Source organism: Arthrobacter sp. CG_A4, from assembly GCF_035985125.1.
Taxonomy (GTDB): domain Bacteria; phylum Actinomycetota; class Actinomycetes; order Actinomycetales; family Micrococcaceae; genus Arthrobacter.
Genome location: NZ_JAXCID010000034.1, coordinates 1 through 46,759 on the forward strand (window position 1 = coordinate 1; position 46,759 = coordinate 46,759).

At 66.5% G+C, this 46,759-nt stretch carries 36 protein-coding genes and 1 pseudogene; 9 read left to right on the forward strand and 28 right to left on the reverse strand.

What is annotated here, in order from left to right; genetic code table 11:
* Positions 1 to 456: 456 nt before the first annotated feature.
* On the forward strand, positions 457 to 1,344 hold the full coding sequence (locus tag RCH07_RS13925; RefSeq protein WP_326968073.1) for an alpha/beta hydrolase: 888 nt from the start codon (positions 457 to 459) through the stop codon (positions 1,342 to 1,344).
* Positions 1,345 to 1,486: 142 nt separating this feature from the next.
* Here RCH07_RS13925 and RCH07_RS13930 read toward each other — a convergent pair whose 3' ends face one another.
* The 5 genes from RCH07_RS13930 to RCH07_RS13950 all read right to left on the reverse strand — a co-directional run bounded on the left by RCH07_RS13930 (position 1,487) and on the right by RCH07_RS13950 (position 8,341).
* Positions 1,487 to 3,364, reverse strand: coding sequence for a gamma-glutamyltransferase family protein (locus RCH07_RS13930; RefSeq protein ID WP_326968103.1), 1,878 nt, complete (start codon positions 3,362 to 3,364; stop codon positions 1,487 to 1,489).
* 154 nt (positions 3,365 to 3,518) lie between these two features.
* Positions 3,519 to 3,647, reverse strand: a complete 129-nt coding sequence (locus tag RCH07_RS13935) for an MFS transporter small subunit (RefSeq protein ID WP_326968074.1) — start codon at positions 3,645 to 3,647, stop codon at positions 3,519 to 3,521.
* 1 nt (position 3,648) lies between these two features.
* A complete protein-coding gene (locus RCH07_RS13940; RefSeq protein WP_326968075.1) occupies positions 3,649 to 5,043 on the reverse strand; it encodes an OFA family MFS transporter in 1,395 nt (464 codons plus the stop codon).
* Between the two features lie 152 nt (positions 5,044 to 5,195).
* Positions 5,196 to 7,517 carry a Tex family protein gene (locus RCH07_RS13945; RefSeq protein WP_326968104.1) on the reverse strand — a complete coding sequence of 774 codons (2,322 nt, stop codon included), beginning with the start codon at positions 7,515 to 7,517 and terminating at the stop codon, positions 5,196 to 5,198.
* Positions 7,518 to 7,726: 209 nt separating this feature from the next.
* Complete coding sequence (locus RCH07_RS13950) at positions 7,727 to 8,341, reverse strand: SOUL family heme-binding protein (RefSeq protein ID WP_326968076.1); 615 nt, start codon at positions 8,339 to 8,341, stop codon at positions 7,727 to 7,729.
* 161 nt (positions 8,342 to 8,502) lie between these two features.
* Here RCH07_RS13950 and RCH07_RS13955 point away from each other — a divergent pair, with 161 nt between their 5' ends.
* Positions 8,503 to 12,138, forward strand: coding sequence for a TM0106 family RecB-like putative nuclease (locus RCH07_RS13955; RefSeq protein WP_326968077.1), 3,636 nt, complete (start codon positions 8,503 to 8,505; stop codon positions 12,136 to 12,138).
* A gap of 161 nt (positions 12,139 to 12,299) precedes the next feature.
* Here RCH07_RS13955 and RCH07_RS13960 read toward each other — a convergent pair whose 3' ends face one another.
* The 3 genes from RCH07_RS13960 to RCH07_RS13970 form a co-directional block, all read right to left on the reverse strand.
* Positions 12,300 to 13,370, reverse strand: coding sequence for an alkene reductase (locus RCH07_RS13960; protein ID WP_326968078.1), 1,071 nt, complete (start codon positions 13,368 to 13,370; stop codon positions 12,300 to 12,302).
* Positions 13,371 to 13,452: 82 nt separating this feature from the next.
* Complete coding sequence (locus RCH07_RS13965) at positions 13,453 to 14,508, reverse strand: 2,3-butanediol dehydrogenase (protein WP_326968079.1); 1,056 nt, start codon at positions 14,506 to 14,508, stop codon at positions 13,453 to 13,455.
* A 149-nt stretch (positions 14,509 to 14,657) separates the two neighbouring features.
* Complete coding sequence (locus tag RCH07_RS13970; RefSeq protein ID WP_326968080.1) at positions 14,658 to 16,448, reverse strand: NAD(P)/FAD-dependent oxidoreductase; 1,791 nt, start codon at positions 16,446 to 16,448, stop codon at positions 14,658 to 14,660.
* 221 nt (positions 16,449 to 16,669) lie between these two features.
* Between RCH07_RS13970 and RCH07_RS13975 the strand changes: the two genes are divergently transcribed.
* Positions 16,670 to 18,007: a GAF domain-containing protein gene (locus RCH07_RS13975; RefSeq protein ID WP_442784836.1), complete on the forward strand. Its 1,338-nt coding sequence runs from the start codon at positions 16,670 to 16,672 to the stop codon at positions 18,005 to 18,007.
* A gap of 115 nt (positions 18,008 to 18,122) precedes the next feature.
* On the opposite strand, the gene RCH07_RS13980 is transcribed toward RCH07_RS13975, so the two are convergent.
* From RCH07_RS13980 to RCH07_RS13990, 3 genes are all read right to left on the reverse strand, one after another.
* Positions 18,123 to 19,040 carry a PKD domain-containing protein gene (locus RCH07_RS13980; protein ID WP_326968082.1) on the reverse strand — a complete coding sequence of 306 codons (918 nt, stop codon included), beginning with the start codon at positions 19,038 to 19,040 and terminating at the stop codon, positions 18,123 to 18,125.
* Positions 19,041 to 19,043: 3 nt separating this feature from the next.
* Positions 19,044 to 19,712, reverse strand: coding sequence for a DUF6318 family protein (locus tag RCH07_RS13985; protein WP_326968083.1), 669 nt, complete (start codon positions 19,710 to 19,712; stop codon positions 19,044 to 19,046).
* Between the two features lie 106 nt (positions 19,713 to 19,818).
* Complete coding sequence (locus tag RCH07_RS13990; RefSeq protein WP_326968084.1) at positions 19,819 to 20,226, reverse strand: hypothetical protein; 408 nt, start codon at positions 20,224 to 20,226, stop codon at positions 19,819 to 19,821.
* Positions 20,227 to 20,451: 225 nt separating this feature from the next.
* Between RCH07_RS13990 and RCH07_RS13995 the strand changes: the two genes are divergently transcribed.
* Positions 20,452 to 20,886, forward strand: coding sequence for a pyridoxamine 5'-phosphate oxidase family protein (locus RCH07_RS13995; RefSeq protein WP_326968085.1), 435 nt, complete (start codon positions 20,452 to 20,454; stop codon positions 20,884 to 20,886).
* A 29-nt stretch (positions 20,887 to 20,915) separates the two neighbouring features.
* Positions 20,916 to 21,365, forward strand: coding sequence for a very short patch repair endonuclease (locus tag RCH07_RS14000; protein WP_326968086.1), 450 nt, complete (start codon positions 20,916 to 20,918; stop codon positions 21,363 to 21,365).
* A 616-nt stretch (positions 21,366 to 21,981) separates the two neighbouring features.
* Here the strand turns inward: RCH07_RS14000 and RCH07_RS14005 are convergent.
* The 12 genes and pseudogenes from RCH07_RS14005 to speB form a co-directional block, all read right to left on the reverse strand.
* Positions 21,982 to 22,560, reverse strand: a complete 579-nt coding sequence (locus RCH07_RS14005) for a TetR/AcrR family transcriptional regulator (protein WP_326968105.1) — start codon at positions 22,558 to 22,560, stop codon at positions 21,982 to 21,984.
* A gap of 317 nt (positions 22,561 to 22,877) precedes the next feature.
* Complete coding sequence (locus RCH07_RS14010; RefSeq protein WP_326968087.1) at positions 22,878 to 23,003, reverse strand: hypothetical protein; 126 nt, start codon at positions 23,001 to 23,003, stop codon at positions 22,878 to 22,880.
* Between the two features lie 236 nt (positions 23,004 to 23,239).
* Positions 23,240 to 24,439 carry a 5-methylcytosine restriction system specificity protein McrC gene (locus tag RCH07_RS14015; RefSeq protein ID WP_442784837.1) on the reverse strand — a complete coding sequence of 400 codons (1,200 nt, stop codon included), beginning with the start codon at positions 24,437 to 24,439 and terminating at the stop codon, positions 23,240 to 23,242.
* A 112-nt stretch (positions 24,440 to 24,551) separates the two neighbouring features.
* A complete protein-coding gene (locus tag RCH07_RS14020; RefSeq protein ID WP_326968088.1) occupies positions 24,552 to 26,783 on the reverse strand; it encodes an McrB family protein in 2,232 nt (743 codons plus the stop codon).
* A 171-nt stretch (positions 26,784 to 26,954) separates the two neighbouring features.
* Positions 26,955 to 27,209, reverse strand: a complete 255-nt coding sequence (locus RCH07_RS14025) for a hypothetical protein (RefSeq protein ID WP_326968089.1) — start codon at positions 27,207 to 27,209, stop codon at positions 26,955 to 26,957.
* Positions 27,210 to 27,333: 124 nt separating this feature from the next.
* Positions 27,334 to 27,741, reverse strand: a pseudogene (locus tag RCH07_RS14030) (acyl-CoA thioesterase); the annotation flags it as partial.
* A gap of 53 nt (positions 27,742 to 27,794) precedes the next feature.
* Complete coding sequence (locus tag RCH07_RS14035; RefSeq protein ID WP_326968108.1) at positions 27,795 to 29,726, reverse strand: ABC transporter ATP-binding protein; 1,932 nt, start codon at positions 29,724 to 29,726, stop codon at positions 27,795 to 27,797.
* A gap of 95 nt (positions 29,727 to 29,821) precedes the next feature.
* Positions 29,822 to 31,555 (reverse strand): ABC transporter ATP-binding protein, encoded by a 1,734-nt coding sequence (locus tag RCH07_RS14040; RefSeq protein ID WP_326968090.1) that lies wholly within the window; start codon positions 31,553 to 31,555, stop codon positions 29,822 to 29,824.
* A 211-nt stretch (positions 31,556 to 31,766) separates the two neighbouring features.
* The gene (locus tag RCH07_RS14045; RefSeq protein WP_326968091.1) at positions 31,767 to 33,509 is read right to left on the reverse strand and encodes an MFS transporter; all 1,743 of its coding nucleotides are present in this window, start codon (positions 33,507 to 33,509) and stop codon (positions 31,767 to 31,769) included.
* A gap of 10 nt (positions 33,510 to 33,519) precedes the next feature.
* A complete protein-coding gene (locus RCH07_RS14050) occupies positions 33,520 to 33,999 on the reverse strand; it encodes a MarR family winged helix-turn-helix transcriptional regulator (RefSeq protein ID WP_326968092.1) in 480 nt (159 codons plus the stop codon).
* 166 nt (positions 34,000 to 34,165) lie between these two features.
* Positions 34,166 to 35,866, reverse strand: coding sequence for a thiamine pyrophosphate-binding protein (locus RCH07_RS14055; RefSeq protein WP_326968093.1), 1,701 nt, complete (start codon positions 35,864 to 35,866; stop codon positions 34,166 to 34,168).
* Positions 35,863 to 36,957 carry an agmatinase gene (gene speB, locus RCH07_RS14060; protein ID WP_326968094.1) on the reverse strand — a complete coding sequence of 365 codons (1,095 nt, stop codon included), beginning with the start codon at positions 36,955 to 36,957 and terminating at the stop codon, positions 35,863 to 35,865. Before speB ends, RCH07_RS14055 begins: the two co-directional genes overlap by 4 nt.
* Positions 36,958 to 37,395: 438 nt before the next feature.
* On the opposite strand from speB, the gene RCH07_RS14065 reads away from it, so the two are divergent.
* Entirely contained in the window at positions 37,396 to 37,590 is a 195-nt protein-coding gene (locus RCH07_RS14065) for a hypothetical protein (RefSeq protein WP_326968095.1), read from the forward strand.
* Positions 37,591 to 37,713: 123 nt separating this feature from the next.
* On the opposite strand, the gene RCH07_RS14070 is transcribed toward RCH07_RS14065, so the two are convergent.
* On the reverse strand, positions 37,714 to 38,289 hold the full coding sequence (locus tag RCH07_RS14070) for a helix-turn-helix domain-containing protein (RefSeq protein ID WP_326968096.1): 576 nt from the start codon (positions 38,287 to 38,289) through the stop codon (positions 37,714 to 37,716).
* A gap of 331 nt (positions 38,290 to 38,620) precedes the next feature.
* Here RCH07_RS14070 and RCH07_RS14075 point away from each other — a divergent pair, with 331 nt between their 5' ends.
* Positions 38,621 to 40,159: a sodium:solute symporter gene (locus RCH07_RS14075; RefSeq protein WP_326968097.1), complete on the forward strand. Its 1,539-nt coding sequence runs from the start codon at positions 38,621 to 38,623 to the stop codon at positions 40,157 to 40,159.
* Positions 40,160 to 40,271: 112 nt separating this feature from the next.
* Here RCH07_RS14075 and RCH07_RS14080 read toward each other — a convergent pair whose 3' ends face one another.
* Positions 40,272 to 40,499 (reverse strand): hypothetical protein, encoded by a 228-nt coding sequence (locus RCH07_RS14080; protein ID WP_326968098.1) that lies wholly within the window; start codon positions 40,497 to 40,499, stop codon positions 40,272 to 40,274.
* A gap of 273 nt (positions 40,500 to 40,772) precedes the next feature.
* Between RCH07_RS14080 and RCH07_RS14085 the strand changes: the two genes are divergently transcribed.
* A complete protein-coding gene (locus RCH07_RS14085) occupies positions 40,773 to 41,960 on the forward strand; it encodes a VIT1/CCC1 transporter family protein (RefSeq protein WP_442784834.1) in 1,188 nt (395 codons plus the stop codon).
* Between the two features lie 62 nt (positions 41,961 to 42,022).
* Positions 42,023 to 42,943 carry a matrixin family metalloprotease gene (locus RCH07_RS14090; RefSeq protein ID WP_326968099.1) on the forward strand — a complete coding sequence of 307 codons (921 nt, stop codon included), beginning with the start codon at positions 42,023 to 42,025 and terminating at the stop codon, positions 42,941 to 42,943.
* 4 nt (positions 42,944 to 42,947) lie between these two features.
* On the opposite strand, the gene RCH07_RS14095 is transcribed toward RCH07_RS14090, so the two are convergent.
* The 3 genes from RCH07_RS14095 to RCH07_RS14105 form a co-directional block, all read right to left on the reverse strand.
* The gene (locus RCH07_RS14095) at positions 42,948 to 44,081 is read right to left on the reverse strand and encodes an LOG family protein (protein WP_326968100.1); all 1,134 of its coding nucleotides are present in this window, start codon (positions 44,079 to 44,081) and stop codon (positions 42,948 to 42,950) included.
* Positions 44,082 to 44,231: 150 nt separating this feature from the next.
* On the reverse strand, positions 44,232 to 45,005 hold the full coding sequence (locus RCH07_RS14100) for an SDR family NAD(P)-dependent oxidoreductase (RefSeq protein ID WP_326968101.1): 774 nt from the start codon (positions 45,003 to 45,005) through the stop codon (positions 44,232 to 44,234).
* A gap of 29 nt (positions 45,006 to 45,034) precedes the next feature.
* A complete protein-coding gene (locus tag RCH07_RS14105; RefSeq protein WP_442784835.1) occupies positions 45,035 to 46,423 on the reverse strand; it encodes an MFS transporter in 1,389 nt (462 codons plus the stop codon).
* Between the last annotated feature and the right edge of the window lie 336 nt (positions 46,424 to 46,759).

The following is a 46,759-nucleotide window of genomic DNA, read 5'->3' on the forward strand; positions in this document are numbered from 1 at the left end:
TCCCCTGGTTCATCCCGCCCCCACACCTTGACCCCGGACAAAAACCCCACCGAAACCACTACTTCCGGCCCACAGATCTCAACACACCGGCGTGAACCGTGCGGCGCTGAGTCCCTCGCATCGGTGTCCTGTGCAGAGTGCAGATCCGGGAACTGCCCAACCGAAAGGTGAATCGAGAGGCGTTGTACAAAGTTCTTGGACAAAGATACCGAACCGAGCGCCCAGTTATCTCGATCATGGAGATATTATCGAGCTGTGAACGACATGACGCCGGTGAACCCCCGGAAACCGCCGATTGCACGGCGACCTGACGCCGCGGCAACAGCTCCTGATCCAGCCGCGGCCGCGGCAAGAGTCACTGCTCCAACCCCGGCAACAACGCCGGCGACACCCAGCCGGTCGAAAGCCTCTGGCGGAGCGACGAAGTCAGCCGCCCTGAACTGGAGCGGGGCAGCCGTGGCCACGGCGTTGATCGCGGTGCCGTTGAGGATGCTGCTGGGCAACAGCGCCGTGCTCGCCGGCCACCCCGCCCTCCCCGCGCTGCTGCTGACCACTGTTGCCGTCGGTGCGCTCTGGGCATTAATACTGATCAGACGATGGAAAAACCCACGCGCGGTGTCGCGCTGGCTATTGATGCGCGGCTTCGCGGGCCGGCTGGCGGCTGTGGGCCTCGTCGCGGCCTTGGCCTGGCTGGGCCCTTTCCCTTACCAGCCCGTCGGCGCGGACGGACAGTCCACCGGCACCACCACCGAGGACGCCACCTCGATCACCCTCACCCCGGAGGGCAAGGCCGGCGCTGGCCTCGTGTTTTACCCCGGCGCGAGGGTCGACGCGCGCGCCTACCAGGACATCCTAGGTCCGCTCGCAAACTCAGGCTATCTGGTGGTGATCCTCAAGGAGCCGCTGGGCCTGTCCCTGCTGGACTCAAGCCAGGCCCGCGTGGCTATCGGCCGCCACCCGGACATCACATCTTGGGCAGTCGGCGGCCATTCGCTCGGCGGAGTGAGCGCGTCGTCCTTTGCGAAGGAGAACGACGACGTTGCCGGGCTCCTGCTGTTTGCCTCGTTCCCCGCGGACAATATGGCAGCAGCAAGCGGCGTGTCGGTCCTATCAGTCTCCGGGTCCAACGACGGCCTCAGCACGACGGACAAGATCGCCTCGTCGAAGCCACGGCTCCCGGCCACAACAGAATATGTGGTGGTTGAAGGCGGCGTGCATGGGTTCTTCGGGGACTACGGCGAGCAGCCCGGCGACGGAAAACCCGGTATCTCCCGCGAGCTGGCCCAGCAGCAAATCGCCGCGGCGTCGCTCCGCTTTATGGACCGGGTCCGTACCGCAGGCTAACGCGATATGGCGACGAGTCCGCGCCGAGGCTCCACAGTCTTCGGCGCCGCTTCGGAATCCAGCATCACCCTCAACGAGATGGTCGGCCGGCCACCCGGAACGGCTACCGCCCGGCGGCCGGTCGGCGGACCACCCGGAACGGCTACCGCCCGGCGGCGTATCCCTGAGCGCCGCGCGGATTCGCGGCCGCCTGCAGGACCCCCGTCTCTGGGTCACGGACGACGGCGGACAGCCGACCCAGCGTCCAGCCGCCCGCACGGGTGACGATGTGCCCGCGGCGCTCAAGTCCCGCGATCACGTCCTCCCCCAGGCGGTCCTCGACTACGGCGCCGCCCGGTTCCCAGGTGCGCGGCCAGAACGAGCCGGGCATCGACGTCGTATGGAACGTGGGAGCGTCGATCGCCTGCTGCGGTGAGTAGCCGCCCACGATATTCCTCAGCAGATACGGCAGTTGCCACTGGTCCTGCTGGTCGCCGCCAGGGGAGCCCAGCGCGGTCACGGCATGGCCGTCGCGAAGCACGAGGGTGGGCGTCAGCGTGGTGCGCGGCCGCTTGCCCGGTGTCAGCGTGGAGGGTGTGCCGGGTTCCAGCCAGGTCATCTGCAGCCGGGTGCCCAGGCAGAAGCCCAGCTCCGGAATGGCCGGGGAGGACTGCAGCCAGCCGCCGGACGGCGTCGCCGAGACCATGTTGCCCCAGCGGTCCACGACGTCGATATGGCAGGTGTCGCCGCGGGTCTCCCCGCCCGGCGCCACAGTGGGCTCCCCCACCCCGAGTCCAGCCAAGCCCGACCCTGCGGCCACCGCCCCTGCGGCCCCCGTCCTCGCAGAACCTGTACCCGCGGGCGCCGGCGGTGTGTAGTGGGTGCGCAGCGGCGGCAGATACGGCTCGCGCTCCGGCACCGAGCCTGGACGGAATTCGTGCGAGGCCCGCTCCCCGATCAGTGATCGGCGGCCGGCGCAGTACTCCTCGGACAACAGGTACTCCAGCGGCACGTCGGTGTCGCCGTAGTATCCTTCCCGGTCCGCGAGCGCGAGCTTCTGGGCCTCCAGGATGGTGTGCGCCCCGAGCTCGGTGGACGGATCGAGGTACCGGTCATCGAACCCTTCGAGAAGCGCAAGCGTCTGCAGTAGCGCCGGGCCTTGGCCCCACGGTCCGGTCTTGGCGATCGTATGCCCCCGGAACTCAATGGTGGCCGCCGGTTCGTAGCCGGCTTCGAACCCCGCGAGATCCTCCATCGCAAGGACACCGCGATGGTCCGTACCGGAGGAATGCCGGTGCGGGGTCTGGACGGAGTCCACCATGGCCTTGGCCACGAAGCCCGCACGCCACTCGCGCCGGGCGGCGTCGATTCCAGCCTGGCGGGAGTGCTCGCGGCCGTCGTCGCCGGGGTACCGGCCGGAGCGCTCTGACGAGCGGCTCCCCGGCGACCCAACCGGCGACTCAACGGATCCGGCTGCCCCGGCGTCGATAAGCCGCTGCAGAGTCCGGGCGTACGCCGTATTCTTCACCAGCTCCCCTTCAGCCGGAATCCGCCCCCCGGGCATCCACAGTTCGGCCGAGGTTGGCCAGTGCGCCTGGAACAGCGCGGAGACGGCCTCGATGGTGGCACCGACGCGGCCCAGCATCGGATGGCCGTCCTTGGCATAGCCGATTGCGAAGTCCAGCACCTCGCCCAGTTCCCAGGTTCCGTGGTCGCGCAGGAGCAGGAGCCAGGCGTCGACGGCGGCAGGCACTGCCGCTGCCAGCGCCCCCGAGCCGGGCACGAGGTCCAGGCCCTCGGCGAGGTAGTGCTCCACGGTGGCTCCGGCCGGGGCGGGTCCCTGGCCCATCAGGACCACGGGTGTGCCGGGCGCGGCCGCGGTGACGAAGATACCGGTCATGTCCCCGCCCGGGCCGTTCAGGTGCGGCTCCACGACGTGCAGCACAAATGCTCCCGCCGTTGCGGCGTCGAACGCGTTCCCGCCGCGTTCCAGCACGGCTTGCGCTGCCGCCGTCGCGAGCCAGTGCGTTGACGCGCTCATCCCGAAGGTGCCCTGCAGTGTGGGTCGGGTGGTGAACTGTTCGGGGCGGGTGAACGCGGACGGGCCGGCGGGAACAGCGCCCGCCGGCGGCAGACCGGTTGCCACAGAACCCGAGGAACCCGCGGGAACCGGCGTCACACCTGTTGCCCCAGGGTCAGCCAAACAGGGCCGCCACGCGGGTGAGGGTCTCGTACACGCCGTAGCCCAGCGGCACGCCCACGAGGGCCCAGGCGATGGCCAGTTTCCCGGTGGACGGTTTCACCGACGTCTGTGCAGCACTCATCTCAAGCCTCCATGGCGGGTTCTTCGGACCGGACACGGTCCGGGCGTGCTTCGTGGAAGCGCGCATCCACGGGCTTGACCAGCAGGTTCGCCACAAAACCTATCACCAGCAGCCCCACCATCGTCAGCAGTGCGGGCTGGTAGGACGCGGCGTTCAACTGGCCCGGCTTGCCCTGGGCGTCAAGGAAGGCATTGACGATCAGCGGTCCGGCGATGCCCGCCGCGGACCAGGCCGTCAGGAGCCGGCCGTGGATGGCCCCCACCTGGAAGGTGCCGAAGAGGTCGCGCAGGTAGGCCGGGACGGTCGCGAAGCCGCCGCCATAGAAGGAGATGATGACGAAGGCAAGAACAACGTAGAGCGCCGTGGTGGTGGACCCGGCCAGCGCGAGCAGCGCGTAGAGCACCGCACCGACGCCGAGGTACACCATGTAGATGCGCTTGCGCCCGGTCACGTCCGAGGTGGCGGACCAGGCGAAGCGGCCCGACATATTGCCGATCGAGAGCAGCCCCACGAAGCCGGAGGCGACGGCGGCACTCACCAGGGACACGCCGTCGGACTGGCGGAAGAAGTCCTGGATCATCGGCGCGGCCTGTTCAAGGATGCCGATGCCTGCTGTGACGTTGCAGAACAGGGCGATCCAGACCAGCCAGAACTGCCTGGTCTTGACCGCATTGGCGGCGGATACATTGTCCGTAGTGACCAGCTTGGAGGCCTTGACCTTGGCCGGATCGAAGCCGGCGGGCTTCCAGCCCTCGGCCGGCACCTTGATGGTGAAGGCGCCGAACATCATGTAGGCCACGTAGACGAGGGCGAGGGTCAGGAACAGCTTGCCCACCGAGTCGCCGCTGGCCACCCAGCCCTTGGCTCCGGAGTTGGGATCGTACAGCTTGAGCAGCGCCGTGGAAACCGGACTGGCGATCAGGGCACCGCCGCCGAATCCCATGATGGCCATGCCCGTGGCGAGTCCGGGACGGTCGGGAAACCATTTGATCAGGGTGGATACCGGGGAGATGTAGCCGATGCCCAGTCCGATCCCGCCGACGAAGCCGTAACCGAGGTATACGAGCCAGAGCTGGCCGCTGAAGATGCCGAGCGAGCCGATCAGGAAGCCGCTGGCCCAGAATACGGCCGAGGTGAACATCGCTTTGCGCGGGCCGTTCTTGTCCACCCAGGTGCCCATGATGGCGGCGGAGAGCCCCAGCATCACGATCGCGATGGAGAAGATCACACCGATCTCGGTCAGGCTGGCGCCGAAGTGCTTGACGAGGGCCGTCTTGTAAACACTCGTCGCGTAGGCCTGGCCGATGCACAGATGCACGGCGAGCGCCGCGGGAGGCACCAGCCACCGGTTGAATCCCGGTGGTGCGATGGTTCGTTCACGGTCCAGCCAGCCCATACGTGCTCCCTTGCTTGTCGACTCCGGTGTCCCAGCGGCATAGCGGCGAAAGGCCCGGATCCGGGTTTTTGCCTCCGGCAATCATGCTGCATATCGTCAGCAGACGTACTATTTATGCGCCGAGCGGCAGCTTTTCAGCGGTAAGCGGTCGACTAGTGGCCGAGCCCTGCTTTCCGGAGGGCTTCGGCCATCGCGGTGCTGGCCGGCGTCGACGCGGGCCCCGGCTGCTTGGCTGGTGCGTGCTGCGGGCGCTTTTGCGGTGTTCTCTCCGCGGTCCGTTCCCGGCCCCCGGCGGGGGCTGTTTCGTCGTCGAGCCTCAGCGTCAGGGAAATGCGTTTCCGCTCCGGATCCACTTCCAGCACCTTGACCCGGACCACCTGCCCGGACTTCACCACTTCACGCGGATCCGACACAAACCGGTTGGCCAGCGCGGACACGTGCACCAGCCCGTCCTGGTGCACGCCGACGTCGACAAATGCGCCGAACGCCGCCACATTGGTCACGGTGCCCTCCAGCACCATCCCCGGCCTGAGGTCCGTGATCTTCTCGATTCCCGCAGAGAACGCCACCGCGGCGAAGGCGGGACGCGGGTCCCGCCACGGCTTCTCCAGCTCGGAAATGATGTCCCGCACCGTGGGCAGGCCGAAGGAACCGTCGACAAAGTCCTGTGGATCGAGCATGGCGTAACTTCCCGCCGGCTGCCCCTGTCCCCCGGCGGCTGCCCGGATCCTGCGGGCCACGGGGTACGCCTCCGGGTGCACGCTCGAGGCATCCAGCGGCTCCGCTCCCCCGGTGATCCGCAGGAAGCCGGCGCACTGCTCGAACGCCTTTGCGCCGAGCCGCGGAACCTTTTTCAGCTCGCTGCGCTTGTTGAACGGCCCGTGCTCGTTCCGGTACGCGACGATGTTTTCGCTGAGCAGGGGCCCGACGCCGGCCACCCGGCTCAACAGCGCGGGCGACGCGGTGTTGAGGTCCACACCCACCGCGTTCACGCAGTCCTCGACGACGGCGTCGAGGCTGCGGTCCAGCTTCGCGGCCGTAACGTCGTGCTGGTACTGCCCGACGCCGATCGACTTCGGCTCGATCTTCACCAGCTCCGCGAGCGGATCCTGCAACCGCCGCGCAATGGACACCGCACCACGCAGGGACACGTCCATGCCGGGCAGCTCCGCCGACGCCAGCGCCGAGGCGGAATACACCGAGGCGCCGGCCTCGGACACTACGATCTTCTGCGGTTTGGTTCCCTGCTTCGCGGGGCCGGAGCCTGCGCCGAGCTGTTTCAGCAGCTCTGCGGCGAGTCTGTCCGTCTCCCGCGACGCGGTGCCGTTGCCGATCGCCACGAGCTCGACGCCGTGCTTTCCGACCAGGCCCACGAGGGTCCGCAGCGCGTCGTCCCATTTTTTGGCCGGGGCGTGCGGGTAGATGGTGTCCGCCGCGACGACCTTGCCGGTGCCGTCCACCACCGCCACCTTTACACCGGTGCGCAGCCCCGGGTCCAGGCCCAGGGTGGCCCGGTTCCCGGCCGGCGCCGCCAGCAGCACGTCGCGCAGATTGGCGGCGAACACGCGCACGGCCTCGTCCTCCGCGGCGGCGAACATCCGGCTGCGCAAATCCGTGGTCAGCCGGGCGAGTACCCGCGAGCGCCAGGCCAGCTGGGCGGTCTGCAGCAGCCAGGCGTCGGCGGGACGGCCGCGCTCGGCCACCCCGAGGAACCTGGCCACGGCGGCCTCGCAGCGGCCGCGGGCGGCGGCGAGGGCGGCGTCGTCGTTCGGTTCCGCCTCGGCGAGATCGAGCTCCAGTACGCCATCCTTCTCTCCGCGCAGCAGAGCCAGGACGCGGTGCGAGGGCATCCCGGACGGCTGCTGGGAGAACTCGAAGTAGTCCCTGAACTTCTGGCCCTCGGTTTCCTTGCCTTTCCTGACGCGGGACACCATCCGGCCCTGCGTCCACAGCCGCTCCCGCAGGGTGGCGGCCAGATCGGCGTCCAGCGCGACCCGTTCGATCAGGATGGAGCGGGCACCGGCGAGCGCCGCGGCGGCGTCCCCGATGGAGTGTTCTGTGCTGAGATACTTGGCGGCTTCGCGCTCGGGGTGCAGTTCCGGGCGCTTCAGCAGGGAATCGGCAAGCGGTTCCAGCCCTGCCTCGCGGGCCATCTGCGCCTTGGTGCGGCGCTTGGTCTTGAACGGCAGGTAAATGTCCTCCAGCCGCGACTTCGTGTCGGCGCTTGCGACGGCGGCCTGCAGCTCCGGTGTCAGCGCACCCTGCGCGGCGATCGCTTCCAGGATGGCCCGCCGGCGGTCCTCCAGCTCGCGTAGGTAGCGCAGCCGCTCCTCCAGCTCGCGCAGCTGCGTGTCATCAAGTGTCCCGGTGGCTTCCTTGCGGTAGCGGGCGATGAAGGGCACGGTGGACCCGGCGTCGAGCAGGTCCACGGCGGCCTTGACCTGCCAGGGCTGCACGCCGAGTTCGTCGGCGATCTGGACGGCAGTACCGGGCTCCTGGGTCTTCGGGGCCTGGGCCCGGGGAGTGGACGTTTGGGCCTGGGTCTTCGGGGCCTGGGCCCGGGGAGTGGACGTTTGGGCCTGGGTCTTCGGGGCCTGGGCCCGGGGAGTGGACGCTGTCGGCGAGGGGTGCTGTGGGGTCTTCGGGGCCTGCTGCGGGAGTTGGGTCACCCAGCCATTTTGCCCTATCCGGGTCCCTGTCCGGTGGCGCCGGTAGCGGGCTGGGACCCGTCGACATCCTGGATGACTTCGTTGTGGCGGAGGAACCACGGCTTGAAGGGCGGATCAAAACGGGCGAATCTCGGCAGTCCGAGGGCGTTCAATCCGGCTGCGGCGAGCGCTGTTTGCAATTCCTGGTTCCGCTTCCCAAAGGCTGATCTGGAGACGCTGCCGGAGAAGCCCAGGACCGCGGCTAAAGAGCCAGGCACGGTCCGGATCATGACGTCGGGATTCGCCGGGACCGGGGCCGTCTCCGCCGTCATCCCCGCCGGCAGAACAAAGGCGACCACGAAGTCGGCCGCGTCGTCACCCTCTGTCAGGGATCCCCGTTGGAGAACCGGGGCGGTCATGGCCAGCTTCTGGGGACGGCCGAAACCCTGGACCACCGGGGCTGTCATCGCCAGCGACTGCCGGGCCGTATTGTTGCCGCTGATGTAGTTGAAGAGATGACGGAAGGCGGCGTTGCCGGCACGGTCAAACGTCGCGTTGACCTGCACCTCGGCCACGGTGTGCAGGGGGTAGCGGCGCAGCTCGAAGTCCGGGTAGCGCCGGACCAGCTCGAAGGGTTGCTGTTCGGTCATTGTCCTCAGACAATACTCCGGGCCCCGGACAGGAACCAGCATGTTGCGCCACGGGTTCTGGCCGGATTGTCAGAGGGCTTTGATAGCTTGAAGATTAGACGGCCGGGCGGGACGGGCCGGCCGCAAGTCGCCAAATCGGCAGCATCAACATCGGGGGCACAGTGTTTTTTCTTGAACCGGAAGTGCCGGGTTCTGCAACGGACCTGGTTTTCTCCGCAAGCGACCTGGTAGTGGCAGCCAGTTGCGAGTTCCAGCTCCTCCGGAAGCTCGACGAGAAGCTGGGCCGCGCCCCCCAGGCTGCCTACGAGGCCGACGAGATGCTGAAACACGCGGCCAAGCTGGGCGACGTCCACGAACACAGAGTCCTGGATAACTTCCTTGCGGAATTCGGGGTGTGGGATCCAGCGACCGGACACGGCGTGTACGACGTCGTCCCGGCCGCAAGCATGGACCGCGCCACGCTGCTGGCGAAGCACCGGGAGTCCATCGAGGCCCTGCGCTCCGGCGCCGACGTCGTGTTCCAGGCGGCGTTCTTTGACGGGCAGTTCCACGGCCGCTCGGACTTCCTGGTGCACCAGGCTGACGGAAGCTACGCCGTGTTCGACACCAAGCTCGCACGCCATGCCAAGGTGACCGCATTGCTGCAGCTTGCTGCCTATGGGGACCAGCTCCTGAGTGCCGGGATCACCCCGGCTCCGGCTGTGACCCTCGTCCTTGGCGCCACCGTTCCGCTGCCGGGCGGCGGCTTCGACTACGTCCGCAGCCACCACAAGCTCGCGGAGATCCTGCCGGTCTTCTGCGAACGGCGGGACCGTTTCCTCGCGTTGACCGCGGCGCACATTGCGCAGTCCGGCACCGTCCGCTGGGGCGCTCCCGGCATCACCGCTTGCGGCCGCTGCGACTATTGCCAGGAAATGGTCAGGAGCACCGACGATTTGCTCCTCGTGGCCAGGATGAACTCCGCTCAGCGCAAGGCACTCCACCAGCGGGGCATCTACACCGTTACGGAGTTGGCGCAGGCCGGGCTTCCCGCTGCGAACGCTTCGCTGCTTCGGCTACAGGACCAGGCCCGGATGCAAAGCGGGTTGGGCGGTGCCGACGGCGGCGTCCGATATCTCACGGACGGCGAGGAACACTCCCTCCGTTTCGCCGTCATCCCGGACAACACGCTGGCAGAGCTCCCAGCACCCAGTGCGGGCGACATCTTTTTCGACTTCGAGGGCGACCCGCTGTGGCAGGAAAGCTCCACCGGTGTCTGGGGTCTGGAATATCTCTTCGGAGTCATCGAGGCGCCCACAGGGCCAGGTGCGGCCGGAGTGTTCAAACCGTTCTGGGCCCACAGCCGGGAGGAAGAGAAACAGGCGTTCCTGGATTTCCTGGCCTACGTGGAGAAACGCCGGCAGGACTTCCCGGACATGCACGTCTACCACTACGCCGCTTACGAGAAGACGGCGCTCCGCAAGCTCTCCGTGATGCATGTTGCCGGCGAGGACACCGTGGACCAGTGGCTGCGCGACGGGCTGCTCGTGGATCTCTACCACACTGTCCGGAACAGCATCCGGATCTCCGATAATTCCTACAGCATCAAGAAGCTCGAGCCGCTGTATATGGGGACGAACCTGCGCTCCGGGGACGTGAAAGACGCCGGAGCGTCCGTCGTCGCCTACGCCCACTACTGCGATGCGCGCGACGACGGGCGGTCCGAAGAAGCGGCGAAGATCCTCGCCGGGATCTCCGACTACAACGAATACGACTGCCTCTCCACGCTGGAACTCCGCGACTGGCTCCTGGGCCTGGCGCAGGAGCGCGGCATCAAGCCGGGCGGCCAGGGCGAGCATCCTGCTGCCAAGTCCACGGCTGCCGAACCCGCGGCGGACACGGCCCTGGCGCCGGCGGAACTGGACTTGGCCGAGCTGGGCGGACCCGCCGGCGGCCTGGCCGGGGATGACCGGAAGGCCGTGGCAATGTTGGCAGCGGCGGTGAGTTTCCACCGGCGCGAGCGGAAAGCGTTCTGGTGGGCCCACTTTGACCGCTGCGAGAACGGCCCCGACACACATCATCAGCAGGACCGCAACGTCTTCCTGGTCGAGGACGCGGTGGCGCTGGAGGACTGGTGGAAGGACGGCGCCAAACTTCCGGAGCGCAGGGTGAAGCTCATCGGCACCGTCAGCCCTGGCTCGGATCTGCGGGAGGGCAGCACCTGGTTCCGTATGTACCAGCCCCCGCTCCCGGCAGGGCTTGAGGGCACGGGCATCGAGGGGGCCGGCCGCAACGGCTGGTTCGGAACCGAAATCCTGGAGCTCGGCCACGAGGACGGAAAGGACACCGTCATCATCCGGGACAAGCTCCGCAAGAACGTCGAGCCCTACACCCAGCTGCCCGTCGCCCTCACCGAAGACCAGCCGATCCAGACCAAGAGTCTCGAGGCTGCCTTGGAAACCCTCGCCGTCGACGTTGCCGCGGGTTTGCGGACGGCGTTCAAGGACGGAGGGGGCATGGCCGGAGGCGGGCGCAGCGACGCGTTCCCGCGCCATCCGGCCATGGATCTTGTCCGCCGGGTGCCGCCGCGGCTGTCAACGGGGCTGCCGTTGCCCACGCCCAGCGAAGGCGCGGACCGCTACATCGACGCCATCACCGGGGCCGTTGGGGCACTGGAGCACTCCTACGTCGCCGTCCAGGGGCCGCCGGGAACCGGGAAGACGCACGTGGGTTCCCACGTCATCGCCCGGCTCGTGGCCCGCGGCTGGAAGGTGGGCGTCGTCGGCCAGTCCCACGCCGTCGTCGAAAACCTGCTGAAGACCGCGGTGACCAAGGCCGGTGTGAACCCGGCCCTGGTTGCCAAAGACGTGAAGCACGGGGAGCCGCTCCCGTGGAATCAGCGGTCCGGCCAGGACGTCGCCCGGCTGCTTAGCTCTCCCGGCGGCGCGCTCATCGGCGGCACGGCGTGGACTATGACCGGGGCCAACGTTCCCGCGGGGTCGCTGGACCTGCTGGTGATCGACGAGGCCGGCCAGTTCTCCCTGGCCAACACCCTGGCAGTGGCGCAGGCCGGCAGCCGGCTGCTGTTGCTAGGAGACCCCCAGCAGCTGCCGCAGGTCAGTCAGGGCTCGCATCCCGAGCCCGTGGATGAGTCCGCCCTTGGCTGGCTGTCCGCCGGCCACGCGACGCTGCCGCCGGAACTCGGGTACTTCCTGGCCGACTCGTGGCGGATGACCTCGGAGTTGTGCCGTGCCGTGTCTGAGCTCTCCTACGAAGGGCAACTGCGCTCCGCGCCAGCCGCTGACCTACGGCGGCTGGATGGCGTTCCCGCCGGCATAGAGACCGTTATGGTCAATCACACCGGCAACATCACGTCCTCGCCCGAGGAAGCCGCGGAAGTCGTCAGTCAGGTGCGGCGGCACCTGGGGCTGAGCTGGCACTCGGAGCAGGGCACGCGGCCGCTCGACGCCGCCGATGTCCTCGTGGTGGCCGCCTACAACGCCCAGGTCAACGTGATCCGCGATGCCCTGGCCGCCGCGGGTTTGGCGGACGTCCGGGTTGGGACCGTGGATAAGTTCCAGGGCCAGGAGGCCGCGGTGGTAGTGGTCTCAATGGCCTGTTCTGCTGTGGCGGAGGCTCCGCGCGGGATGGAGTTCCTGCTTTCGCGCAACCGGATCAACGTGGCGGTCTCCCGAGGACAGTGGCGCGCGGTCGTCGTCCGCGCGCCCGACCTGACCAATTTTCTCCCCACGCATCCCGAGGGTTTGGAGCAACTTGGCGGCTTCATCGGCCTGTGCCGGCGGTCCGTGGGTTCCTGAGCACCGCTGGCCTCCCCCGCGGGACATGCCCATTCTTGAGGCCCTGCGCCGCGGGACATGCTCATTCTTGAGCGCGAACAGTGAGCAGAATGGCATCCTGCTCACTGTTCGTGGCTAAGGCTGGCCATGTCCGGCCGCAGCGGTGGTGGTGCGGGCCAGACCTAGTTCTGGTACGCCGGGTAGTCGGTGTAGCCCTTGGCGCCCTCACCGTAGAACGTGGACGGGTCCGGCTCGTTGACCGGGAGTCCCTCGCGCCAGCGCCGCACCAGGTCCGGGTTGGCGATGGCCGGGCGTCCCACAACGACGGCGTCTGCGTGGCCGTCCGCGACCAGCGCCACGGCCTCCTCGCGCGTCGTGATGACGCCGAAGCCGGTGTTCAGCAGGAACGTGCCACCAAAGCGGGTGCGCAGATCCTGCACGAGATCGCTGGTGGGTTCCTTGTGCAGGACGCTGAGGTAGGCGAGCTTCAGGGGCGCCAGGGCATCCACCAGCTGTGCGTAGGTCTCGTGGATGTCTGCAGCGTCCAGCTCGATAGCGCCCTGGACGTTATGCTCCGGGGAGATGCGGATGCCGACGCGGTCGGCGCCAATAGCGTCCACCACGGCCCGGGTCACTTCAATGACGAAGCGCGCACGGTTCTCCGGTGAGCCGCCGTAGATGTCGTCGCGGTGGTTGGCTGACGGGGAAAGGAATTCGTGCAGCAGGTAGCCGTTGGCGGAGTGCAGTTCGACGCCGTCGAACCCGGCACCGATCGCGTTGCGGGACGCGGTGACAAACTCCTGGACAATGCCCGGCAGCTCCTCGGCGGTCAGGGCGTGCGGAACCGGGAACGGCTTCTGGCCCGCGTAGGTGCGGGTCTGGCCGTCGATCGCGATGGCGCTCGGTGCGACAACCTCAAAGCCACCGTTGGTGTCCTCATGGGTGACCCGGCCGGCGTGCATGACCTGCGCGAAGATCCGGCCGCCTTCGGCGTGCACGGCTGCGGTGACGTTGGCCCAGCCCTTGAGCTGTTCCTCGGTTACGAGGCCGGGCTGGCCCGGGAATCCCCGGCCGGCGTGGCTGGGGTAGGTGCCTTCGCTGACGATCAGTCCCAGCGAGGCGCGCTGGCGGTAGTGCTCCACCACCAGCGGGCCGGGGATCCCTTCCCTGCCGGAGCGGACGCGAGTCAGCGGCGCCATCACGAGTCGATTGGGCAAATTCAGCTCGCCGAGTGTCATCGGGGAAAACAGCATGCGCAGTTCCTTTCACCATGGATTGGGTTCTCCGTCGGCAACTGAACGGCGCCTGCAGCTATTCCATCTGAGACCCGGATCACTAAGGATGGACGATGATCTTCACCGCAGTATCGTTGTGGTTGATCAGGGTGTCGAAGCCCTTGTCCACGAGGTCAGCCAGGGCGATTCTTCCTGTGATGAACGGCTTCAGATCGACCTTTCCTTCCTGGACGAGCTTGATGGCGGCCGCATGATCGCCGCAGTAGGCGATGGTGCCGCGCAGATCGATTTCCTTCAGAACGACTTTTTGCATGTCAACGGTGGCCGGGTGCCCCCAGATCGACACGTTGACCACGACGCCGGCAGGTTTCACGACGTCGAGCATGGTGTCCAGCACAGCGTTGACCCCGGCGCATTCAAACGCGGCATTGGCCCCCGCGCCTGCGGTCAACTCCTGTACCCGCGCCTTGACGTCGTCCGAGCTCGGATCGAGAACATGATCCGCCACCCCTGACGAAAGCGCCTTGTCCTTGCGGGCCGCCGACAGCTCGGTGACGATCGTGGTGATGCCGAGACCCTTGAGGACCGCGGCGGTCAGCAGGCCGATGGGGCCCGCACCGCCCACGACGGCGACGTCCCCGGCTTTGAGCCCGCTCCTCCCGACGGCGTGATACGCCACCGCGAGGGGCTCGATGAGAGCGGCTTCGTCCAGCGGGATGTCGCCGACAGGGTGGACCCAGCGGGCGTCGACGACGATCTTCTCACTGAGTCCTCCGCCGCCACCCGCCAGGCCGATGAAACCCATCTTGGTGCACAGGTTGTAGTGCCCGCTGAGGCACGGACCGCATTCATTGCAGACGAAGTACGGCTCGACCACCACGCTGTCTCCGATGGCAAGGCCGCTGACCCCCTCGCCGAGTTCCTCGACAGTGCCGGAGAACTCATGTCCCATAGTGACCGGGGCGGCTTCGTGTGAAAGCCCGTGGGGATGTCCGGGCGGCGGGGAAAAGATGGGCCCTTCCAGGAACTCGTGCAGGTCCGTGCCGCAGATGCCGCACCAGGCTACGGCGATCTTTACCGCTCCCGGGCGCAGTTCCGGCTCCGGGACGTCTTCGATCCGGAGGTCTTTGCGGGCGTGGAATCGTGCTGCTTTCATGGTGTTCTGCCTTCGCGTTACGGGCCGTGGCTGCACCTTCGCGGCGCAACCACGGCGTTTCGTTTGGGTTGTCACAGCAGGGGCCGTCACCCCAGTGTGGTTGCCGGCCCTGTGATTGTCACGGCGCGGATTGTCACGGCCCGTCCGGGTCAGCGTGTGTGGTGCGTCGGCTGAAGCTCGAAGACCGGCGTCGGCAGCCCCTCCATCCGTGCCTTGAGCTGGAGCGCCAAGTAGTTGGAGTAGTGCCGGCTCTGGTGCAGATTACCGCCGTGGATCCAGAGATTCTCCACGTTGGTGGGCTTCCACATGTTGCGCAGTTCCCCCTCCCACGGCCCCGGGTCCTTGGGGGTATCCGATCCGTAACCCCAGCATTTGCCGACGGCGTTGGCCACCTCGGGCGAGACCAGGTCCGCCAACCAGCCGTTCATGGACCCGTACCCGGTCGCGTAGATAATGACGTCGGCGTCCAGTTCCGTCCCGTCTGCCAGCACCACGGCGTTGCCGGTAATTTTGCCGACCTCGCCATTGGCGAGCTTGACCCGGCCGTCGATGATCAACTGTGAGGCGCCGACGTCGATGTAGTAGCCGGAGCCGCGCCTCAGGTACTTCAGGAACAGACCGGAGCCGTCCACGCCGAAGTCCAGGTCGAAACCGGCGGCCTCCAGCTGGGAGTAGAACTCCGCGTCCCGCTTTGCCATTTCCGTATACACAGGGATCTGGGCTGCGGGCAGAATCCGGTACGGCAAGGAAGCAAACAGGAGATCGGCTTTTTCGGTGGTGACGCCGTTGGCCAGCGCCTTCTCGGAGTACAGATCGCCAAGCGCAAGATCCATGAGGGATTCGCTGCGGGCAATGTGTGTGGAGGACCGCTGGACCATGGTGACGTCGGCGCCATGTTCCCAGAGATCGGCACAGATATCGTGCGCCGAGTTGTTGGAGCCAATGACCACAGCCTTCTTCCCCGCCCAGTCTCCGCCGCCGTCGTGCTTGGACGAGTGGTACTGATCCCCCAGAAAGGATTCGGCGCCGTCGAACGCGGGGACGCTGGGGTAGCCCGAGACGCCCAGGGCGAAGACGAGCTGTTTGGGGCGCAGGGTGACCGGTTCGCCGTCGCGCACTACCTCAACCACCCACTCCTGCAAGGATTCGTCGAAGCGGGCGTTGGTGCACTCGGTCCTGGACCAGTAGTTCAGTTCCATAATCCGTGTGTAGTGCTCCAGCCAGTCGCCGATCTTGTCCTTGGCCGCGAAAACGGGCCAGTCGTCGGGGAACTTGATATACGGCAAATGGTCGTACCAGACCGGGTCGTGGAGGTGCAGGGACTTGTAGCGGTTGCGCCAGGAATCGCCCGGGCGATCGTTCTTCTCGATGATGAGCGTGGGCACGCCGAGCCTGCGCAGCCGCGCCCCCAGCCCGATTCCACCCTGCCCGCCACCGATAATGACGGTGTAGGGCTGGTCTTCGTAGCCGAGCCGCGCTTCCTTTTCTTCCTTCAGTTCCAACCAGGACTTGCGGCCCTTGGTGATCTCGTGGGCGACGCCCTTCTCCCGGTTGGCGCCCTTCTTTTCCTCGAAGCCCTTGAGCTCCTGCATGGTGGTGAGCAGGGTCCAGCACTTGCCGTTCCGGAGACGCAGATGGGCGTAGCCTCGGGCCTGGGCGGTCTCGAAATTCACCCAGGCCTCCGTATTGGCGGCATCCCCGGTGGCGTTCTCGGCCAGAGTCCAGTTGCTTGGCTGCACGTCGTCGAGGGTTGCATCCAGCATGCGGCCGATGTCCTCCTTGCCCTCAAGGGTCTTGAGGTTCCAGGTGAAGGCGACGAAGTCGCGCCAGTACGAATCGTCGTCGAATAGCTCCAGGATGGCGTCCGTGTTGTGGCTGCGCAGTGCGTCATCGAACTGCGCCAGCCAGGCCCGGACGACGCCGTTTGGTGTCTCAGGCATGTTTCCTCTTTCCCTTGCTGACAGTGGGTTGCTCCCGTTGCACGGCGTCCGGACCGTTACCCGGCGCCCAGACCATACAGTGACCAGCATCACAAGTAAAAGCCGCAGGGGGTTACAATCGGGTTACACGGAGGTCTCACGTTGTCGGCCGGCGCTTAGCTGGTCGTTGCAGGCAGGGACCGGTCAGGTGCGACGATTCGAGGGCGAGTTGGGGGATGAGCATGCGGCAAGGCACACCCTCCTCCAGGCAACTCTCAGATCTCAGGTTTTCAGCGCCGGCAGAGTACGCCCGGACTCTCCGGCAGGCCCACGAGGCCACGATTTCCGGCACCCCGAACCCGCTCCTGTCGCCGTCGCTCGCCAAGTCATGGCAGCGCTCCCTTGCGCTGGGCATCAATCCGGACCGGCACCGCCCGCTCCACCGTCATGAAGTTTCCGAGGCGCGCTCGCTCAGCGCAAACCATCGACTGGCGGCCGTCACGCCCGCGCTGTCACAACTGCTGGCCGACGAGACCGCGACCGGACGCCATCTGCTGATCGTGACCGATCATGAGGGCGAAGTGCTGTGGCGCGTGGGTAGCAGGCAGGCGCTGCGGCTCGCAGACTCCCTGGAGTTCGTGGAAGGAGCCGACTGGTCCGAATCCGGCGTCGGCACCAATGCCATCAGCGAAGCCCTGGTCACCGGCGCGCCGGCACAACTCTTCTCGGCCGAGCACCTTGTGCGGACCCATCACGATTGGGCATGCACCGCTTCCCCCATTCGCGACCCCTTCACGGGCGAAGTCGTCGGGGTCCTGGATGTTTCCGGCCCGTTCGAGTCGGTCACGCCGGACAGCCTGCGGCTGGTGCGGTGTGGCGTGCGGCTTGCAGAAGAACTGCTGAAATCGGCAGCGACTCCCGACGGCGGCATCTGGCGCGGCGGGCAGCCGCTGCGACGTGACGAGCGGACCCCGCACGACGGCGGCGCCCAGTCGCAGCTGGCACTGCGGCTGCTGGGCGACTCCCCTTCCGCGGCGATCGACGGCGGCGCCCCACGTCCACTCACGCTGCGCCGCGCCGAGATCCTGGCCCTGCTGGCCTCCCGTACCCGGGGGTGGAGCGCCGATGAGCTGGCCTACGAGATCCACGGCGACGACGGCACCGGCGCGGCAATCCGGACGGAGATGCACCGGATACGGGCCGTTGTGGGCTCTGTGGTCGAAGCGAACCCCTACCGTTTCTCTGCAGCCGTCAGAGTCGTTACGGATGCCTCGGATGTGGCCAGCCATTTGCGGGAGGGTCGGGTTGGCGAGGCGTTTGCAGCCTATCCGGCGAAACTGCTCAACCGTTCGCTGAACCTTTCCATCGGTTTTATGCGCGATGAGCTCAATGCAGCCGTCGGTGCGTCCGTGCGCTCCAGCGGGGACGCCCGACTGATCCTGCAATGGTGCACCAGCGACATGGGCTCCGCCGATACGGAAGCGGCGGCCGCTGCGTCGAAGCTGATCGGGCCCTTCGATCCAAGCCTTCAGCTGGTGAGCGCGCGGATGGAGCGGGTGGACCGGGAGCTGCGAGCGTAGCCACGAATTCTGGCTCCCCCGCTACCTGGTTCCGGCTCCCCCGCTATCTGGGACTTAAGGGCAGAGACTACTGGCCAAGTCAACCAGTGGGAGCAACGGTGCACCCGCGTATCGTCTAGGCCGGTGGTGGAGCGACGCCGGGGCAGCCTTGGCCCTGCGGATTCCGGAGGCAATCGTCCGCGTAGTTCCGGGTGATCGACCGCCAGACGCTGACGGTTTGCGGCTCTGCGCTGAATGTTCCCTGGCCCGGGATAGGCAGCGGCGGACCGCCATTAACAGAGTAGGTGCCCTGGAAATGGGTGGTCAGGCCCACGGAGAAGTCACCGGTCTGGGGGTAGACGTGGCTGGTCGCGGTCTTCTCGCCCCAACGGTCCTGCGGCAGCGGGCCGCCGGCCGCAGTCTGAGGGCCGGCAGAGGTGCCGTCGCCGTAGCTCCAGGTGTACTGCACCGGCCTGGCGACGATGTGGACACTCTGTCCGAGCATATCCACGGTGAACGCCTGCTCGGCGGCCTCAGCGTAGAAGTTCGTCTCGGCACCTTTCAGGGTGTGGGGGCTGGGTTGCATGACCGACTCCCCTGGTATGACAGGCAATTGCTGGAATTTCGTTTGGATCTGCGCAGCGATCTTGCCCAAGACATCGTCGGGGTTTTCAAGGTAGACACAACGGTCTGGGTCGATACGGCTCCAAATCGGTGGCGAGAATACCCGGAGAGAGGAGAACCATCGGACCGGTCGTCCGACTTCGCCTTGTTCGCACTTTACCGCCGCGGTCAAGCACGCGACGTCGAAGTTGTTCTTGCCTTCATCGAGGCACAGATACTCGAACTTGTAGATGCTTGGATCTTCCGCGACCGCTCCTGGCGCATCGACCCAGACACCCGCCGCGGTGTCAAAGCGCCAGATACCGAGGCCAGACTTCGTCCACGAAACTTCCGAATCGTCAGCGAGTGCACTTACGGGTGCAGAGACCAAGGCTGCACCCAAAACAGCGATCCCGATCGCCAGTCGCGACAAGGTTCGATTGAGACTCATGGCCTAGCCGCCGAGCCGGTCGACGTTCTGAACGGTCCAGCTACCCTTTTCGTATCGCGCCACCAGCAAGTCGCCCAACATCCCAGATTCCGAAACCGTCTGGGCGTCCATACCATCCGGACTTTTCAGAGATCCGGCCCTTTGCTGTGACTGAATGGCGACCTGGAAGTCGCCCTCATTGGTCCGGACGAAGGTGGACTGAACGGCATGTACGTTGACGGTCGCACCGACTATCCATCGTCCCTCAGAGTTCCATTTTTCGATGCCCGGAAAGACTTTTCCGCAAAGGGCGCATGCCGAACTGGAGATAGCCCTGACACGCGATAAGTCACCCGTCTCATACGCGTAGTTGAGGAGCGCGTACCAGTACCTCGCGAAGGCCTCCAGCCCTTCCTTCGTCTCAGCTTTCGCCGCCTCCGGCAACTCCGGCACTGGGACGTTCTGGGCTTTTCCCGAGGCGTCGGCCGGTTTATAGCTGGCCGCGGGCGTGGCGCTGGGAGCGGCGCTGGAACTCCCCGACGCCGTCGTCGATGGTCCAGAAGACTCCGAGGTAGCCGTTGGCCCCGGAGTTGTTCCGCCGCCGCTGCAGGCGGTGACCAACAGCAGGGACGAAGCAACGAGGACGCCAGCGAACGCCCGCCAGCGGCCGGCGATCGAAGTGCGAGTTGTCATGGTCAGCTATACCCCCGATAGAAATCAAGACGCCCGAAGCCAAACAATATGATAAGGGTAACTGACATCACATTTTAGGCACCAAGGTTATCCACAGCCTCCCGCTTCACCCCGCAATAGCAACGGCAGCAGACCTACGGGGACTCCCCGCACGGACGCGCCCTGCCGCCGCCCCTGGCCTGAAATGCCGGTCACTTCTTCTGGTCGGCCCCAGCCACTTGCCGCTGCAGTCGCCAACAGAGGCCATGCCGTTGGTAGTCACCCTGAATTCCGCCTTGTGCTCCGAATCAAACGCCCGGTCAGCCGAGGAAAGGGCCGCCGACAGGACCGTCATCCAGATTGCCGCAATGACACTGCTGAGATTGCCCAGGACAAACCCGGCCACCGCCGCACCCTTCCGGGCGAACTGGCGGATGGCGCCCAGGACGCCGAGGACGCCGAAGAGGACGGCCGGCAGTCCCAGGACAAAGGCCACCACGCCCATAAAGGCATTGAACGAGAAAACGACAGCCACAATGCCGAGCACCAGCGCGGGGACACCCCGGCCGTTGCCGCACGAATCAGGCGCTGAGACAGTCGGCTGCTGGCAAGCCATGGCGGGTGCCGCGGCGGACAGAGTGTGGAAGGGGCTGAGAAGTTACCACCCCGCTTTGGGGCACGAGGCAATTGCAGTCGACGCACGCGGACTTTCCGCCGTAAGCCACTGGCGCTTTTCTACATGGGCCAGAACAATGAAGCCATGATGTTCGAACACGCAGACGACAATCCCATTCTCAACCTCGACGACGAGCAGATCTGGAAAGTGATTGAGGGCACCAAACACGGCAGACTCGTGGTCACCGTCGCCGGTGAACCCGATATTTTTCCGGTGAACTACGCGGTGAGCGGCAGGAAGCTCTACCTCCGTACGGCGCCCGGCAACAAACTCGCCCAGCTGACCATCAACTCCAAGGTGCTCTTTGAAACGGACGGCATCCTGTCCGACGAGGCCTGGTCCGTGGTCCTTCGCGGCACCGCGCGAGTGCTGGACCAATCCGCCGACATCGCAGCGGCTGAGGCCCTGGGGCTCAAGCCCTGGGTACCGACGTTGAAAGACTTCTTCGTCGAGATCGAGCCGACCTCGACGACCGGCCGTCATTTCCAGTTCGGCGAACATCCCGAGCGCGAGATCTAGACCCATCTGGCCCGCCCGGAGTTGTAACCATGGCTGACAAGCTGACACCCGAGCGGCGCAGCTGGAATATGTCCCGCATCCGGGGGAAGAACACAATGCCGGAGTTGCTGGTTCGGCGGCTATTGCATGCCAAGGGCTACCGGTACCGGCTGCACGGCACGGCGCGCGGCGGACAGCTCCCCGGCAGCCCTGATCTGGTGTTCGCGAGCCGCCACAAAGTCATCTTCGTCAACGGCTGTTTCTGGCACTTCCACGATTGCCGCGTCGGGCAGCACGCACCCCAATCCAATGCCGAATTCTGGGAAACCAAGCGGACCCGCACCAGGAACCGCGACGCCGAACAGCGCCGGCAGCTGGAAAGCTCGGGCTGGGAGGTCCTTACCGTCTGGGAATGCGAGCTGCGGGACCGGTCGGCGCTGGAGCAGCAGTTGCATGTATTCCTTCGGGCCCATGCGGCTGAACCCACCACGGGAAACTAATTCGAAATTGTGGTTCTCTTCCGCCCCGGCGCGCCAGCAGCACGGAGCCGCTAGCCAGGGTTGATGCAAAGTCGTGGGTAGTGGCTTGATTCCGGCGAGTTGGCGGGCGAGGTTGGCGTTTCCAGTCAACGGCCAGGTCCATCATCACGGCCCGGGGCGGTGGTGATGCGTCGTTTGTGGGCGCCCGTTCGCCACAGATGACCGGTATGGGACTGTCATCCCGGCCATCTGTGGCGAATCCGTGGCATGCGGCCGCCCCGCCGGCCAGCAGGTCCCGAAGGATTTGCCGGCCCGCAGCCACGAAGCCCCGCCGATGGACATGCGCAGCGGCGGGGCTGCTGCGTGCGCCCTTACTCCCGATATTTTTTTAATAGCCCGGGTGACGACGTTCCAGCCCAGTTACTCGGTTCCGGAACCCGTGCCAGCCCCCGGGATTGCCCGGGATTCCGCGGGTGCCGGCCTGTGCGCGAGGAAGTAACTGGGCAGGAGCGTCAAGCCGGAGCCCGGAAACCTCCATAGCAAGGACTCCAAAAGAACTCACTAAAAGCTCCCACCCGCGCCGCGTGCCGCCGTCGTCTGCCGGATCCGCCCATGTTCTTGCATCAGCCTCGGAACACTAACCCCGGTGGTGGTCAATCAGCCAGCCGGCCATTTGGCGCGCACGGCCGGCCGCGGCAAGGTCGCCCTCGGCGGCGGAGACGATCGAACCCTTCATGAGGATGTGCCAGGAGCGGGCGAAATCCACCGGATCGCGAAGGCCCGCCTCCTGGGCAAGCTGCTGCACATGAGCCCGGATTTTCGCTAGGTAGTCGATGCTGGCCCGGCCAAGCGGATGGTCGGCCCCCATCTCGAGCAGGATATTGATGAACGAGCAGGCCTCGAAGTCCTCGCGCGCGAACCAGTCGGCAAAGACATCGAAGATCGCCAGCAACTGCTCTTCGGGAGCGTCTCCCCTGCGCCGGGCCTCGAAGAGGATCTTGTCCACAGTCCATTGCTGGTCACGGCGTTCCAGGAAAGCGAGAACAAGCTCGTCCTTTGATGCGAAATACCGGTAGAAGGTCGCCTTCGCCACGCCGGAACGACTGATCAGTTCATTGACCCCGACGCCGCGGACTCCCCGCCGGGAGAGCAATTCATAAGCAACCGCGAGAATTCGCTCCCGCACCCCCGAAGCTGCCATGCCTGAAACTGCCATGCTCGAAGCAGCCACGGGAGCCACCGGACCGGCCACGGCAGAACGCTCGCCGTCCGCCACGGTTCGCGTCGAAGACGCTACAGCTCCGGAATTCGTTGAAGGAGACATCAAGGCTAGCCTAGTCCCAACTAGCAGACAGAGTGGTCTGTCTCGGATAGGATTCCAAGTCGGGGGGCATGGATCCTGTTCGGTCCAGATTTAGTCGTACACCTACCCCTATGGGAGAGCGCCAGATGCCACACTTGCTGATGCCGAATGAGTCGCTGAGAAACGCAACATCACAGTCAAGTTCATCACCGGCTTCCCAAATGCGAAACTTACGCTCCGCTGATGTCAATCCTGATCTCGAACCCCTGCGTCGGCAGGTGTCCCAGATCATTGATGCGATTCTCGCCGACACCAGGCCCGAAGAGGCGGAGGTTCGAGAAAAACTTCGCTGGCATGTCGCGGACAATCCTTGCAAACCCGAGGCAGCACTCCTGAGTCATCTGCTGTCGATGTCGGTCCGCCAGGACGCACCGGCCTAACGCCGTCGGTCGCCAACGTGGTCGGCCCGACGCCGTTGGTCACCAACGCGGTCGCCAACGTGGTCGGCCCGACGCCGTTGGTCACCAACGCGGTCGCCAACGTGATCTGCCCGACGCCGTCGGACGCTAACGCCGCCGGTGACTGGTCATGCTCAGCGGCCCATAGCCGCCTGACGCACGACTTCGCCCCAGGACTGCTGCGCGAGGTCCGCCACAGCGGCGAGGATTTCCGACGGCGGCCGGGACAGGTCCAGCGGGAACTCCACGATGTCGATATCGGTGTGGAGGATCCGCCGCAGCTTTACCTCTCCTGCGCCCGGGTAGATTAGCCACGCTGTCGGCACCCGCAGCGAGGTGCAGCAGGCCAGCATCCGGTAGTGGTCCGCCGACGGTGACGCCCCGACGTCGGCCGCGGCCTGATATTTGGCGTCGTAGACCATCACCGGCCGCCCGCCGAGCAGATGGACAGCGCCGGGCTGCACCACGATCCGGTCCGAGTCGCGGACGGCCTCGTTGAACAGGGCGTTGTACCGCAGCCGCATCTCACCCGGGTAGGATCCCATGGCTTCCCGCAGTGCCGCCCCAACAAAGTCCTCGAAGACTTGGGACATGTCCACGACGAACGACGACGACGACTGTTGCTGGCCGTCGCCGGCCTCCGCCGAAGCGTTGCGCAGAATCACTTCAGCGAGCCGGAGGGCCGCGTGGTAGCGGGTGTTCATCCTGCTGGCGCGCCACACCGGCAGCGGGGCGCCGGGCTGCAGACGGGTCACGGCGGCGAGCTTGCCCTTGAGCTGGCGCAGGCGGCTGAGCACTTCCGGGCGCACCCCCGGGACCTGGGACATCCGTTCGAGCGCGGCCCGCAGAATACGGTTCTCCGCGATGTCCCCGGTGAACTCGTCATAGGACACCTCGAGCGGTACCAGCATGCCGGGCCGGCGGGAGATCTGGTCCGAGATCCGGATCCGGCCTTTGACGGTCCGCAGCGCTTCATCGACGGTGAGGTAGCCCTGCAGCACCCCGCGGCTGAGCGCACGGTCCGCGAGCTGCGCCAGCGACTCGGCGAGCGCACTCCACAGCTCCGGCTCCTCGACGGCGGCAACGAAATCCTCGCGGAACCCCTGATCCCCCGCGTAACCGAGCAGGAACAGCAGCCGCCCGAGACCGAGCCGCTCCTTCGGACGCACCTCAAGCTGGACCGTCGGGGTGCGCACCGAGCCGACTTTCCCCACCGGTTCGATCCGGTACAGCCCCATGCCCATCGGCGACGCCCTGGCCAGGCCGCTGCCATTGACGTACGCGGCGCTGCCCGGATCCAGTCGCTCCACGACGCCGGCCGAGAGCTCATCCAGGACGATCCGTCGGACCGGTGCGGTGCCGCGCCCGGGCTGCGCCGCCCGGACCGGAGAGGCGGCCGCCCGGACCGGTGAGGCGGCCGCCGGGACAGGTGCGGCGGCCGCCCGGCTAGGCGCGCGCAAGGCGGGCGAGCAGTTGGTCCAGCCCGAACCGCTCCTCCAGCTGGGCCCGGTTGAGCTGGCCGTGGTAGTGCTCCTCGAGCAGCGGCATCAGCTCGTACTTCCAGATCCGGCGCAGCCCCTTCGGCGTCTGGGCGGACGGTTTCATGAAGTACGACGGTCCAATCATCAGGTCCCGGTCCCACTCGTCAATCGCCTCGTTTAGCGCGTCCATCAGGAAAGCCGGCGTCGTATCCAGGTCCCTGGCCTGCAGGAACCGCAGCAGTGAGCCCTTCACCGGCTCGGTCTTCGGGTGCAGTTCGATGAAGGAGAAGCGGCGGCGGATGGCCGCATCCATCATCGCGATGGAGCGGTCCGCGGTGTTCATGGTGCCGATAATGTACAGGTTGTCCGGCAGCGTAAACGGCTCGTTGGGGCTGTACTGCAGGTAGATCCGGTCATCGCGGTACTCGAGCAGGAAGTACAGCTCACCGAAGACCTTCGCGAGGTTGGCCCGGTTCATCTCATCGATGATCAGGAAGTACGGCTTACTCCCGTTTCCGGGCTTCGCGGCCTCCTCGGCGATCCGGCGCAGCGGCCCGGCGACGAGCTTGAAGGACACCTGCCCTTCCTCCGTTTTATCCGGACGGAAGCCCTCGAAGAAGTCCTCGTAGGCGTAGGAGGGGTGGAACTGCACCAGCTTCACGCGTTCGTCTGTGGTGTCGCCGGCCAATTGGGTGGCCAGATGCTTGGCGAGGTACGTCTTGCCCGTCCCGGGCGGTCCGTAGAGCACCAGTTGCCGGTTCTCCGCGAGGAGCTCGGCGATTTCCTGCAGCGGCTCCAGATCCATGTGCAGGGACGCCGCGAACTCCAGTGTCAGCGGGCGGAATCCTTCGCAGACCGGTTCTGCGACGGCGTCCGGCGCGGCGCCGTCGCCGCTCTCGGCTTCCGCCTCGGCCGGCAGGAGAGTCTCCAGCGCCTGGATGACGCGGGTGATGTCCACGATGATGCCGGAGGTGGCGAGCTGCCGCTGCACGTGCCGGGGCAGCTCGGCCATGTCGTGGGTTTCGTCGAACCAGCGGACTTTGCGGCGCAGCCGCCGGTTGTCCCCGTGGTGCCCGGGCTCGCCGAGGACCACACCCACCCGGACGGATCCGGAACTCTGGTACAGGGCCAGGTCGCCGGGCTTCATCACGGTCAGGAAGGCGAAGACGGCGGTCTTGGTGTCCTCGCGCTCCACGTAGCCGAGGTGCTTGTAGTCCTCGTCGACGGCGTGCTGGACCAGCCCGGCGGTGACACCGGCGTCCAGCAGGCGAAGGTGTTCGACGTCGAGCGTTACCGCCTCGTCGGCATGCCAGGCCCTGAGCAGCCCCGCGTTGTCGTGGTGGGTGCGCAGCAGCCAGGCCCGGCGCCCGGGGTCACCCACCTTCCGCCACTGGCTCACGAGCTGCCGCGAGTACCAGTCGATGCGCTGTCCGGCCTGCTCGTCGAGGTGCAGCCGGATCCGGTGGATGTCCGCCGAAATTTCCTCGTCGCTGTCCCCCTTGGCTCCACCCACAAGTGAGGCAAAGGCGTCCCGGATCTCCTGGCGTTCGACGTCGGCCACGACCGGTTCGAAGTAGCTCGGCCAGGCCAGGAATTCGATGCTCCGGCGGATCGCCGGCTGGTCATCGGGAGTTCCGGCAACCAGTTGATGGAACGCCAGCGGATCCTTGACCGCAGCCGCGACGGTGCCGCCCGGCTGCCGGGCTACGTGCTGCACCAAGCGGCAGAGCCATTTCAGGTGGTCCCAGATGGTCCAGTTGAACTCCGCGGTGCGGTCCCGGATCACTCCGTGGTCCGTCATGCCGGCGTACAGCTCGTCGGGAAGCTCCAGCGGCGGCTCCAGCCAGGATGCTGCCTCGGCCACACGCGCACGTTTGACCTTGAGCGATTTGACCTCGTGCGCCAGCGGCAGTGACTGGAGGAACAACAGCTCGACGGCCAACTGCTTGGCCCCCCGGGAGGCACCCTCCAGATTCTGCCGGAGGTTGGTCATCATGGGCGCCTTGGGATCCGGGACCCCACGCCCCAGGCGGTCTAGCAGCTCGGCGGCGGCCTGCACCGACCACGTTTTGGTGCGGCCGTCCAGCGCCGACGGCTTACCGTGCAGCCCCGGCCCCAGGAGAAACCACGCAGCGTCTTCGATCTCCTTGGAGATGCCGAGGGCGCGGTGCATGGCAGGCTTTTTGGTGGGGGTCATTCTTTCAATTTACAGGCTTAAGCTGGACGCCCGCATCATCGAGGAGCCTAGGAGTTACTCCCAAGTAGATACCGCCCCGATGCGGGACGGAATCCACGACGGCGGCCCGTGTGCCGCTCTCCGGCGGCTTCGTGCAGGGTCGACGGCGGCTACATGCCGGGGCGACAGCGGCTACGAGCCGGCCGGTCGCCTGATGACTCCGAAGGTGAAGTAGCTGCCCGGGCCGATGAAGTTGACCAGGGTGGCCATCCGCCACATCGCCTTGCTGCCCCGGATCTGCTCGGCCGGGCGGCGCGAAATATCCCGTTGGGCCGCGACCAGCAGCGAAAGCTGGACAACCGCCGCCGTGACGGTGCCGAACTTCGCCATCGGCGAGAGCTCCTTCCAGCTTTTCTTCTTCGCGTTCTTCCTGCTCTTCTTCACCATGATCTGTACTCCTTGCTCCTTGCTTGGCGGGCAGCGTGGTTCATTCTAGGGCCGGCCAGCGCACCGGGGTAGAGGCTATGGGACCGGGCGGGCCTGGGTCCGGGCGGGCCGGGTGGACTGCCATGAACGGCGAGAGCGTGTCCTTCTGCTCCGGGGTCAGCCGCAGCACCCGCCCGGTGTCCGCCGCCACAAACGCCAGGTGGCTCGTGGCCCGGACGCAATCCTCCCGGGTCACGGGGTCCTGCACCAGGTAATGAATGTCGAAGCTGGCGCCCTTCACCGCGCCGATCCACAGCACCACCACCGCCGGGACATTGCGGTACTCAAGCGTTTTGACGTAGCGGATCCTATGCTCCACCACGAGGGCCAGGACGCCGACCGGGACCTTATTAAAGAGCGGCACCGGTGGCTCGCTTCCGGCCAGCCCGGAGCCGAGGGGCGGGCCGAACGCGGCGATGCGTGCCTCCTCGAGAATCCGGACAATCTGCACGTTGTTGATGTGGCCGTAGGCGTCCATGTCGCCCCAGCGCATCGGGACCTGCACTTCGACGCGCCGTGCCTCTGAAGCGGCCCGGCCGGCGTCGCTCAGCTGTGCACCGCCGTCGCGTCATCTTCGATGACGTCGCCGGCGCCCTCACCGGCGAACTGGGACATGTACAGGCGGTAGTACGCGCCCTTCAGCTCCAGCAGTTCGGCGTGCCGTCCCTGCTCCACGATGCGGCCCGCTTCCATCACCAGGATGGTGTCGGCGTCGCGGATGGTGGAGAGCCGGTGCGCGATCACGAAGCTGGTGCGCTCGGTGCGGAGCGCCGCCATGGCCTTCTGGACCAGCACCTCGGTGCGGGTGTCCACCGAGCTGGTCGCTTCGTCCAGGATGAGCAGCGAGGGGTTCGCCACGAAGGCCCGGGCGATGGTGATCAGCTGCTTCTCGCCGGCGCTGACGTTGTTGCCTTCCTCGTCGATGATCGTGTTGTAGCCGTCCGGGAGCGCCCGGACGAAGCGGTCCACGAAGGTGGCCTTCGCCGCCTCCATCACCTGTTCCTCGGTGGCGTCCAGTTTGCCGTACCGGATGTTGTCGTAGATGGTGCCGCCGAACAGCCAGGCGTCCTGCAGGACCATGCCGATCTTGGCACGCAGCTCGGCACGGCTCAGCTGGGTGACGTCCACGCCGTCGAGCGTGATGCTGCCGCCGCTGAGTTCGTAGAAACGCATCACGAGGTTCACCAGGGTGGTCTTGCCGGCACCGGTGGGGCCGACGATCGCCACGGTGTGCCCGGGCTCGGCGGTGAAGGACAGGTCCTCGATCAGCGGCTTGTCCGGGGTGTAGCTGAAGGTGATGTGCCGGAAATCGACGTGCCCGTCGGTCTTGGCCGGCAGGTGCTCGGTGGCGGTCTCGGCGTCCTGTTCCTCGGCGTCGAGGAACTCGAACACCCGCTCCGCGGAGGCGACGCCGGACTGCAGCATGTTCGCCATGCCCGCCATCTGGCCCAGCGGCTGGGTGAATTCCCGTGAGTACTGGATGAACGCGGTGGCATCGCCCAGGCTCATGCTGCCGGAGGCGACGCGCAGCCCGCCGACGACGGCGATCCCCACGTAGCTGAGGTAGGAGACAAACTGCAGGACCGGCATGATCATGCCGGAGACGAACTGAGCCCCGAAGCTGGCCCGGTAGAGCGCCTCGTTCCGTTCGTCGAAGCTCGCCATCATATCGGCGTCGCGGCCGAACACGCGGACCAGGTCATGCCCGGAGAAGGACTCCTCGATCTGGCCGTTGAGCTCCCCGGTGTTCTTCCACTGCGACGCGAAAAGCTTCTGGCTGCGGACGCCGATGATGCCGGCGGCCACCGCCGAAAGCGGCAGCGCCACCAGGGCAATCAGGGCCAGCTGCCAGGAGACGATGAACATCATGATGACGATGCCGATCACCGTCAGTGCGGAGTTCACCAGCTGGGCGAAGGCCTGCTGCAGAGCCTGCTGGATGTTGTCCACATCGTTGGTGACGCGGGACAGGATGTCGCCGCGCTGGCGGGTGTCAAAGTAGTTCAGCGGGAGCTTGTTCAGCTTCTTCTCGGTGTCATCGCGCAGTTTGCGGACCACCCGCATGACCAGCACGTTCAGCACATAGCCCTGCAGCCAGAGGAAGATGTTGGCGAAGAAGTACATGACCAGCACCACGCTGATCAGGAACCCAAGCCGCTGGAAATCAACGCCCGCCCCGGGGATGAGGTCCATTTTGGCGAGCATGTCCGCGAAGTTGTTCTCGCCCTGGGCGCGCAGTCCTTCGACGATCTGGTCCTTGCTGGCCCCGGCGGGCAGCGGCTTGCCCACCACCCCCGCGAAGATCACGTCCATGGCCTGGCCGAGGATCCGGGGCGCGATGACGTTCAGGACGACGGCGACTGTCACCATTGCCAGCACGGCGATGATGCCGGCCCGCTCGGGCTTCAACAGAGCCATGAGCCGCTTGGCGGCGGGCCAGAAGTGCTGGGCTTTCTTGGCTGGCAGGTCGCCGAACATGCCGCCGTCGGCCTCGCCGGGGGTGTATTCCTCCTCGAAGAAATCGTCGTCGGGAGCCGCGTCCGGGGTTGGGGGTGTGGTCTTTTCGCTGGTGCTCACGCCGCTGCCTCCGAGGTCAGCTGGGATTCAACAATTTCCTGGTAGGTGCTGGAACTCGACAGGAGTTCCTCGTGGGTGCCCCGGTCCACGATCCGGCCGTTCTCGAGCACCAGGATCTGGTCCGCGTCGGCGATGGTGGAGACGCGCTGGCCGACGATGATCACCGTGGCGTCGGCAGTTTTGGCCTTGAGCGCGCGGCGGAGCCTGGCGTCGGTGGCGACGTCGAGGGCCGAGAACGAGTCGTCGAAGAGGTAGACCTTGGGCTCGGTGACCAGCGCCCGGGCGATACAGAGCCGCTGGCGCTGGCCGCCGGAAACGTTGGTGCCGCCCTGGGCGATCCGCGCGTCGAGCGCATTGTTCTTCTCGCGCACAAAGTCCGCGGCCTGGGCGACGGTCAGGGCCTCCCAGAGTTCCTCGTCCGTAGCCTCGGGCTTGCCGAAGCGCAGGTTGTGCCCGATGGTGCCGGAGAACAGGTAGGGCCGCTGCGGGACCATGGCAACCCGCTGCGTGATCTCGGCCCGGTCCAGGTTGGTGACCGGGACGCCGTCGAGCAGCACCTCACCCGAGGCGGCGTCGTAGAGCCGCGGCAGCAGGGCCAGCAGACTGGTCTTGCCGGCGCCGGTGGATCCTATGATCGCCACCGTCTGACCCGGCTCGGCCGTGAAACTGATGTTGCTCAGCACCGGCGCTTCGGCACCCGGATAGGCAAAAGACACATTCCGGAACTCCACCCGGCCGGCCTTTTGCGCCGGGGACACCGGGGTGGCGGGCTCATGGATGGAGGGTTCGACGTCGAGCACCTCACCGATGCGGTCCGCGCAGACCGAGGCGCGCGGGATCATCATGACCATGAACGTGCCCATCATCACCGCCATCAGGATCTGCAACAGGTACTGAAGGAACGCCGTCAGGGAGCCGATCTGCATCTCCCCCGCGTCCACCCGCTGGCCGCCGAACCACAGCACGGCGGCGGTGGAGACGTGCAGGATCATGCCGATGGCGGGGAACATCAGCACGAACAGGGCGCCGATCTTCAGCGAGACGTCGGTGAGTTCCATGTTCGCGGCGCCGAACCGTTCCGCCTCGTGCGGCTCGCGCACGAAGGCACGGACCACGCGGATGCCGATGATCTGCTCGCGGAGGATCCCGTTGAGCCGGTCGATCTTCTTCTGCATGGAGCGGAAGAGCGGCATCAGCCGGACCACGAGATAGCCCACGACGACCACAAGCACCGGCACCGAAACCCAGACCAGCCAGGACAGGTTCAGATCCTCGCGGAGGGCCATGAAGATGCCGCCAATGCACATGATGGGGGTAGCCACCATGAAGTTCAGCCCCATAAGCATCAGCATCTGGACCTGCTGGACATCGTTGGTGCCGCGCGTGATGAGCGTCGGTGCGCCAAAGACGTTGACGTCCCGGGCGGAGAAGCTGGTGACTTTCCGGAACACACCCCGGCGCAGGTCCCGGCCGAAAGCCATCGCGGCCTTGGAACCGTAATAGACACCGGCGATTGCGGTGGCGACCTGGATGAGGGAGACGCCCAGCATGAGGACGCCGGTGCGCCAGATGTAGTCCGTGTCGCCGCGGGAGACGCCCTCGTCGATGATCTGCGCGTTGAGGCTGGGGAGGTAGAGGGCCGCGATGGTGGAGGCCAACTGGAAGACGATGACTGCCGCAATGTACGGCAGATACGGCTTGGAATAGCGCCGTATGAGGGTGACAAGCATGCCCACGAGTCCTTAGGAATTCTGAATAAATGAGGCTGGAGAAGAAAACAGCGAGGCAACATCAACGAGATGCTCCCAGTAGTAGCAGAGGGGGCCGACAGCCGTCATTTTCCTACTCTACGAAATCCCCCGCGCACGGGGAACATGGGACACCAAATATCATCCCAACGGGGTAGGTTCGCCGGGCTGGGTTCGCCGGGCTGGGTCGCAGCTACCGGGAGCGGAACCGGTCTTCGCGCTGCCTGCCGAGCACCTCAATATATTCCCGGTCGAGATCCACGATTCCGGTGGCTGCCGCCGGGCCGGCGGCAGGCTCGACCACAGTCGCGGCGCCGGCGGGAGACTCGGCGCCGGCGGCGGGCCCGCCGGACGCGGTGGCCGGGCCGCCGTCGTCGTCCTTCTCAGCTTTGGCCGGCTGGATATCCACGGTGCGCCGCAACGGCTGTTCCGTGATGAAGAGGACCGCTACCAGAGCCACGACGCCGATGATGGCCGAGATCATGAAGATCTGGGCCGTTGCGTCACCGTAGGCTGCCCGCATGATCTCGCGGACCGGGGCCGGCATGTCCTTGAGGTCCAGGCTGGCGCCGGCGGCTCCGCCTGGCACGGGGATCCCGGCCGCGGCGAGCCCCTCGGCGGCGAGGTCCTTGACCCGGTTACCCAGGATTGCGCCCAGCACCGAGACACCGATGGCGCCACCGACGGAGCGGAAGAATGCCACGGAGGCGCTGGCGGTGCCGATGTCGCCGGCCCGGACCGTGTTTTGAACCACCAGGACGAGGTTCTGCATGAGCAGCCCCAGGCCGAGGCCGAGGATCGCGGTGTAGAGGCCCGCGAGCCAGAGCGCGGTGGTGTGATCGATGGTGCCGGCGAGGCCCAGCCCGCCGACCAGCAGGATGGCGCCGGCGATCAGGTAGCGCTTCCACTTACCGGTGCGGCTGATCAGCAGCCCGGACACGACGGAACCGATCAGGTTGCCGGCGATCATCGGCAGGGTCAGCAATCCGGCCTCGGTGGGTGATGCGCCGCGGGCGACCTGGAAGTACTGGCCCAGGAATGTGGAGGAACCGAACATTGCAACGCCGACGGCGACCGAGGCGAGGATAGCCAGGGCCGTGGTGCGCTCGGAGATGAGCTTCAGCGGGATGATGGGCTGCGGCACGCGTGATTCGACTAACACCAGCATGGCCAGGAGCACCACGCCGCCGCCCACCATCGCGGCCGTCTGCCAGGACCACCAGTCGTAGTAGTCCGGGTTGCCGACGAAGGAGACCCAGATCAGCAGCAGGCTGACGCCGGAGGTGAGCAGGATGGAGCCGAGCCAGTCGATCGTCGCCGGGCGCCTGACGTGCGGCAGTTTCAGCGTGAGCTGCAGCAGGATGAGGGCAATGACGGCGAGGGGGACGCAGACGAAGAAGGTCCAGCGCCAGCCCAGCGGGCTGTCGACGATGAATCCGCCGAGCAACGGCCCGCCCGCAGTGCCGACGGCCATGACTGCACCCATGTAGCCGGAGTACTTGCCGCGGTCCCGGGGCGGGATGATCGAGCCGATGATCGCCATGGCCAGCGCCGTGAGGCCGCCCATGGCGATGCCCTGGATAACGCGGGCCGTCAGCAGCAGCGGGATCGTCTCAGACAGGCCCGCCATCACGGAGCCGGCCACAAAGATCACGATGCTGAGCTGCACGAGGACCTTCTTATTAAAGAGGTCGGCGAGCTTGCCCCAGATCGGTGTGGTGGCTGCGTTGGCCAGCAGCGCCGCCGTGATGACCCAGGCGAAGTCCGTCTGTGTGCCCTTGAGCTCGGACATGATGGTGGGCAGTGCGTTGGCCACAATGGTGCTGCTGATGATCGCCGTGAAGAAGGCCGCCAGCAGACCGGTCAGGGCCTCCATGATCTGACGGTGGGTCATCGCCGCCGGTGGTGCGGGGGGCATTTCTGCGATTTCTGCCATGGGGCGCTCCTTAGACAATGTCGGGCGTATTCGTGGATCCGGCCGTCGTTGCCCGGGCTGAGGTCCGCAGGGACTCAGCAAGTTTCTTCAGGGTGCGCACTGTCTCCTCGACGTCCTGTTCGCTCCAGTCCTGCAGGAAGTCCTGCAGGGTGGCGGCGCGCTGATCCTCGATGGAGCGGAGCTTCTCGGTTCCGGACGGCGACAGCGCCACCAGCTGCGCGCGTCCGTCCAGCGGATCGGGCCGGCGGACCACATAGCCCTGCTCTTCGAGTTCGGCGATGTGCCGGCTCAGGACCGGGGCACTGACGCCGAGCCGCTCGGCCAGGTGCGTGGCCCGCGACTCGCCCTCCCCCACGAAGCGCAGGACGCCCTGCAGCGCAATACCGGTGTCCTGTCCCCGGAGATTGACCGCCGCGACGCAACGAACCGCGCGCTGGAGATCGAAGATTTGATAGACAAGTTTGGCTGCGGCGCCGTATTCAACTGCCATGGACTCCCCTTTTGCTTGCCCTAGGCAACAATATACGTCAATATGGTTACTTTGGGAAACTAACGCTCCTGTCAGAGCTAATCAGAGTTAAGAGGGCGTCGGCTTAAACGCAGCGCGGACCGGCAGCTGGGCTGCCGGTCCGCGCTCGGGCGCTGTGCGGAAAGTGTCAGGCCTCCAAGTGGGTCGGAGCGAACATCTTCAGCAGGGTTTCGACGACGACGACGTTCGGTCCGTCCGCAGCGAAGCCCGCCTTGAGTGCCGCCCCGATGTCCTCCGGAGCCACCCGGACGGCCGGAACGCCGAAAGCCTCCGCCAGCTTTACGAAGTCAGGACGGGCGAGTTCGGTGGCCGTGGCTTTACCGAAGGCGCCCACCATGTATTCGCGCAGGATGCCGTAGCCGCCGTCGTCCACGATCAGCCAGGTGACCGGGACGTTGTGCTGCTTAGCCGTGGCGAGCTCCGAGATGGAGTACATCGCTGAGCCGTCGCCGGAGACGGCAAGCACACGGGCTGGATTGCCCGGGTTTTCGGGGTTTCCGGCGTTGCCGGCGTTGCCCGGGCTGCCGGTGGTTTCCAGGCCGACGGCGCCGCCGATCGCCGCGGGGAAGCCGAAGCCGAGGCCGCCGGCGCCCTGCGCGGAGTGGAACTGGCCCTCGCGGGTGTCCCAGCAGCTCCAGGCCCAGTAGGCGGAAATCGTCATATCCCAGAAGGTCTGCATCTGGGCGGGGACGGCCTCGCGGATGTCCGCCATGAATTTCAGTTCCTTGCCGAGGTCCTGTGATTCCAGCCGGGCCCTGACCTTGGTGAGTGAATCCTTGACCAGGGTTTCGGGGGATGTGCCATGCCAGTCGGCGCGTTCACCGTGCGGTTCAGTCAGCGCGGCGTCAAGGGCGGCGAGGGCCTGACCGGCGTCGGCACGGATGCCCAGTCCGGGGCGGTTGGATTCGAGCACGCGGGGTTCGGCGTCGATCTGGATGATCCGGCCGCGCGGTTCGAAGGTGAAGTAGTTGGAGGTGACTTCGCCGAGGGACGAGCCGATCACGATCAGCACATCGGCGTCCTCGAGCAGCTCCGTCATGTGCTGGTCCTCGATCCAGGACTGCAGCGAGAGCTCGTGATTCCAGGGGAACGCCCCGTTGCCGCCGGGGGTGCAGATGACCGGGGCGCGGAGTTTTTCAGCGATGGAGAGCAACGACGCCTCGGCCCGGCCGCGGCGGGTGCCGCCGCCGGCGATGATGGCTGGACGCTCTGCCGCCGCGAGCCATTTCACGGCCTCGCGCACCAGTTCCACGCGGGGCGGATTGTCCGCCGCTTCGGCCAGGGCATCCTCCACCGGGGGCACCATGATGGGATCCAGCAGGACGTTCTGCGGGATTTCCAGCCAGACGGGGCCCTGCGGCGAGGAGATCGCCTCGGTCCAGGCGTCCTGGATGGCGGAGGGAATGCCGGAGGCGTGCTGAATCAGCCGCTGGCTCTTGGTGACGTTGGCGGCCGAGGCCTTCTGGTCATCGAGCTGGTGCAGCATCCCCTTGCGGCGGGCGCCGAGTCCGTCCAGCGGGATCTGGCTCGCGACCACCACCATCGGGACACCCGTGGCGTAGGCCTCCTGCAGCCCGGCCAGGGAAGTCAGCGCGCCGGGTCCCGTGGACAGGAAGAGGACGCCGACCTCCCCGGTGGCGCGGGAGTAGCCGTCCGCGGCGAAGGCCGAGTTGTTCTCCACCCGGGAAGAGACGAAGTGCAGGTTACCGCGGCCCATCGCGTCAAAGAGCCCCAGCGCGTGTTGGCCCGGGATGCCGAAGACGGTCTTGGCGCCAAGTGCTTCGAGGGTCTCGACGACCAGGTCTCCGCCGTTGCGCACGCCGCTCACTGGGAGACCGCGTTCTCGATGCGCCGGGCCGCCGGGGCGAAGCCGGCCGGACGGCGGGACTCCTGGCCGAGGGCCTGCGCGGCGTAGCCGGTGGCGCCCTCCCTGTTGCCATCCCTGTTGCCCTCGACGGCAAGGTCTGCCATCAGGGTGATGAGTTCGTACGCGACATGACTGGCGGCGACGCCGGTGATGTCGGCGTGGTCGTACGCGGGGGCGACCTCGACGACGTCGGCCCCGATGAGGTTCATGCCGCGGAAGCCGCGGATGATTTCCAGCAGCTCGCGGCTGGTAATGCCGCCCGCTTCCGGGGTTCCGGTGCCGGGTGCGTGGGCGGGATCCAGGACGTCGATATCCACCGAGATGTAGAGCGGACGGTTGCCGATCCGGTCGCGGACTTTGGCGACGATTTCCAGCACGCCCTGGTAGTAGACGTCGGCGGAGGTGACGATGCCGAAGCCGAATCGGTGGTCGTCGTCGAGGTCCTTCTTGCCGTAGAGCGGGCCGCGGGTGCCGATGTGACTGATGGCCTCGGTGTCCAGGATGCCTTCCTCGACGGCGCGGCGGAACGGGGTGCCGTGGGTGTACTCGGCGCCGAAGTAGGTGTCCCAGGTGTCCAGATGGGCGTCAAAGTGGAGCATGGCGACGGGCTCGCCGGCGCGCTCGGCGGCGGCGCGGAGCAGCGGCAGGGCGATGGTGTGGTCGCCGCCGAGGGTCAGGAGCTTACTGCCGGCGGCCGTCAGATCCAGGGCGTTCTGCTGGATGGTCTCGATGGCGTCATTGATGCTGAAGGGGTTGACCGCCATGTCCCCGGCGTCGGCCACTTGGATGTTCTCGAAAGGACTGACGTCCCACGCCGGGTTATAAGGGCGCAGCAGCCTGCTGGCCTCGCGGACGTGGTTGGCGCCGAAGCGGGCGCCGGGCCGGTAGGAAACACCGGAATCGAACGGCACGCCAACAACAGTGACGTCCGCTTTGGCGACCTGGTCCAGCCGGGGCAGCCGGGCGTAAGTGGCGGCACCCGCGTAGCGCGGAATGCGGGATGAATCGATGGGGCCAAGGTTGCCATTGGCCTCGATGCGCAGCTCTTCCAAAGGAAAGCCCCTCCTTCGAGGATTGACCGACGGGTGTGACAGCCATCATACACGCGAAGTTGCCTCTTGTGCATCAAATGTTTACAAAATCACCCTGGCCGGGGAGGGCCCGACGCCCACGCGGTGCCGGCGCGACGCTCCCGGCGCGCCCCCGAGAATCCGGGCCCGGGGGCTGACTGCAGGCGCTGCGGCGGCGAGTAACTGGGCAGGAGCGCAGGCCGGGCCCGGTCGCGGGTTATCCAGATAGCCCAATAACCGCGTTTCACTGCCGGCCAAGTCCGCAAAGCGCTGCATCAGCTGGACGTGCGGGCCGAGTCCATCGTGGAGGTCGACGCCCAGCACTAGTTCCGCGCCAACGGAATTGGCTACGACGCGCAGGTCTACCTGCCCGGGATCGGCCGGGTCGACTTCCTGATCGAGGGATTCCTGATCGTAGAGGTGGATGGCTTCGCGTTTTATTCCAGCCGTGAGGCCCTGCGCCGGGACCTGGGCCGGAACAACGCCTCCACCCTGAGCGGTTTCGCCGTCCTCCGGCACATGCCGGAGCACGTCTGGTTCGAACCGGAGCGCGTCCTGGCCGAAATCCGGGCCGTGCTGTCCCGGCGTCCACAGCCCACAACTCCTCAAGCCTGACGCTCCTGCCCAGTTACTCCGGAGCCCACCCCCCTCCAGCACGCGGATTTCCGCGGCCCGCCAGGTCCGGCAGGCGGCCTGGCAGGGAGCAACCGGGAAGGAGCGCAGCTGGAGGCGCTGGAGCTACCGGCTGGCGGCGGGGACCAGCACCCAGAGGACCTCGACGGCGTCGTCCGTGGGGTTGACCCAGGTGTGCGGCTCCCGGCCGGGGAAGGTCACGGTGTCCCCCGAATGGAGCTCGAACTCCTCGTTGGTGAGGATCAGCCGGATGCTGCCCTTGACCACATGCAGCACGTCGACGTCGCAGTCCACTGCGTAGAGCTCGGATTCACCGCGGCCGCGCGGCTCGATCACGGCCTGGATGATTTGGACGCGGCGCTCGGAGCGGGCGGTCAGCAGCCGCTCCACGATCCCCTCGCCACCGAGCGAAATCCGGGGTCCTTCATTCTGCTTGGTGAGATGCGTTTCCGGGGCTGCAAACAGCTCGCCGATCGAGATGGACAGCACCTGGCACAGCGTCACGAGGGAGGCGACCGAGGGTGAGGTCAGATCCCGCTCCACCCGGCTCAGGAAGCCTTTGGTCAGTCCGGTGGCGTCGGCAACCTGCTCGATCGTGAGGCGCTGCGACTGCCGCGCGGCGCGGATCCTGGACCCGATGGCAACGGGAACGTTGCTCGGTTCAACTGGTAGAGCCTTCATTTCGGAACCTTTCACGGCTGGCCGCTCGGCCCCTTCGATGGAGCAATACTCCTTCGTTGGAGCAATACTAGCGGGACCGGGACGCCGGAACGCCGGATACGCCGAAGCCACGGAATGCGTCTTGACTGTTACCGGGATCACAACATACTGTTTGGCAACAAGCGTTGCTTATTGGGCAATCATCGATGAGGCAACTACCACTATTTGCGAAGTGTTGGGCGCCCCACCGGGTGTTCCCCCCATCAATCCGTCGTAAGGCAGCGGACCTTCATGCGTGCTGGTGCGCGCCGACGGGTCCGGCCCTGATCCGAACAATTTCAAGGAGCCCCTCGTGGACGCAAATTTCGTTAACATCGCCATCGTGGTGGTGTATCTGGTCGCCATGCTGGCCTTCGGCTGGTGGGGTAAATCCCGCACGAAGAACAATAGCGACTTCCTGGTTGCAGGCCGCCGCCTCGGGCCGTTCCTCTACACCGGCACCATGGCCGCCGTCGTGCTGGGCGGCGCCTCCACGGTCGGCGGCGTTGGCCTCGGCTACAGGTTCGGCATCTCCGGCATGTGGCTGGTAGTCGCGATTGGCGCCGGCGTCCTGCTCCTGAGCCTGTTGTTCGCCAGCACCATCCAGAAGCTGAAGATCTACACCGTCTCCCAGATGTTGAGCCTGCGCTACGGCAGCCGGGCCACGCAGACCTCGGGCATCGTAATGCTTGCCTACACGCTGATGCTGTGCGCCACTTCCACCGGCGCCTACGCCACCATCTTCGTGGTGCTCTTCGGCTGGGACCGAGCGCTGGCCATCGCCATCGGCGGCGCGATCGTGCTGGTCTATTCGACGATCGGCGGCATGTGGTCCATCACCCTGGCAGACCAGGTCCAGTTCGTCATCAAAACCGTCGGCATCTTCTTCCTGATGCTGCCCTTCACACTCAACGCAGCCGGCGGCCTGGACGGCATCCGCGCCCGGGTTGACGCCAGCTTCTTCCAGATTGACGGCATCGGCATCCAGACCATCATCACCTACTTCGTGGTCTACACCCTGGGCCTGCTGATCGGCCAGGACATCTGGCAGCGCGTCTTCACCGCCAAGACCCCCACCGTTGCGCGCTGGGGCGGCGCCACCGCCGGTATCTACTGCATCCTTTACGGTGCGGCGGGCGCCCTGATCGGCCTCGGCGCCCGCGTTGCCCTGCCGGACATCGACGTCAAGGCCCTGGGCAAGGACGTTGTTTACGCCGAGGTCGCCACGCAGCTCCTGCCGATCGGCGTCGGCGGCCTCGTGCTCGCCGCAGCCGTCGCCGCGATGATGTCCACCGCCTCCGGCGCCCTGATCGCCGCCGCCACCGTGGCCCGTGCCGACGTCGTGCCCTTCGTCGCGAGCTGGTTCGGCAAGACCATCAACACCGATGACACGGACAACCCGGAGCACGATGTCAGAGCCAACCGCATGTGGGTCCTGGGCCTCGGGATCGTGGCGATCGTCATCGCCATCATCACCAAGGACGTGGTCGCCGCGCTGACTATCGCCTACGACATCCTCGTCGGCGGCCTCCTCGTCGCCATCCTCGGCGGCCTTATCTGGAAGCGCGGCACCGGCGTGGCAGCGGCCGCCTCCATGGCGGTCGGTTCAGTCATCACTCTCGGCACCATGATCATCCTGGAGGTCAACGCCGAGGTTCCGCTGGAGGGTATTTACGCCAACGAACCGATATACTTCGGCCTGGCCGCGTCCGCGATCGTGTACATCGCCGTCTCGCTGCTGACCACGCCGACGGATTCCGCCGTGATGGCGAACTGGCGCCGGCGCGTCGCCGGCCGCGCCGTCGTCGTCGTCGTCGTCGAAGAAGACCAGGCTCCGGTCCGGACGCACTAAGGGGCTGTGTTCACCGCGGCACCCTCAGAGGCAGCGGGTTAAAGGTCGACGGCGGCGCTTCCCTTCGGGGAGGCACCGGCGTCGTCGTTTGCTGGCTGGAGTGCTGCGCCGCTCAGTCCCCGTCTTCCGGTGCACGGAACTCGTCCGCGTCCAGGGGCATAACCCGCTCGTCCCCGGTAGCGGCGGACTCGTCCACCTCCCCCTCCTCGTCCCAGGTCTCATCGTCGATCGGCGTGTCCTCGGCATAGTCGTAGGCCGGATCGGACTCGATGGTATCCCTCACCGGCTGGATCGGAGGTGATGCCGGCTGCGATCCGGGATGCGATCCAGTGATGTCCATGGTGCTACCTCCGTGCGCTCGGGCTGGCGGCGGATTCCTGGGAAACCGCCCTTGGGATTCATTCGAACACCGCTGTCCCACCCGGTCAAGGACCGCCCCGGCGGGAGTCCCGGCATATGAGCGGAGGGGCAGCCGGTTCCTCCGAGGGACGGGCACTTTTACGGCTTGCCTCAACATTCCACTGAGGACTGCCAGCCGAAAATACGCGGAATTACGGGGTAGTCTGGAGACGCAGTGGGGCCGAACCATGCCCCATCAAGCCCAGGAGCTTCCGTGCCTCAGCGCGCCCCATCTGATCCATTCAACCCGGAACCCCGCCCCCGTGAACCCGGTCAAGCGCCCCGCCCGGAGACGCAGGCCGCGGTGCCGCCGGCTGTCCCCGCGCCGGGCTCGGCAGACGTCAAGCGGTGGCGGCAGTACCTCGCCGACGAACGGGCCGAAGCCTCCGTCTACCGCGACCTGGCGCAGAACCGCCGGGGTGAAGAGCGCGCCATCCTGCTCGCCCTGGCCGAGGCGGAGGGCCGCCACGAGGCGCACTGGCTCCAGCTGCTCGGCGGGCACGCGGGACGGCCCCGCCCCGCCTCGCTCCGCAGCCGATTCCTGGGCTTCCTGGCCCGCCACTTCGGCTCGGTCTTTGTCCTGGCCCTCGCGCAGCGGGCCGAGAGCCGCTCGCCATACGCCACCGATCCGTCTGCCACTCCCGCCATGGTCGCCGACGAGCAGATCCATGAGGAAGTGGTCCGCGGACTCGCCACCAGAGGCCGCAACCGCCTGGCCGGGACCTTCCGCGCGGCCGTTTTCGGCGCCAACGATGGCCTGGTCAGCAACCTTTCCCTCGTGATGGGCATGGCGGCCTCCGGTGTGGCCAGCTCCGTGGTGCTCCTCAGCGGTGTAGCCGGGCTGTTGGCCGGTGCACTGTCGATGGGGGCGGGCGAGTTCATCTCCGTGCGCTCCCAGCGTGAGCTCCTCGCCGCGACCCGCCCCACCCAGATCACCCTGGCCGCGGCGCCCTCGCTGGATATCGAACACAATGAGCTGCTGCTCGTCTACCTGGCCCGGGGCATGTCCAGGGACGCGGCCGAGCACCGCGTCGCGGAGCGGATGGGCCTGCTGGACTGCGACTGCGATCCCAGCCTTTCGCTGCAGCCGGAACGTCCGGAGACCCGTGACGAGCACGAGGCTATCGGGACCGCCTGGGGCGCAGCAGCGTCGAGCTTCTGCTTCTTCGCCTCCGGAGCAATCGTGCCGATCATCCCGTTCGTACTGGGCATGACCGGTGTTCCGGCGCTCGTGGTCGCCGCGGTCCTGGTGGGGCTGGCACTTCTCTCCACCGGCGGCGTCGTGGGCCTGCTCTCCGGCACGTCCCCCACGTCCCGAGGATTCCGGCAGCTTGCCATCGGCATGGGCGCTGCCGGGGTCACGTACCTGCTGGGCCTGGCCTTCGGCGCGGTGGTCGCGTAGTGGAGGGTCCTGGGTTCCGGGACCGGACAGCGCGGCGCAGCCGCCCACGCGCCGTCCTGCGGATGGTCCGCGGCCTGAGCGCTGCGGCCCTGATTGCCGGCACCGCCTTCCTGGCCGCCGGATTCGTCTCCGGCGACCCGGGACTCACCGGACTCTTCGAGGTCAGCCGCGGATCGGGATCGAACGCACGTCCCGGCGCGGACCCCGGCCCGCCGGTGGCAGACCAGGCAGGGCAGTCCGGGCAGGCCGGCGCCGCTCAGGCTGGCGCCGCCCATGCGGGTCAGCAGTCCGGCGCCGCGCAGAATTCCCGGACGGACACTCCCACGCCGGGATTCGAAGAGCAGGACGAGCCGCTGGCCCGGCCCCAGGCACCGGCCGTTGCCAGCACAGCGTTCAAGTTCCTGGCCACGAACGACGACGGCACCCCGGTGGGCTATTCGCCGTGCCGACCTCTGCACTATGTGGTCAACGCCGGACTCGCGCCCGCGGACGCCGAACTCCTCGTCGACGACGCGATCCGGACCGTCTCACGCGCCACCGGCATCACGTTCATCGATGACGGCGCCACTACCGAGGCGCCGTCGCAAGAACGTATGCCGTACCAGCAGGCCGTCTATGGGGACCGTTGGGCGCCGCTGCTGATTGCGTGGACCACCCCGGAACAGGCTCCGCAGCTCAAAGGCCCCGTCATCGGCACCGGCGGCAGCACGCATTTCAGCTTCGGCAGCGGGCCCAAGAGCTTCGTCACCGGCAGCCTCGAACTCGATGCCCCGCAGATCGCCGAGGACCTCGGCCGGCCTGACGGCGCCGACTATGCCACCGCCGTGATCCTGCACGAACTGGGCCACGTTATGGGCCTGGAACACGTGGACGACCCGGTGCAGCTTATGTATCCGGAGATCGGCGCCCCGGACGGTCTGGCCGCCGGGGACCTGTTCGGCCTGCGCGAGCTGGGACGCGCCCAGTGCCGCAAAGACCTTTAACCGCTCAGCGGCCCAGGACGGCGAGCGCTTCCGCCACGGTGTCCACGAGGAAGATCCTGTTCTCCATCGGCCGGCCGGCGGCGAGGCTCTGCAGCAAAGGCCACGCCGGGAAGCGGCGCAGCCAGTGCTCCTCCCCCACCAGCACCATCGGCACGATGGTTTCCGGTGTGCCGTAGTAGTTCTCGCAGGCGTCCTGGAAGATCTCCTGCACCGTGCCGCCCGAGCCCGGCAGAAACACAATTCCGCCGTTGCACAGTTCCAGCAGAACGGCCTCGCGGACGGCGTTGGCGAAGTATTTGGCAATGTGGGTGGCGAAGAAGTTGGGCGGCTCATGGCCGTAAAACCAGGTGGGGACGCCGAGCGACGGCGTTCCGCCCGGATGGCGTTCGACGACGGCGGCCGCCGCCCGCGCCCACGCCGACACCGACGGCAGGAAGGCGGGCACCGCGGCAAGGCCGTCCAGGGCCCGCCGGAACTCCGGCTCCGACGCCTCGCTCAAGTAGGCGCCGAGGTTCGCGGCTTCCATAGTTCCAGGCCCGCCGCCGGTGGCGACGACCCTGCCATCCCTGGCCAGCAGCCGGCCGAGCCGCGCGGCTTCCTCGAAGACCGCCGTCCCGCGGCGGGCGTCGTGGCCGCCCATAACACCCACCATGCTCCGGCCCCCGCACAGTTCCGAGCGGGTCAGCTCGTCGAGGGCATCGCCGATCGAATGGTCGTGCAGGGCGGCGGCCAGGGTGGCGTCGAGACGGTGCCGCCGGCCCGGCCGGATACTCCACTGGTACACCCTGGCATCCGGGGTGTCCTCGTAGCGTGAGTCGGCAATGCCTTCATAGAGCTCGTGCGGGGTGTAGAGCTGCCCGCGGTAGGGGTTGAACGGCATGGTTTCGAGTCTGGGGAAAATCAGGGCGCCGCGGCTGCGCAGCGTATCCTCCACGCCGTCGTCGAAAGTGCAGCCAAGGAAGATCGCGCCCTGGGCCTGCATGGCCTCGAGCTGTGGCGTCCGTCCGCGCAGGTCCAGCGATTGCACATGCCAGCCGTGCATGGTTCTGGCACCGGCCGCGTTTAGCCGGTCAAAGCTGTCAAGGCTCTCGACCTCCAGGGTGCGAGGGCTGGGGTGCAGGCTGCGGGCGGCGGTCATAGGGCCAGCCTAGACCGCGGCCGGGGCGCGGCACGGGGATCGACGTCGGCGGCGTTTAACCCCGTTGCGCTATCACTCTTGGCGGCCATTCCGGGAGGATAGGGCCTAAAAGTGATAGCGCAACGGGCGGTGGGCCGGGCCGGGCCCGGGTCAGGAAACCTGAAGGCCGCCGTTGATGTCATAGGTGGCGGCGGTGATGTAGCCCGAGTCCTGACCCAGCAGGAAGGCAATCAGGGCCGCCACTTCCTCGCGGGTGCCGACCCGGCCCATCATGATGCCCTCGGAGAGCTGGGCCTTGCGCTCATCGGTGAGGGTTCCCCCCATGATGTCGGTGTCGATCGGGCCGGGGGCAATCGCATTGACCGTGATCCCGAACTCGCCGACCTCGCGGGCCAAGGCGCGGGTGAACCCGAGGATTCCGGCCTTGGTGGCGCTGTAGGCCACTTTCGAGAACGTCCCGCCGCCCCGCTGGGCCGAGATGGAGGAGATACTGACGATCCGCCCGAGCTTCCGCTCGATCATGCCCTTGAGGACCCGCTGCGAAACGATGAACGTTCCCCGCATATTGATCGCAAAGACCTTGTCCCACTCCTCGACGGTCGTTTCCATAAACGTCGTCGGGGAGCTGATGCCTGCCAGGTTGGCCAGGGCGACAATCGGCGGAAGCGAGTCTTCGACCTCGGTGATGGCGCGGTCAACGGAGGCCGCATCGGACACATCCGTCCCAACGCCGACGGCCTTGACCGCGCGGTTGGAACCGATCTCCGCGGCGGCTGCCTTGGCGTCCTCCGCGTTGATGTCAAGGATGGCGATGGACCACCCCTCGCTGGCCATCCGGTCAGCGGCGGCGCGGCCGATGCCGCGAGCCGACGCGGCGCCGGTCAGGACAACGGTGCGTTCGGCGGGGAAAGTGGTTGTAGTCATTGTGTGTGGTTCCTTTGGAGATCTTGGTATTAGGAGGACTTGGCGGTGGCCGTGGAGTCAGCGGCCATCCCGGCGTCCGCGGCAACTGCGGGGTACAGGGCGGCATCGCCTTCGGGGCGTTTGCGGGCGTAGAGGTAGGTTGCCACCGCCGTGATGCACAGGCAGAAGGACAGGAACAGCAGGCCGCTCTGGTTGTTCCCCGTGGCGTCGTTCAGGAGCCCGACGGCGAAGGGGGCAACGAACCCGCCCAGATTGCCCAGCGAGTTGATCAGGGCCAACCCGGCGGCCGCGGCCGCTCCCGTCAGTGCGGCAGAGGGCATGGAAAGGAACGGTGCGATCGCGCCGTAGATGCCCATGGCCGAGGCCGTCAATCCGATCATGGCCAGAATTGGGTTGACGGGCAGCAGGTATCCTGCGGCCAGAAGGCCCATCCCGGCCAGCACCATGCTGACGGCGGTGTGCCAGGCGCGCTTGCCGGTCCGGTCGGCGCGCTTGCTCCAGAAGTACACAAACACGGCGGCCACGGTGTAAGGGACCAACACGATAAAGCCGACCTGGGCCGTGGAGAACTTACCCAGCGCGGAGACTATGGTGGGCATCCACAGTCCCAGTCCGTAAATCCCGCAGACCAGCCCGAAGTAGAGGGCAGAGTAGGTCAGGGTGCGTTTGTCCTTGAGGCCGGCCAGGAAGTTGTGGTTGCCCGAGCCGGACTTGGCGGCCAATTCTTTGTCCATGGTGGTGGCGAGCCATTCGCGTTCCTCATTGTTGAGCCAGGTGGCATCCCGCGGGCGGTCGGTCATGAGGATGGGGGTGAGCAGGCCCAGGAGGATGGCGGGGATGCCTTCGATAATGTACAGCCATTGCCAGCCCTGGAGGCCCATGAGGCCGTCCATCTGCAGGAGCAACCCGGAGACCGGGGCGCCCAGGGCATTAGACACCGGCTGGGCCAGAATGAAGATGCCGAGCACCGTCACTCGCTGTGCGGCGGGGAACCAGAGTGTCAGGTAGAAGAGGATGGCAGGGAAGAACCCGGCCTCCGCCGCCCCCAGCAGGAATCGGATCACGTAGTAGGTGGTTTCACCGTTCACCAGGGACATCGCCGTGGCGAAGATGCCCCAGGTAATGAGGATGCGGGCCAGCCACTTGCGGGCGCCGAACCGGTACATCCCGGCGTTGCTCGGGACCTCAAGGAGCGCGTAGCCAAGGAAGAAGATTCCGGCGCCCAGTCCGTACGCGGCGGCGTTCAGGCCGATGTCCTCGCTCATGGTGAGTTTGGCGAAGCCCACGTTGTTGCGGTCAAGGTAGGCAACGAAGTAGAGCAGGACAATCAGCGGCATAACGCGGCGGCGGACCTTGCGGAGCGTACGCTCGCCAAGTTCGCCGAGTCCTGCGGACTTTAGGGAGTGTGAAGTCATCATCGACCTTCTGTCTAACGAAGGCCCGCACCTTTCGACGGTGACGGGAATCCGTGGGGATGTTTGGGAGGCTCAGTCCAGTTGGACCCGGGGGCCCGATTCAGCTTGAGTCAGATGTCAGACATCTGTCTGAATGACATGAGAAAAAGCATAGAAGAGTGATGTGGATTACGTCAAGCCCCCGCGTTGACTCATAGAAAATGCGCGCGAAGCAGGTATCGAAGAATCATTTGAGAATGCGCGTGTAGCGGTGCGCCTGTCCGTTCCGGTTCGCCGGTGGCGGTAGGCCTTCGACTATGGAGCTGACAATGAGTCAACGCAAGGCTGTGACGAAGAAGC

What these genes read in the sequence shown, in the direction of transcription:
- RCH07_RS13930 (WP_326968103.1), bottom strand. Translation starts at nt 3,364, where the DNA reads ATGAGCGCGTCAACGCACTGGCTCGCGACGGCGGCAGCGCAAGCCGTG.
- RCH07_RS13935 (WP_326968074.1), bottom strand. Translation starts at nt 3,647, where the DNA reads ATGAGTGCTGCACAGACGTCGGTGAAACCGTCCACCGGGAAACTGGCC.
- RCH07_RS13940 (WP_326968075.1), bottom strand. Translation starts at nt 5,043, where the DNA reads ATGGGCTGGCTGGACCGTGAACGAACCATCGCACCACCGGGATTCAAC.
- RCH07_RS13950 (WP_326968076.1), bottom strand. Translation starts at nt 8,341, where the DNA reads ATGACCGAACAGCAACCCTTCGAGCTGGTCCGGCGCTACCCGGACTTC.
- RCH07_RS13960 (WP_326968078.1), bottom strand. Translation starts at nt 13,370, where the DNA reads ATGCTGTTTTCCCCGATGACACTCGGCGAGCTGAATTTGCCCAATCGA.
- RCH07_RS13965 (WP_326968079.1), bottom strand. Translation starts at nt 14,508, where the DNA reads ATGAAAGCAGCACGATTCCACGCCCGCAAAGACCTCCGGATCGAAGAC.
- RCH07_RS13970 (WP_326968080.1), bottom strand. Translation starts at nt 16,448, where the DNA reads ATGCCTGAGACACCAAACGGCGTCGTCCGGGCCTGGCTGGCGCAGTTC.
- RCH07_RS13975 (WP_442784836.1), top strand. Translation starts at nt 16,670, where the DNA reads ATGCGGCAAGGCACACCCTCCTCCAGGCAACTCTCAGATCTCAGGTTT.
- RCH07_RS13980 (WP_326968082.1), bottom strand. Translation starts at nt 19,040, where the DNA reads ATGAGTCTCAATCGAACCTTGTCGCGACTGGCGATCGGGATCGCTGTT.
- RCH07_RS13985 (WP_326968083.1), bottom strand. Translation starts at nt 19,712, where the DNA reads ATGACAACTCGCACTTCGATCGCCGGCCGCTGGCGGGCGTTCGCTGGC.
- RCH07_RS13995 (WP_326968085.1), top strand. Translation starts at nt 20,452, where the DNA reads ATGATGTTCGAACACGCAGACGACAATCCCATTCTCAACCTCGACGAC.
- RCH07_RS14000 (WP_326968086.1), top strand. Translation starts at nt 20,916, where the DNA reads ATGGCTGACAAGCTGACACCCGAGCGGCGCAGCTGGAATATGTCCCGC.
- RCH07_RS14005 (WP_326968105.1), bottom strand. Translation starts at nt 22,560, where the DNA reads ATGGCAGTTTCAGGCATGGCAGCTTCGGGGGTGCGGGAGCGAATTCTC.
- RCH07_RS14010 (WP_326968087.1), bottom strand. Translation starts at nt 23,003, where the DNA reads ATGCCAGCGAAGTTTTTCTCGAACCTCCGCCTCTTCGGGCCTGGTGTC.
- RCH07_RS14020 (WP_326968088.1), bottom strand. Translation starts at nt 26,783, where the DNA reads ATGACCCCCACCAAAAAGCCTGCCATGCACCGCGCCCTCGGCATCTCC.
- RCH07_RS14025 (WP_326968089.1), bottom strand. Translation starts at nt 27,209, where the DNA reads ATGGTGAAGAAGAGCAGGAAGAACGCGAAGAAGAAAAGCTGGAAGGAG.
- RCH07_RS14035 (WP_326968108.1), bottom strand. Translation starts at nt 29,726, where the DNA reads ATGTTCGGCGACCTGCCAGCCAAGAAAGCCCAGCACTTCTGGCCCGCC.
- RCH07_RS14040 (WP_326968090.1), bottom strand. Translation starts at nt 31,555, where the DNA reads ATGCTTGTCACCCTCATACGGCGCTATTCCAAGCCGTATCTGCCGTAC.
- RCH07_RS14045 (WP_326968091.1), bottom strand. Translation starts at nt 33,509, where the DNA reads ATGGCAGAAATCGCAGAAATGCCCCCCGCACCACCGGCGGCGATGACC.
- RCH07_RS14050 (WP_326968092.1), bottom strand. Translation starts at nt 33,999, where the DNA reads ATGGCAGTTGAATACGGCGCCGCAGCCAAACTTGTCTATCAAATCTTC.
- RCH07_RS14070 (WP_326968096.1), bottom strand. Translation starts at nt 38,289, where the DNA reads ATGAAGGCTCTACCAGTTGAACCGAGCAACGTTCCCGTTGCCATCGGG.
- RCH07_RS14080 (WP_326968098.1), bottom strand. Translation starts at nt 40,499, where the DNA reads ATGGACATCACTGGATCGCATCCCGGATCGCAGCCGGCATCACCTCCG.
- RCH07_RS14090 (WP_326968099.1), top strand. Translation starts at nt 42,023, where the DNA reads ATGGTCCGCGGCCTGAGCGCTGCGGCCCTGATTGCCGGCACCGCCTTC.
- RCH07_RS14095 (WP_326968100.1), bottom strand. Translation starts at nt 44,081, where the DNA reads ATGACCGCCGCCCGCAGCCTGCACCCCAGCCCTCGCACCCTGGAGGTC.
- RCH07_RS14100 (WP_326968101.1), bottom strand. Translation starts at nt 45,005, where the DNA reads ATGACTACAACCACTTTCCCCGCCGAACGCACCGTTGTCCTGACCGGC.
- RCH07_RS14105 (WP_442784835.1), bottom strand. Translation starts at nt 46,423, where the DNA reads ATGATGACTTCACACTCCCTAAAGTCCGCAGGACTCGGCGAACTTGGC.